Annotated in this window: 38 protein-coding genes, 12 pseudogenes and 1 other annotated feature; of the genes and pseudogenes, 20 read left to right on the forward strand and 30 right to left on the reverse strand. The window is 60.2% G+C overall.

Annotated elements, in window-relative coordinates; translation table 11 throughout:
* Positions 1-293: 293 nt before the first annotated feature.
* Positions 294-531 (forward strand): annotated as a pseudogene (locus AC0L2F_RS32190) (MFS transporter); the annotation flags it as partial.
* A gap of 4 nt (positions 532-535) precedes the next feature.
* On the opposite strand, the pseudogene AC0L2F_RS32195 reads toward AC0L2F_RS32190, so the two are convergent.
* The 9 genes and pseudogenes from AC0L2F_RS32195 to AC0L2F_RS32235 form a co-directional block, all read right to left on the reverse strand.
* Positions 536-802: pseudogene (locus AC0L2F_RS32195) on the reverse strand (type 2 isopentenyl-diphosphate Delta-isomerase); the annotation flags it as partial.
* Positions 789-1,691, reverse strand: a complete 903-nt coding sequence (locus AC0L2F_RS32200) for a terpene synthase family protein (protein ID WP_473251144.1) — start codon at positions 1,689-1,691, stop codon at positions 789-791. The pseudogene AC0L2F_RS32195 and the gene AC0L2F_RS32200, both read right to left, overlap by 14 nt.
* On the reverse strand, positions 1,688-3,238 hold the full coding sequence (locus AC0L2F_RS32205; protein ID WP_473251145.1) for a hypothetical protein: 1,551 nt from the start codon (positions 3,236-3,238) through the stop codon (positions 1,688-1,690). Before AC0L2F_RS32205 ends, AC0L2F_RS32200 begins: the two co-directional genes overlap by 4 nt.
* 299 nt (positions 3,239-3,537) lie before the next feature.
* Entirely contained in the window at positions 3,538-4,536 is a 999-nt protein-coding gene (locus tag AC0L2F_RS32210; RefSeq protein ID WP_473251165.1) for a polyprenyl synthetase family protein, read from the reverse strand.
* Positions 4,537-4,635: 99 nt separating this feature from the next.
* Entirely contained in the window at positions 4,636-5,979 is a 1,344-nt protein-coding gene (locus AC0L2F_RS32215) for a cytochrome P450 (RefSeq protein ID WP_473251146.1), read from the reverse strand.
* Positions 5,979-6,824, reverse strand: a complete 846-nt coding sequence (locus AC0L2F_RS32220; RefSeq protein WP_035995472.1) for an SDR family oxidoreductase — start codon at positions 6,822-6,824, stop codon at positions 5,979-5,981. The genes AC0L2F_RS32215 and AC0L2F_RS32220 overlap by 1 nt, the downstream gene beginning before the upstream one ends.
* Positions 6,811-7,118, reverse strand: a pseudogene (locus AC0L2F_RS32225) (ferredoxin). Before AC0L2F_RS32225 ends, AC0L2F_RS32220 begins: the two are co-directional and overlap by 14 nt.
* Before the next feature lies 1 nt (position 7,119).
* The gene (locus tag AC0L2F_RS32230) at positions 7,120-8,409 is read right to left on the reverse strand and encodes a cytochrome P450 (protein ID WP_473251147.1); all 1,290 of its coding nucleotides are present in this window, start codon (positions 8,407-8,409) and stop codon (positions 7,120-7,122) included.
* 94 nt (positions 8,410-8,503) lie between these two features.
* Positions 8,504-9,706 (reverse strand): cytochrome P450, encoded by a 1,203-nt coding sequence (locus AC0L2F_RS32235; RefSeq protein WP_473251148.1) that lies wholly within the window; start codon positions 9,704-9,706, stop codon positions 8,504-8,506.
* Positions 9,707-9,994: 288 nt separating this feature from the next.
* Here AC0L2F_RS32235 and AC0L2F_RS32240 point away from each other — a divergent pair, with 288 nt between their 5' ends.
* Positions 9,995-10,135, forward strand: coding sequence for a hypothetical protein (locus AC0L2F_RS32240; protein WP_231189001.1), 141 nt, complete (start codon positions 9,995-9,997; stop codon positions 10,133-10,135).
* Positions 10,136-10,385: 250 nt separating this feature from the next.
* Here the strand turns inward: AC0L2F_RS32240 and AC0L2F_RS32245 are convergent, their stop codons facing one another.
* Positions 10,386-11,585, reverse strand: coding sequence for a cytochrome P450 (locus AC0L2F_RS32245; protein ID WP_473251149.1), 1,200 nt, complete (start codon positions 11,583-11,585; stop codon positions 10,386-10,388).
* A gap of 147 nt (positions 11,586-11,732) precedes the next feature.
* Between AC0L2F_RS32245 and AC0L2F_RS32250 the strand changes: the two genes are divergently transcribed.
* Positions 11,733-12,461: a TetR/AcrR family transcriptional regulator gene (locus AC0L2F_RS32250; protein WP_007600176.1), complete on the forward strand. Its 729-nt coding sequence runs from the start codon at positions 11,733-11,735 to the stop codon at positions 12,459-12,461.
* Between the two features lie 810 nt (positions 12,462-13,271).
* Here AC0L2F_RS32250 and AC0L2F_RS32255 read toward each other — a convergent pair.
* Positions 13,272-13,574: an aminotransferase class I/II-fold pyridoxal phosphate-dependent enzyme gene (locus AC0L2F_RS32255; protein WP_473251150.1), complete on the reverse strand. Its 303-nt coding sequence runs from the start codon at positions 13,572-13,574 to the stop codon at positions 13,272-13,274.
* Between the two features lie 56 nt (positions 13,575-13,630).
* Entirely contained in the window at positions 13,631-13,873 is a 243-nt protein-coding gene (locus AC0L2F_RS32260) for a GntR family transcriptional regulator (RefSeq protein WP_473251166.1), read from the reverse strand.
* Between the two features lie 482 nt (positions 13,874-14,355).
* On the opposite strand from AC0L2F_RS32260, the gene AC0L2F_RS32265 reads away from it, so the two are divergent.
* The 3 genes from AC0L2F_RS32265 (at position 14,356) to AC0L2F_RS32275 (ending at position 15,320) form a co-directional block, all read left to right on the forward strand.
* Complete coding sequence (locus AC0L2F_RS32265) at positions 14,356-14,535, forward strand: hypothetical protein (RefSeq protein WP_438744287.1); 180 nt, start codon at positions 14,356-14,358, stop codon at positions 14,533-14,535.
* A gap of 139 nt (positions 14,536-14,674) precedes the next feature.
* Entirely contained in the window at positions 14,675-14,875 is a 201-nt protein-coding gene (locus AC0L2F_RS32270; protein ID WP_317245100.1) for a hypothetical protein, read from the forward strand.
* Positions 14,876-14,891: 16 nt separating this feature from the next.
* Positions 14,892-15,320, forward strand: coding sequence for a hypothetical protein (locus AC0L2F_RS32275; RefSeq protein ID WP_007600175.1), 429 nt, complete (start codon positions 14,892-14,894; stop codon positions 15,318-15,320).
* Positions 15,321-15,546: 226 nt separating this feature from the next.
* Here AC0L2F_RS32275 and AC0L2F_RS32280 read toward each other — a convergent pair.
* The 4 genes and pseudogenes from AC0L2F_RS32280 to AC0L2F_RS32295 form a co-directional block, all read right to left on the reverse strand.
* Positions 15,547-15,939, reverse strand: a pseudogene (locus AC0L2F_RS32280) (TRAP transporter substrate-binding protein); the annotation flags it as partial.
* Between the two features lie 151 nt (positions 15,940-16,090).
* Positions 16,091-17,136 (reverse strand): annotated as a pseudogene (locus AC0L2F_RS32285) (transketolase family protein).
* A pseudogene (locus AC0L2F_RS32290) lies at positions 17,133-17,970 on the reverse strand (transketolase). The pseudogenes AC0L2F_RS32285 and AC0L2F_RS32290 overlap by 4 nt, the downstream one beginning before the upstream one ends.
* A 24-nt stretch (positions 17,971-17,994) precedes the next feature.
* Positions 17,995-18,744 carry an SDR family NAD(P)-dependent oxidoreductase gene (locus AC0L2F_RS32295; RefSeq protein ID WP_473251151.1) on the reverse strand — a complete coding sequence of 250 codons (750 nt, stop codon included), beginning with the start codon at positions 18,742-18,744 and terminating at the stop codon, positions 17,995-17,997.
* Positions 18,745-18,854: 110 nt separating this feature from the next.
* Here AC0L2F_RS32295 and AC0L2F_RS32300 point away from each other — a divergent pair.
* Both AC0L2F_RS32300 and pdxR read left to right on the forward strand, forming a co-directional pair.
* Positions 18,855-19,745, forward strand: a pseudogene (locus AC0L2F_RS32300) (LysR substrate-binding domain-containing protein).
* An 809-nt stretch (positions 19,746-20,554) separates the two neighbouring features.
* Entirely contained in the window at positions 20,555-22,087 is a 1,533-nt protein-coding gene (pdxR, locus tag AC0L2F_RS32305) for a MocR-like pyridoxine biosynthesis transcription factor PdxR (protein ID WP_473251152.1), read from the forward strand.
* Positions 22,088-22,368: 281 nt separating this feature from the next.
* Here pdxR and AC0L2F_RS32310 read toward each other — a convergent pair whose 3' ends face one another.
* Both AC0L2F_RS32310 and AC0L2F_RS32315 read right to left on the reverse strand, forming a co-directional pair.
* On the reverse strand, positions 22,369-23,013 hold the full coding sequence (locus tag AC0L2F_RS32310) for an FMN-binding negative transcriptional regulator (RefSeq protein ID WP_473251153.1): 645 nt from the start codon (positions 23,011-23,013) through the stop codon (positions 22,369-22,371).
* 62 nt (positions 23,014-23,075) lie between these two features.
* Positions 23,076-23,294, reverse strand: a complete 219-nt coding sequence (locus tag AC0L2F_RS32315) for a rubredoxin (RefSeq protein ID WP_007600162.1) — start codon at positions 23,292-23,294, stop codon at positions 23,076-23,078.
* 493 nt (positions 23,295-23,787) lie between these two features.
* Between AC0L2F_RS32315 and AC0L2F_RS32320 the strand changes: the two genes are divergently transcribed.
* The 3 genes and pseudogenes from AC0L2F_RS32320 to AC0L2F_RS32330 all read left to right on the forward strand — a co-directional run bounded on the left by AC0L2F_RS32320 (position 23,788) and on the right by AC0L2F_RS32330 (position 26,387).
* Positions 23,788-24,675, forward strand: coding sequence for a LysE family translocator (locus AC0L2F_RS32320; RefSeq protein ID WP_473251154.1), 888 nt, complete (start codon positions 23,788-23,790; stop codon positions 24,673-24,675).
* A gap of 280 nt (positions 24,676-24,955) precedes the next feature.
* A pseudogene (locus AC0L2F_RS32325) lies at positions 24,956-26,147 on the forward strand (diaminopropionate ammonia-lyase).
* Between the two features lie 6 nt (positions 26,148-26,153).
* On the forward strand, positions 26,154-26,387 hold the full coding sequence (locus AC0L2F_RS32330) for a hypothetical protein (protein WP_473251155.1): 234 nt from the start codon (positions 26,154-26,156) through the stop codon (positions 26,385-26,387).
* 282 nt (positions 26,388-26,669) lie between these two features.
* On the opposite strand, the gene AC0L2F_RS32335 is transcribed toward AC0L2F_RS32330, so the two are convergent.
* From AC0L2F_RS32335 to AC0L2F_RS32350, 4 genes and pseudogenes are all read right to left on the reverse strand, one after another.
* Positions 26,670-26,885, reverse strand: a complete 216-nt coding sequence (locus tag AC0L2F_RS32335) for a hypothetical protein (RefSeq protein WP_085348737.1) — start codon at positions 26,883-26,885, stop codon at positions 26,670-26,672.
* A gap of 318 nt (positions 26,886-27,203) precedes the next feature.
* Positions 27,204-27,416: pseudogene (locus AC0L2F_RS32340) on the reverse strand (helix-turn-helix domain-containing protein); the annotation flags it as partial.
* Positions 27,417-27,419: 3 nt separating this feature from the next.
* Positions 27,420-27,838, reverse strand: a pseudogene (locus AC0L2F_RS32345) (IS3 family transposase); the annotation flags it as partial.
* Positions 27,429-27,541: a sequence feature (AL1L pseudoknot), on the reverse strand. It overlaps the preceding pseudogene by 113 nt.
* A gap of 725 nt (positions 27,839-28,563) precedes the next feature.
* Positions 28,564-29,802, reverse strand: a complete 1,239-nt coding sequence (locus AC0L2F_RS32350; protein WP_231189035.1) for a cytochrome P450 — start codon at positions 29,800-29,802, stop codon at positions 28,564-28,566.
* Positions 29,803-30,210: 408 nt separating this feature from the next.
* Between AC0L2F_RS32350 and AC0L2F_RS32355 the strand changes: the two genes are divergently transcribed.
* The 4 genes from AC0L2F_RS32355 (at position 30,211) to AC0L2F_RS32370 (ending at position 36,300) form a co-directional block, all read left to right on the forward strand.
* Positions 30,211-30,387, forward strand: a complete 177-nt coding sequence (locus AC0L2F_RS32355; RefSeq protein ID WP_473251167.1) for a GcrA family cell cycle regulator — start codon at positions 30,211-30,213, stop codon at positions 30,385-30,387.
* A 1,583-nt stretch (positions 30,388-31,970) separates the two neighbouring features.
* Positions 31,971-33,335, forward strand: coding sequence for an oxygen-independent coproporphyrinogen III oxidase (gene hemN / locus AC0L2F_RS32360; protein ID WP_473251156.1), 1,365 nt, complete (start codon positions 31,971-31,973; stop codon positions 33,333-33,335).
* A gap of 91 nt (positions 33,336-33,426) precedes the next feature.
* Entirely contained in the window at positions 33,427-33,657 is a 231-nt protein-coding gene (locus AC0L2F_RS32365; protein ID WP_473251157.1) for a hypothetical protein, read from the forward strand.
* Between the two features lie 1,383 nt (positions 33,658-35,040).
* Positions 35,041-36,300 (forward strand): carbohydrate porin, encoded by a 1,260-nt coding sequence (locus AC0L2F_RS32370; RefSeq protein ID WP_473251158.1) that lies wholly within the window; start codon positions 35,041-35,043, stop codon positions 36,298-36,300.
* Between the two features lie 732 nt (positions 36,301-37,032).
* On the opposite strand, the gene AC0L2F_RS32375 is transcribed toward AC0L2F_RS32370, so the two are convergent.
* The 3 genes and pseudogenes from AC0L2F_RS32375 to AC0L2F_RS32385 all read right to left on the reverse strand — a co-directional run bounded on the left by AC0L2F_RS32375 (position 37,033) and on the right by AC0L2F_RS32385 (position 39,645).
* Complete coding sequence (locus tag AC0L2F_RS32375) at positions 37,033-37,962, reverse strand: TauD/TfdA dioxygenase family protein (protein WP_007605838.1); 930 nt, start codon at positions 37,960-37,962, stop codon at positions 37,033-37,035.
* Between the two features lie 1,059 nt (positions 37,963-39,021).
* Positions 39,022-39,381 (reverse strand): annotated as a pseudogene (locus tag AC0L2F_RS32380) (pectate lyase family protein); the annotation flags it as partial.
* A gap of 3 nt (positions 39,382-39,384) precedes the next feature.
* Complete coding sequence (locus AC0L2F_RS32385) at positions 39,385-39,645, reverse strand: hypothetical protein (RefSeq protein ID WP_473251159.1); 261 nt, start codon at positions 39,643-39,645, stop codon at positions 39,385-39,387.
* Between the two features lie 491 nt (positions 39,646-40,136).
* On the opposite strand from AC0L2F_RS32385, the pseudogene AC0L2F_RS32390 reads away from it, so the two are divergent.
* A pseudogene (locus AC0L2F_RS32390) lies at positions 40,137-40,737 on the forward strand (FMN-binding negative transcriptional regulator).
* A 412-nt stretch (positions 40,738-41,149) separates the two neighbouring features.
* On the opposite strand, the gene AC0L2F_RS32395 reads toward AC0L2F_RS32390, so the two are convergent.
* From AC0L2F_RS32395 to AC0L2F_RS32410, 4 genes are all read right to left on the reverse strand, one after another.
* Positions 41,150-46,705, reverse strand: coding sequence for a trifunctional serine/threonine-protein kinase/ATP-binding protein/sensor histidine kinase (locus tag AC0L2F_RS32395; RefSeq protein WP_473251160.1), 5,556 nt, complete (start codon positions 46,703-46,705; stop codon positions 41,150-41,152).
* A gap of 150 nt (positions 46,706-46,855) precedes the next feature.
* Positions 46,856-47,179, reverse strand: coding sequence for a hypothetical protein (locus tag AC0L2F_RS32400; RefSeq protein WP_007600143.1), 324 nt, complete (start codon positions 47,177-47,179; stop codon positions 46,856-46,858).
* A complete protein-coding gene (locus tag AC0L2F_RS32405) occupies positions 47,176-47,475 on the reverse strand; it encodes a HipA domain-containing protein (RefSeq protein WP_377789684.1) in 300 nt (99 codons plus the stop codon). The genes AC0L2F_RS32400 and AC0L2F_RS32405 overlap by 4 nt, the downstream gene beginning before the upstream one ends.
* 126 nt (positions 47,476-47,601) lie before the next feature.
* Entirely contained in the window at positions 47,602-47,919 is a 318-nt protein-coding gene (locus AC0L2F_RS32410) for a HipA N-terminal domain-containing protein (protein WP_473251161.1), read from the reverse strand.
* A 1,682-nt stretch (positions 47,920-49,601) separates the two neighbouring features.
* Here AC0L2F_RS32410 and AC0L2F_RS32415 point away from each other — a divergent pair.
* The 4 genes from AC0L2F_RS32415 to AC0L2F_RS32430 all read left to right on the forward strand — a co-directional run bounded on the left by AC0L2F_RS32415 (position 49,602) and on the right by AC0L2F_RS32430 (position 52,164).
* Positions 49,602-50,231, forward strand: coding sequence for a response regulator transcription factor (locus tag AC0L2F_RS32415; protein WP_088941395.1), 630 nt, complete (start codon positions 49,602-49,604; stop codon positions 50,229-50,231).
* A gap of 84 nt (positions 50,232-50,315) precedes the next feature.
* The gene (locus AC0L2F_RS32420; RefSeq protein WP_473251162.1) at positions 50,316-50,705 is read left to right on the forward strand and encodes a response regulator transcription factor; all 390 of its coding nucleotides are present in this window, start codon (positions 50,316-50,318) and stop codon (positions 50,703-50,705) included.
* A 258-nt stretch (positions 50,706-50,963) separates the two neighbouring features.
* Entirely contained in the window at positions 50,964-51,167 is a 204-nt protein-coding gene (locus AC0L2F_RS32425) for a hypothetical protein (protein WP_035973637.1), read from the forward strand.
* A gap of 664 nt (positions 51,168-51,831) precedes the next feature.
* On the forward strand, positions 51,832-52,164 hold the full coding sequence (locus AC0L2F_RS32430) for a hypothetical protein (protein WP_473251163.1): 333 nt from the start codon (positions 51,832-51,834) through the stop codon (positions 52,162-52,164).
* Here AC0L2F_RS32430 and AC0L2F_RS32435 read toward each other — a convergent pair.
* On the reverse strand, positions 52,110-52,373 hold a 264-nt coding region (locus AC0L2F_RS32435; RefSeq protein WP_473251164.1), incomplete at its 5' end, for an integrase core domain-containing protein. The two genes, AC0L2F_RS32430 and AC0L2F_RS32435, sit on opposite strands and share 55 nt — an antisense overlap.

The raw sequence follows: 52,373 nt of genomic DNA on the forward strand, positions 1-52,373 counted from the left end.
CCCGAGCCTACCGGCTCAAGGTGGGCAACGCCGACCTCTTCAGAAATTCAACAGAACCCGGGACATCCCCTCGCGCGCCGGCGCGGTCTGGTTCATTGGCAGCTGCGGTCTATCTGAGCCCACTGCTTGTCGTTGAGCCAGAACAGTCCTTTGCGCATCGAAGCCCCCATGCCGAATCAACTTGGCAAGAGCGAATCAGAAGCAGTTAATTAGGTACAGACCCTAACAGAAGACAAGCGGCAGACGTTCGAAGAAGGCGGTCCGCATCAAGGGAGAGCGTCAAACTCGAATCCGTGAACGCAGGCACTCGTCTTGATCGACTGCTGGTCGGGCCATTCCATGGCCGCCTCATGCTGCTGATCGGCATCGGAATGTTTTTCATCTACATTGCCGGTACCGTGCTGAGCGTGATGCCGAAGACCAGGTTTGGACCCTCGCCCAGAATGCGGTGTTCATCTCCGCGACCTTCGTAGGCATGATCTGGGATCGTTGCGTACCGGGTTTCTCGGTGATCGCTATGGACGCCGCTTCGCGCCATGATCTTGCCCACCAGCCAGGCGCAGCGCTCGATCTGCGTCAGGTCCAAGTCGCATGCGCAGTGTTCGAAACCTATATACTTCCAGCCGTCGGCGATCGGGGCCGGTGCCGTTCGCCGATCCAGCACGACGTCCAGATAGTCGTCCTTGCACGGGCTCATGGCGGTGTCGCTCATGCTCGCTCCATCGGGCGACGGCGTTGCGTCCGATCTGACCGAGGGGAGCGGGCGCTCGCCTCCGCCTCCCGCGCGTTCAGCCCGGCGCACGCTGGCCTGCCCCCGCGGCGTCGCTGCGATAGCGGCTGGTCGAGGTCTGATAGTACTGCGCGCAGATGTCGGCCATGGCCTCGATCAACGCTCCCCACGGCGCGGGAAAGCATTCTTCCGCCATCAGGCGGTGCAGCATGCGCGTATGGCCGGCCAGCTCGTCCTTGAGGAACTCCATCACAGGCATAGCCGGATAGCGCTGCAGCAGCAGGATCGCCGCGTTGTCGGCCTCGCCCGCCGTCCTGTCCTTGTCGCGTCCATGCAGATCGTTCTGCAGACGCCCTATCGCGGAGATGAGCCGCAGGACCTGGCGAAATGCCGGACGCTCGCGCAAGGTCGCCATGTCCAACCCCCACAGCAATGACAGGCAACAGAACACATTCGCGTAGGCGATCGAATCGACGCCATTGTGCAGGTACTCGGCGTAGGACCAGCGTTCCGCCCCTGCCGCCTGCGCGGGTCCGTCGCGCAGCGCTGCGCAGTAGCGCCGGGTATCGTCGAGAAGCTGAGCATAGTCGCGATGATCGTAGGCGAGTGCGGCCAGAGAGGTGCGCAGCACAGCGCAGCCCTCGAATCCGGGGAGCGCGCACGGCACGCCCTGCCCCAGCGCCTGCTCCACAGCGGCGAGCTGCTCCGGCGCGATCAGGCCAACGTCGTTGCAATCGTCGAGCCAGAACAGCAGCGCCAGTTCGCGATAGAACGCCACGATCAGCGTTTCGTCGTGCGGATCGCGGCCGGTGCGGGCGCTGGCGTCGCGCAGGCTCGGATGGATGCGCTGCAGGATGTACTGGCCGCCCCTGACTGCTTCCACGGCATGCTCATCGGCGAACCCGGTCAGGGAATGCCCCCACTCCAGCACCTGCTGCAGCGCGCGTTGGGTCTGGATCATGGCGCCGCTCCTGCTCCCTTGGCCAGGGCGCGCCGCCCCCAATGAAGTGCCAGCCACAACCCGGCGAGTTCAGCCACGCGCACGACCCGCGTGGGGCAATATAGTTCTTTGCCGATCCACAGCGGCGTCTGCGGCAATGGATGCGCCGCATGGCGGGCGAGCATCCACTCCAGCGCACGCGCCACCGCCTGCGCGATGCGCCGGCGCCCTGTCGGCTCTTCGTTCCCGTCCATCACGTGCAACGCGAACAGCGCATAGGCGGTTTCCTCGAATGTGGACGCGCGACCGGCGCCCCAGCCGCCGTCGTCGCGCTGCGCCTGCAGTAGCCCCGCCAGCGCGCGCTCGTCGCGCCACTGGGAGTTGCCTTGCGCCAGCGCAGCGATGGCATGCGCGGTGGGATACAGCCATGAAACGTGCCATTTTTCGTTGTCCCATACACCGTCCGGGTTGCGATTGGCTTCGACATAGGCGCTGGCGGCGGCGGTAGGCTTTCCAAACAGTCGCAACGCATGCAGGGCATGGACGTTGGTCGACATCGAGGCATTGCGCTCGCCGGGGAAGGTGACAAACAGCTCGCCGCTTTCGAATTGGCGCAACGCATCGACCGCCGGGTCGCGGCCTGCAAGGCGCAGGACACACAACGCAATGGCGGTGTCATCCGCATCGGCCGCGAAGTGCAAGGCCGGGCCGAGACCGCGCACGCTAAGGCGGGCATCGAGCTGCGCGACGATCACGCGCATCACCTCAGTGAGCGCGGGATGCGCGAACAACCCGGCCAGATGCAGGGTGTACAGCGACCAGCATGGTTCGAACACGTTGATCGGCCAGACGTTGGGAACGACACCTTCGATGCCGCTGCGCGTCGCCTTCGATGCCGCCTTCAGATACGCGTCCGCGCGCCCGACCTGCGGCGTGCTCCCCTGTGTCAGGACGTGCGCACGCCACGCGGCGGTGGCCGCCGGACTGATGCCGATGCTGCCGTCATCGTCCGGGCATGCGGTGGTCGGCGAGGTCCCCCAGGCTTCCCAGGAGTGCAGCAACGGATGGCCGCTCGGCAACGTCGCCACCGCCGCCAGCTTGACCAGGCACGCTTGCCGCAACGGCAACAGCGCCGGGTGGCGCGGAAACGCCACGCCGCCCAGCAAGGATGCGGCCTCGCCGCAAAATTGCGGCAAGATCAGCTCCGCGCCGATCGGCGCGTCTTCCGGCACCGCATGCGCGTAGGGATCGGGCTGGCGTTCGAGGAACCGGGTTGCAGCCTGGACCGCGTCGGCAGCGCCGGGAAGAGGATCGGCACGTTGCAATGCCAGCAACGCCGCCCACGTGGGCGCATGACGGAACAGCGGGAAGTCCGCGCTTCCCCATCCGCCATCGGCCTGTTGCTGCGAGATGAGCCACGCGTAGGCGTCCTGCCGACCGGTGACGTTGCCGTGGAATTGCAGAGCTCGCGCCGTGTCGTAGACGGACGGACCGACGCTGCCGCCGTCGCTCATCTCGCTCAGCAGGTGGCGCAATTCGGAAAGGATCTGTTCGGACTGCGCGTTCACGCGGGATGTTCCTTCTGCAGACGGTTGACCAGAACCAGGATCGGGCAGACGCCGCACACGTCGCCGCAGGCCCGTCGCGGCCCGGCCGATGGGCAGCGCCGGACGGCCGCACTGCTCTGGCGGGGCGACGCGCCACCGACGCTGGCGCCGGTCCGCCGCATAGGCTTGGCCGCAGCGCGCCGCGGCCGTGCAGGGCAACCGCTGCGATCGGCGCCGCGGACTCGGACACGGTGCAGCATGCACCGCTACCGCCGGCCGATCGCAGCGGCACAGGGGCGACTTCATGCGCACGGGCGCGCTCATGCGCATGGCGCGTGCTTGAACAGGTGCGCGTTGGCCCGCTGCAGCATCTGCCCCAACCGTTCCGCACGCGGCCCCAGCGGGACGATGGCCTCTCCGGCGTCGCGTAGTAGATCGAGCGCGAACTGGCGCGCAGCCTGCAACCCCATGATCGACGCGCAGGTCGGCTTCTGCGCCGCCGCGTCCTTGCCGGCGGTCTTGCCGAGCGTCGCGGTATCCGCTGTCGCATCGAGAATGTCATCGACCACCTGCAACGCCAGGCCGAAACAGGCGCTGTAGCGATCGAGCGCACAGTACAGCGCAGCGTGCGCGGCATCCTCCGCGATGGCGCATAGCGCGCCCATGCGAACGGACGCGCGCACTAGCGCTCCGCTCTTCATCCGGTGCATCGCGACGATCCTGTCCAGCTCGACGTGCTTTCCGACCAGCGACAGATCGATGGCCTGCCCGCCTGCGGCACCCTCGGCGGACACCGCCCGCGCCAGTTCGCGCACGAGCGCGATAGGATTGTCGCCCGGCGCATCCAGGCTCGCCAGGGTCAGGAAGGCGTGCGCCTGCAGCGCGTCGCCGACCAGGATCGCGGTGGCTTCGCCGAACTTGACATGCACGGTCGGAAGGCCGCGGCGAAGCACGTCGTTGTCCATCGCGGGCAGGTCGTCGTGGACCAGGGTACAGGCGTGCATCATCTCGATCGCGGCGCCGACGTCGTCGAGCATGTGCGCCGGCGTGTCGGCCAGTGTGCCGGCAGCCAGACAGAGCAAGGCGCGGGTGCGCTTCCCGCCATGCAAGGTGGCGTAGCGCATTGCCGCGATCAGCTCGGTCTCACCCTTGTCTTCGACGCAGAGACGACGCGCGAGCGCTTGTTCGACCCCTTTTGCGCCATCCTGCATCCAGATCTCAGGCATCAGCCTGCCGGAAGCGCCGCGCGCCTGCGCGCCCAATCCGCCGAGCGCGGAAACGCCAGTTCGGTCGTCGTGTAGCGTGGAACCGGTCTGCATGCTGTTCATGTCCTTGTACCTGACAGGAGACGGCCAGAGCGGGCCGCCGCGGTGTTGCCGGCGTCGCTGCCTCGCCACACAGGCGCAAGCGATGCCAGCTCATGAGAATCCGATGCGGATTTTCATGGACGGATGCGCGGTCGGGTAATAACGCCGGCCTTTTTCGGCGCTGCTCAACAACCGCGGCCGCACCCCGGCCTTGTGCATGGTCAGCGCCAAAGCGATGCAGAACTGCACCAGTTCGAGCCACACCAAGTGGTAGCCGATGCAGACGTGTGGGCCGGTACCGAACTGCAGCATGTCCACCGGCCGGATCGGCTCCGTGCGTTGCAGCCACCGCGCCAGGCGGAACTGATCAGGCGCCTCGTGCAGCAGCGCCGAGGTCGAGAAATGCAGCAGCGGTATGCACAGATGGGTGCCCGCGGGAATGCGCCGTTGGCCGAGTTGCAATTCCTGCAGCGCCCGCCGCGGCAGGAGCGTGGTCGTCGGATGCACGCGCAGCGTCTCGCGGAACAGGGCCTCGGCGACCGGACACTGCGCCAGGTCCGCGTGCCGGGTCGGCACCGCGCCCACGCGTTGCGCCTCCTCGACCAGGACGTCCCACAGCACAGGCTGCCGCGCCAGCTCGATCACCATCCAGGCCATCGTCGAGGCGGTGGTGTCGTGACCGGCAAGCAGCAGCAAGCGGATATTGGCGACCAGGACGTCATCGGAGAGCGCCTCGTCGCTGCGATCGAAGGCGCTCACCATGTCGTTGATCAACCCGGTGCGCGCGGCATGTGCGCGCGCGTCGCGGACGAACTGGCGCAACTGCGCGTCGATCCAGTCGCGGGCGGCGCGGCCGCGCCGCAAGGGCAGCCCGGGCAGGTCGACCGGGGGCGCGACGATCAACTGCAACAGTTGCCGGTACTTGCGATGCCATCCTGGCAAGTCCTGCGCGGGGATACCCATGAGGCTGAAGATGAGCTTGAGCATCAGGTCGCCGGTTTCGCGCAGGATGGTTACGTCGCCGCGGTCACGCCACGCCTGCACCCGCGCCCAGATGACGGGCGCGAACAGGTTGCCGATGCCGGCCTGAGTCAGCCCTTTGGGCAGGAACGCCGCCTTGATCGCATCGCGCGCCTGCCGGTGCGCGCCGCCGTCCTGGGCGACCAACGTTCCGCCAAGTAATTCGGGCGCGATCTCTTCGATCAGCACCGAGGACACGTCCTTGTGCCGGAGCAGCGCGAACGCGTCCGGATCCACGCAGGTCATCAGGTGTCCGGCAGGGCCGAAATCCAGCCAGAAGTGGCTGCCCAGCATCCGTTCCGCGCGCCGCAGCAGGCGCGGCAGGTCGCAGACGATGGCGGGAAGATGCCCGACCAGGGGGAAAGCGCCGGGCACGATCGGGATGTCGTACCGCAGCCGGTGCCGACGCGCCAGCGGGTTGAGCAGCATGTCCATCAGCAGCGCGGCGCCGCAGCCGCTTCGGCGGTGTTGCCGGCAGGCCGCGCGGCGCGGCTGTTGCCACCGTCGGCGTACGTCGGCACATGCGCCAGCATGCCGCCGTCAATGCACACGACCTGGCCGGTGATGAACGCAGCATCCTCGGAAAGCAGGAACGCCACCAGCGCGGCCACGTCCTCGGGACGGCCGACGCGCGGCAGGAGCTGGTGCCGGCGCAGATGCCGTTGCATGCCCTCGTCCAGCTTGGCGAGGAGACGCTCGGTCATGATGAGACCCGGCGCAACCGCGTTGCAGCGGATCTGCGCATGACCGTACTGGGTGGCGAGCGAGGCCGACAGCATGTTCATCGCCGCCTTCGACGCGGCGTAGGACGTCTGCGCGGTGTCACCGCTGAGCCCCTGGCATGACGACATGTTGACAATGGCGCCGCCGCCGCGGGCGATCATCCGTGGGATGGCCTGCCGGCAGCAGAGCAGGCTACCGCGCAGATTGGTCGCCATGGTCTGATCCCAGACCGCCAGGTCCAGGTCGAGGATCGCTCGGTCGCGCGGGGTCAGATGCATGGCGCTCGCGTTGTTCACCAGCAGGTCGACCCCACCGAAGTGCCGCTCCGCCGTCTCGAACAGCGCTGCCACCGCCCGCGCATCGGCGATGTCCATCGCCAGCGCCAGCGCGTGGCCCGCTTCGGCCGCGATCTGCGCGGTGCAGGCGATGGCCGCCGAGCCATCAATGTCGGCCACCACCACTCTGCCGCCCTCGCGCGCGATGGCTAGGGCGCATGCCTTGCCGATGCCGGCGCCGGCGCCGGTCACCACGGCCACCTTGCCTTCAAACCGTCCGATCGTGTCCTCGTGGATTGCGTTGGTCTTTCGCGGCCTGCCGCTCGGCCTCGCCGGAGAAGGCGCGGGGTCGGCGCTGGCGCGCTCGTCATCGCCAGCGTCGCTTTCGATGACCCGAATGGCGGCGACCGGGCACTGGCTGGCCGCGAGCCGCACGGCGGCGTGCAGCACCTGCGGGACCGTCGCCACGCACACTTCGGCCACGCCGTCCGGTTCGCGCTGGCGAAAGGTGCCCGGCAGCGTCAGCACGCACTGCCCGGTGGTTCCGCACAGATCCTGGTCGACCACGACGCGCATCTCAGCCACCGTGCTCATGCAGCCGCACCGGCAGCGCGCGGAATGTCCTAAGGAACGCGGAGGGCTCCCGGGTGGGCTGCTCGGCCAATGCCAGCGTGGGGAAGCGCGCCTGGATCCGCGGCAGGCTCTCGGCCAACTGCACCCGGGCCAGTTGCGCACCGAGGCAGAAGTGGATGCCGTGGCCGAAGCTCAGCATGATCTTCCCGTCGGTCGACATGCCAGGACTGGTGCCGTAGAACCGCGCGGGATCGAAGCGGTCGGGGTCGGCGAAGGCGTCCGGGTCGCGATTGCCGGCCGCGATCAGCACCCGCACGTCCGCGTTCTTCGGGATCACCACGCCGCCTAGTTCGATGTCGCGCTGGGCGATACGCGGAATGGAGCTGAACATGGCGGGCGCGTCGCAGCGCAGGACTTCTTCGACGAATGCCTTCACCCCCGCGGCGTCTCCCTGCAGCCAGTGCCGCTGTTCGGGATACGCCAGCATCGCCAGGACCGCATGGTCGATGGTCGCGGCAGTGGTGGCGAAGCCGCCCAGCAGCATGCCCCACAGCATGCTGATCAACTCCGCATCCGACAGCGTGTCGGCATCGTGCTCGTGTGCGCCGACCAGCATCGACACGATGTCGTGGCGGGGATCGGTGCGCTTGCGCTCTATAAGGTCGCCGAAGTAGGTCTGCACGCTGGCGCTGGCCGCGTCCGCCGTGGCGACCTGGGGATCGCTGGCGTGCGGGCTTAGGCCTTCCAGAATGGCGCCGATGCCGGCGGCGAGCCCGAACATGTCGTGTTGGGGCATGCCGAACAGTTCGGCGAAGATTAGCATGGGCAAGGCCAGCGCGAATTCCCGATGCAGGTCCACCGCCTCCCCGCGCTCCAGCGCGGGCGCCATGCCGTCCAGGCGCGCTGCGACGATGCGCGCGATGCTCGGCCGCAGGTCGTCGATCTGGCGCATGGTGAAATCGCGCGAGATCAGCCGGCGCAGACGCGTATGCGTCGGTGGGTCCTTCATCGCCAGCGTGGACGCCAGCAGATTGAGCGACAGGCTGGTCGCCGCGCGCGGGGAATAGCGCGCCAGTTCGCCGGGCGCCGGTCCCCGAAACGCATCCCCCGTGGCCTTGAGCGCCCAGTAGATGTCGGCGTGGCGGCTCAACAGAAAGAGGCCCGACGCCGCGCGATGCACCGGATCGTGCTCGCGCAACCATCGCAGGAACGGATACGGGTCATCGATGCACGCTGGCGAAGCCAGTTGGGCGAAGGCATCCCGGCATGCTGCTGTGGTTTCTTGCACGTCCATCTTGCTTAACTGTTGGCTGGCTGATCTGAACGGCGCGCGCCAGGCGCGCCGGCAAATTGCGGAGAAGATCGCGATTCCCGGGGGCGTCCGCGCATCACCAGAGCACCGGCAACTCTTCGAACCCGCCAGTGATGATCTCCTTGCGCAACTTCAGTTCTTCGGGCGCCACGGCCAGGCGCAGCGCGGGAAAGCGCTGGAAGATCGAACCGAACACCACTTTGAGTTCCAGCCTGGCCAGCGCCATGCCGAGGCAGTAGTGCGGACCGTAGGAGAACGCTAGGTGCGGATTTTCGTCGCGCCCGATATCGAAGATTTCCGGATCGTCGAAATGGCGCGGATCGAACGAGGTCGCCGGCAGTCCGACCAGCACCTTGCTCTCCGCGGGAATATGCACGCCCGCGATGGTCACGTCGGTCCTCGGATAGCGCATGATGCCGTCCCAGCCCACGCCCACCGGGTACATGCGCAGGATTTCCTCCACCGCCGTGTCCACCAGGGATGGATCGCCGACCAGGCGTTCGCGCTGTTGCGGATGGCGGAACATGGCCAGCAGGCCGAATTCGATCTGCGCGACGGTGCTCTCGTGCCCCGCCACCAGCATGCCCGCGGCCAGGCCGATCGCCTCTGCCTCGGTCGCCTTGCCCTGGTCGACCGCCGCGAGCAAATCCGTCAGCAGGTTGTCGCCCGGATCCTGGCGCTTGTCCCGCATCTTTCCGCGAATGTAGGCGCGCAGTTCTTCCCAGGCCAGGCGCGACGCGCTGCGCGGGCCGCTTTCATGCTGGTGCGTCATTACCTCGTCGGAGAGCCCGGCGAAAAACGCGTGATCCTCGTAGAGCACGCCCATCAGCGCGCTGATGACCATGGCCGGAAGCGGAAAGGAGAGGTGGCGCCGCAGGTCGGCGGGCCGGGGCTGGGCCGCCAGCGTCTCGAACAACTGCGCGGCGATCGCCTCGACCTGCTGCGCGAGCAGCTTCACCCTGCGGTCGTTGAAGGCTGGCGCCACGATCGTGCGCAACCGGGCATGCTCGCCCCCCTCGTGCGAGACCAGCCACCCCGGCGAACCGAGAATTACCGAATCCGGGGTGAATGCCGCCGGCGGCATTCCCGCGGGCCGGAACGCCGCGTCGGACAGCACCGCCTTGGCCTCGTCGTAGCCTGTCACCCACCAGCCTTCGTGCCCGGACGGGAAGCGCACGCGGTGGATCGGACCGTTGGCGCGTAGCGCCAACATCTTGGGCGAAGGCTCGATGTGATCGACGCGCCACATCGGCAGCGTCGGCAAGGGTTGTTCGGACATGGTGACACTTCAGTCTCTACGCGATGGAAGGGCGGAAGGTGACCGGCAGACGGTGCGGGCTTCACGTGCGCTTGCGTTCGCTTCTGTTCGTCGATGATGATGATCGGCGGGGACGGCGGCCGGAACCTAGGGCCTCAAAGTGGCTTTAGCCAACTACCGAATCTTGTAGTAGCGTCCTAAACTAAACGCTTGGTGGCGCAAAAAATATGCGGAAAACTCTGCCGCCACGCGCTGCAATACGGAAACCTATTTCCGATGCGTATCCGCCTATGTTGGTTGGCTACATGCGTGTCGTCGGACTCCGACGGCGAGAGCACGGACTTGCAGCGCGATGCGCTGCTCGCCGCCGGCATTGATCTGGTGACCTGCCTGGGGTTCGCCACGATGACGATGGCGTATTTCGCAAGGCTGATAGAGGGCCCGCGTTGATTCTCGATGCAAACGTTATCAAGGCGATCGTTGATTCCTTCGGGCCCTTGGGAGCTCCTTTTCAAGAACAAGATCCCTTCTCGGCTCAACGAACTTCCATGCGAAAGGCGTGCTGAACTATAGCAACTACGTCGAAGAAGCAGCGGCGCTTGCACGACAACACCTTTCGGGCAATAAGCTCGCAAAGGAAGCAGGTCCGCCAGCCGTCCTGGCGGGCAATGACAGCCGCCGCAAAGAGCCCGGGCTGGCGCTATTTCGTCGTAACGCGTACCGGCAGTGAGCTGAGGGCCCGCAATCCACTGCTGTCGCGGTATACCGGCTCGCCCGTTATCTCGATTGATGCGACGCTCGCCGCCAAGGCGGCCAGAACGGCTTCGCCTTCGAGCCGCGCGACCATTTGCCCCACGCAGCCATGGATCCCGGTGCCGAAGCCGATATGGCCCGAGACGCGCCGGGTGATGTCGAACTGGTCGGGCTGCTCCCACCGCGTTTCGTCGCGATTTGCAGAACCAATCAGCAGCAATACTTTCTCGTGCTTACCGATCGGCACCCCTGCGATCTCGGTTTCATGCGGTGTGGTCCGAAAGACGTAAGGTGCGGCGGAATCATAGCGCAGGCTCTCATCGAACGCGCCGCGCGCCAGCGAAGGATTGGCGGCCAGAATGGCCCACTGCTCCGGATGACGGACTAAACTAAAGAGGGCCATGCCTGTTGCACTGATAGTCGTATCCAGTCCCGCCGAAAGAAAGGACCGGACGAGCAGAGGCGCTTCGTCATGGGTAATTTCGCCGCTATCGGCCGCCTCGTAGACCTGCGCGCCAAAACTGCCGGGAGCCAAGGCGTCCCGTTGGCATTTCGCGGCAACCCAAGGCAAAACCTCAGGTGCCTTGGCCATCAGAGTTCGAAAATAATCGTTCTCCGGCCCCATGCCGGCAAACACCATTGCGCCGTAGGTCAGGAAATTTTCGCGGCCCTCATTGTCGATGCCCAGGGCTTCCGGGAACACGGTCACCGGAAATATTTCGGCAAGATCGCGGACTGCGTCGAACGATCGCTTTTCGATCAGTTCATCGATCAGCGCGGCGGCCTTGGCCTTGAAGCTGTTCTCAAGGCCCCGCATCGCACCCGGCGACATGATCCGCGCCAGCACCTTTCGGGTGCGTGTATGTAGCGGTGGGTCAGCTTCGAGGACGATGCTCGGCGGCCGCCACGGCTTCTCCTTGAAATAATTGATGATGCCAGCACCACCGGCATTGCTGAAGTTCACATGGTCAGCAAAGACCGCCTTGATCTCGGCAAAGCGCGGCACGGCGAAGACGCCGTATTTCTCGAGCCGGACGACGGGTGCCTTCGCACGAAGCTCGGAATAGGCCGGATAGGGGTCGATGCGAGTGTCCCAGTCGAACGGATCGAAATCGCTGCAGGCATACTCGCGTGCCGAAGTTGCCACTGTTTGCCTCCGTTTGGTCGCTTCTACTTAATTGACTATAGTCATTTATTGCAGAAGATGGCAAGCTAGGAATGGAGTGGCGTTTTTTGCTCGTGATAACAGCCATGTAGCTGCGGGACAGACCAGGACAGACCGGGCGGAGATTGGATGTCGGCCGAGAGATCAGGAAACTCCAAGGGGATGCGACGCTTTCAGAAGCGCGCACGCCAAGAAGCTGACAAGCGCGCGTTGCAGGCTCGAATCCTGGAAACAGCGCGAAAGGAGTTCGCGAGCGGCACACTCGAAACCGTTTCGATCCAGAAGATCGCCGATGCGCTCGGTTACTCGAAGGGTACGGTTCTCAAATACTTTCCGACCAAGATCCTGCTGCTGCTGGCAGTGAAGGAGAGGAATCTCGAGGAAATGGCGGATCGGCTCGACCAAGTCCGCGCGCTTCATTCCAGCGGTGAGGTCCGGCTGCGGCGTGTCATGGAGGCCTATATCGAGTATTGGGTGAACAACCCCGATCATTTTCGATCGCTCTATTCGATGGCCGGCACAGTCGAGGACAGGCGTTTTCCCGACGGGGTTTATTTCGGTGAAACTGAGATCGCACGAAAGGGCTACGGGCTATTTGTGACCTCGATGGCGGAGTATCTTTCCGAATTAGGGGTGGAGGCGACGCCAAGGCTGACGGAGCGCCTCGCGACCGCCCTGCTATCGGCGGCGCATGGGGTGATCTCGCTGCCACTGGGAACACCAACGATGAAATGGCCGGATACTCGTGGCAACGGACGATTGGTCCTCGACAGTCTCATCGACGCTTGGTCGGCGAAGATTAAAGCCGCTCGGCAGACCGAGACCTGGCCGAGAATTTCCATCGGTGATCTTCTTTAGTTCGGCAGCACCGGCTTGATGGCAGCCGATCTATCGTCGCAGCCAAGAAAAGGGGCTGTCGTGCGAAGGGATTCGCCACGCGTACCGAAACGAAGACGGACACCTACGCGTGAGAAGCGACGTTTACTGGCCGGCGAGCCATAATGTCCCGAAGTATCTGAAATATATCGGACAGTTCTTTAGGATCGCTGGGGGCGCCAAAACAGATGCGAATGGCGCCAGGATCCCCCTTTCCCACCGCTGAGGCGATGCGGGGGGACAAGTATGCCTCGTCCTGGCGCAGCGGCCCGTAAACCGATCTGCGGACCACTCTTGCGGCAACTGCAACTATCCGTAGAAGGCTGAGAACTGAAGTTTGCGGCATTGGGAAAAGTCTAGGAGCACCCCGTAACGTTCGTGCGCCTGACGCCGCCGCTCACGCAGAAGTTCTTCCAGCTTTCCGCTCTCAATCAACCGCACCACAGTCTCGCCTAACACCTGAGCAGCAAACCAGGCACAGGCGTGCAGGAGGAGCTGAGTTTGAGCGATGTAGGCCGGCGGGACTGTCACTGTCCCGAGCCTGAAGGCTGGCGCAAGGTATTTGGAGTAGGACGTGATTTAGAAGGAGAGGGCCGGCACCAATGAGGCGATCGGCACAGGACGCTCGGGGAAGAAAAAGCGGTAAACGTCATCCTCTATGATGGCGAGATCGAGCTCCTCGGCGAATTCACCGATGCGCCCCCGCGGTCAAGACTCAGCGTGCGAGCCGTGGGGCTCTGCAACGTCGGCAGGCAATAGAGCACTCGCGCTCGGGACGCCCGGCAGGCTTTTTCAGCGCCTCAGGGTCGATTCGGTCCTCATCCATGTCCACGGGCACCAAATTAAGGTGGCTGGCGCGGCGATGGCTTTGAAGCAGGGATAAGTGAAAGCACCCACCAAGACACTGTCGCCGGGTTTTGCCACGAAGCGCAGGGCGACATCGATCGCGTGCTGGGCGTCGTTGCACAGAATCAGCTGTGCCGGCGCGACCGTAAAGGCGTTGTCAGAGAGCGAGGCTGCGATGATTTCACGTTCCTGGGAAAGGCCAGCGTGAGGATGGTAGCCCAACAACAGTGCAAGATCAGGTTCGCGCACCACCTCGCCAAACAACGCGGACAGGACCTGCGTTTCGCTTCCGTGGCCGGGCACGCTCAGCGATAAATTGACCGGTTCATGTCATGCCGTGGCCACCTCGGCCTGCGCGGCGAATGACGCCGGACGAAGGTGCCCTGCCCGACATGTCCGCTGATACCGCGTTGTTCGGCCTTCTGATAGGCTTTGCTGACGGTGCCGACGGACAGGCCGAGCTCTCGTGCCAGTTCAAGGTGCGGCGGAAGGCAGTCGCCATCGGACAGCCGACCGTCAGCGATGTCCCGCTCCAGAGCACTGACCAGGGCGAGCTAGCGCGCCCCCTCGGACGCGAGTTTCCGCGGCCGGCGCGTATCTGCAGAAAGCCTGGCGCGGCAAACGGCCAGTACGTCATCACGCCGGAGATGAGCCCCGGCTTCGTGGAGGCACTCCCTGTCAGCAAATCCCACGGCATCGGTCCGGCGACTTGCGCCAAGATGAATGCTATCGGGCGGTACACTGCCTCGACCTCCGCAATCAGTCGCTCGACTCTGCAAGCCAATTTCGGCAAGGCCGGCGCGTAATACTACCGGATATCGAGGGGCATCGATCACCGCGAGGTCCGCGCGAACCGGATCCGGAAGTCGGTTGGTGCGGAGAATACGTCCTCAACCGATCTTTAGCGCTTTCGACGCAATGGCCACCGAGTTGGGCCCGCTGATCGAGAAGGTCTGGCGGCACTGGGAGGACAAGGACCGCGCGGGCCCGGAAAGTCACGCTGAAGGCTCAAGTCAACGATTTTGGCATCATCACGCGCAGCAGGTCCATGCCGATCGCGAAGTCGAACCACAGCGAGCTCGAACACTTCTCGATCGCGCTGCTTCAAAACGAGATGCCTGCTCCAAAGCCGGTTCGGCTTCTCGGAGTATCGTTGTCCTCGCCCCACGGTGAGGGGCAGGTGAGCCGCAACTCGGCCTGGCCGATTTGAGAGGCGCAGTTTCGAGCAGGATTTCAGGAGGGGCGCAGGCGCAGGTCGTGTGCAGTGCGGCAGAGTTCATTAGTTCACATTCGTGAATCCCAAAATGGAAAGACTTGCGGTAGGATCGGGCTTTCCAAGGGGCGCACCCATGTTTGAACAAGCTACAACCGCTCTATTGCGAGCGGTACTTGACGAGGTCTGCGAAAAGCTAGCCCGCGACGAGACGGGCGCTCGCACCCATGTGGCCTGCAAGATCCTCGAAACCGCAAAGACCGGCGAAACGACACCGGACGAGCTGCGGCAGATTGGCCGGAAAGCCCTGACACAAGCGCCGAGGATGTGGCGTTGATCAGGCGAGGTGCGCAGTGAATTTCCAGGTCACGGTCTTGAAGATCCTGGTGAGTTATCCGGATGGATTCGCCGTGATGGCGGACCTCAAGCGCGACATGGCCATCCTGGCGACCAGCGGCCCGGAATGGGCCGAGCGCACCAAGCGGATGGCAACGCGCGTACCCGAGCTCGACATTTTTTCGGACGGCCTCGTCGAGCGTCAAAACGGCGGCTGGAGGATTACTGTGAAGGGACGAGCCGTGCTCGAATCCATGGAGGCGCGCCGGACCGAACACGAGCCGGTCGAGAAGGTGCCAGTCGAAACGGCCGGGCCACCAGTGCCATCCTTGCCGCTGCCGGCAGAGCGAGCGAAGCGCCGACGCGAACGGCGCCAGCGTCGCCGCGAAGCCCGCGAACGCATGCATCTTAAGTGGGCAGGGCGCGGCGGCAGCCCAACTCATTGACCAAAAAGTAGATAGCTCCTGTCGATGCCGCGCCGACCCCGCGTCTCATGGGTCCAGCCGACAGCTCGGCGATAGCTGCCGATCGCCGCGGTCCGCTTGAGTGTCTTGACGACGACGGGCTGGTTCTCATCCGCGAAAGGGGAGACCCAAAGCGCATCCTCGGGACAATAAAGCTCGCAAAGGGAAGCATGTCGTCGTGACGGGCAATGACCGGAATTCCTTAGGTGCCGAGTTTGCCGTCCATCGCCTTCCACACGCTGTCGTAATCGGCGAATGCGAAGACGGTGCATGCCCGCGCTCGGCACCAGGGTGGCAAGGATCGAGGACGGTTGGTTGAAGAACTCACGCCGCTGCGTACCTGGTCAGGAGTTCGGTGTCGGAGCCGAGCTGATTGGCCGGAAACAGCCTGATCGCCAGCCCGCGCTCGTCGCTTCGCGGATCGGTCGATCGCCTCTTGGGCCCGGATATTCACGGGGTGGGTCGGATCCTGCCCGGTCGCAAACTTGTAAACGAACTCGGCTGCGGAAGCCGGACGAGTAAGAATCCCGCAGAGAGGTACGGCCGTGGCTGCCATCAATAGCGTACGGCGGCTCATCCTTCCGGGCTTCGAGACAATCATGTTTCCTCCTGATCCTGCATTGACGTTGGTGCCGACAGCATCAGCCTGCGCTGGCGTGCAGCTTTCGCGTCTCTTGGTTCCCCGCTCTCGACCGCCGGCATGTAGGCAAGAGTCATCGCTCGCCGCCGCAACATGCGACGGGTGTAGCTCCTCACAAGGACTTGGCTGGATTGGCGCTTAGCGCCGGTGCAAGCCACTGCTTGATCTGCCTTGCGACCTCTGCGGTAGAAATCCCGTAGCGGTCGTGCAGTGTCGGAAGTGCGCCAGCGTCAAGAAATTCGTCCGGCAATGCGATCTGGCGGAAACGCGGATGAACGCCTGAACGCATTAGAACCGCGGCAATTGCCTCGCCAAGGCCGCCAATCGACGTGTGGTTCTCGGCAACGACGACAAGACGGCCCGATTTGCCGGCTTCACGCAAGATCGTCTCAGTGTCGAGCGGCTTGATGGTTGGAACATGCAGCACCGCAGTGTCGATGCTGTCGCCCTTCAAGGTTTGCGCCGCCTCGAGCGCACGCATGGTCATGATGCCGGATGAGATGACCAGGGCGTCCTTCCCGTCACGAATCAGCTTGGCCCTGCCGAGCTCGAATTTGTAATCATATTCGTCCAGCACGAGCGGCACCTGGCCGCGCAGCAGGCGGGGTAGACAGGCCCATGATGGGCCGCGATGGCGGGCACCAGCTGCTCGATTTCGTGAGCATCGCAGGGATCGATGACCGTCATATTCGGCATCGCGCGAAACAGGGCGACATCTTCTGCGGCCTGATGGCTCGGGCCATAGCCCGAGGTCAGCCCCGGCAGCGCGCAGACGATCTTCACGTTGCGGTCTTCCTCCGCGATCGTCTGGTGTATGAAGTCGTAAGCCCGTCGCGATGCGAACACGGCGTAAGTGGTCGCGAACGGCATGAAGCCTTCGGCGGCAAGGCCCGACGCAGCGCCGAACAGAAGCTGCTCGGCCATGCCCATCTGATAATAACGGTCCGGAAATTCCTTCGCGAAGATGTGCAGATCGGTGTATTTGCCCAGATCGGCCGTCATGCCGACAACCTCAGGGCGGCTGCGGGCGAGCTCGACGAGCGCATGTCCAAAGGGCGCCGGTTTCGTCTTCTGTCTTTCAGAAGCGATCGATGCGATCATGGCGGAGGTGGTCAGGCGCGGCTTGCGCGGCTGCGGTGCTGATCTGATGGTCCTCATGCCTGCCTCCCAGCTTCCAGCGCGGCAAGCGCGAGCTGCCATTCGTGCTGCTCGACGCGGATGAAATGATTCTTCTCGCGCTGCTCCAGGAAAGGTCAGAGTGTCGGCGACGATCATCCTCGGCTTGGGCTCGGGATGGGACTTGGCGGCGTCGAACGCGGTAAGTACGGCATCGAGATCGTTGCCGTCGATCCGCTGCACGAACCAGCCGAAGGCCTGAAGCTTGTCGACCAGCGGCTCGAAGGCCATAACCTGCGTGGAAGGACCATCCGCCTGCTGATTGTTGACGTCGACGATGCCGATCAGATTGTCGAGCTTGTAGTGGCCTGCCGACTGGATCGCTTCCCAGACGGAGCCTTCGTCGAGTTCGCCATCGGAAAACAACGTGTATACCTGTGCCTCGGATCTCTTGCGCTTGAGTCCTAGGCTCATGCCGACGGCAATGCTCAGCCCAAGTCCGAGCGATCCGCCCGACATTTCCATTCCGGGCGTGTAGGAGGCCATGCCCGACATCGGCAGGCGGCTCTCGTCGCTGCCATAGGTTTCGAGTTCTTCCTCCGGGACAATTCCCGCCTCGATCAAAGCTGCGTAGAGTGCGATGGCATAATGTCCGTTGGAGAGCAGAAAGCGGTCCCGGCCCTCCCATGACGGGTCTTCAGGCCGGTAACGCATGGCGTGGAAATAGGCCACGGCGAGAACATCGGAGATGTCGAGCGCCTGCGCGATATAACCCTGCCCCTGGACTTCGCCCATGCGCAGCGCATTGCGGCGGATGTTGTAGGCGCGGTCCGCTAGCTTGGGCGCGTTGATAAGCGCATTGGTGGGCGTTTCCATCGATCTGGACCTTATCTCGCTGGCTCAGTGGATAAGCATGCCGCCGTTGACGTCGATCACGGCACCCGTGACGTAGGCAGATAGGTCCGAGGCCAGGAAGGTGTAGATACCGGCGACATCTTCTGCCGTGCCGAGGCGATTGAGCGGAATGCCTTCCAGAATTTTCGCTCTCATTTCATCATTCAGCTTGCCTGCCGTAATATCCGTGCCGATCAGGCCGGGCGTAACGCAGTTGACGCGAATCCCGTCAGGGCCGAACTCCCGCGCCATCGCCTTGGCGAGGCCAAGGACCCCTGCTTTCGCAGCCGAGTAGTGTGGCCCGCCAAAAATTCCACCACCGCGCTGGGCCGAGACGGACGACATGCACGCGATCGACCCGGACTTCCGTGCGCGCATATGCGGGATCACCGCCTGGGACAGAAACAGGATACCCTTCAGATTGACGTCCTGAATTCGATCCCAATCGGCCGGCGAAATGTCCAGGAACTTGACGGGCTGGGTGATCCCGGCATTGTTGATCAGGATATCGATGCCTGCGAAGGTTTCGATCACACGGGTGACTGCCTGTTCGCAGAGCGATTTGTCGGCGACGTTGCACGCCAGTCCAATGTGGGACTTTCCAAGCGATGCCGCAGCTTCCGCCGCGGCGCCCGCGTCGATATCCAGAATGGCCACCCGAGCGCCCTCGGCGGCGAACCGCCGGGCGGTTGCGAGCCCGATGCCCCGCGGCGAGGCCGCGCCCGAAATGATTGCCGTCTTACCGCTGAGCAGCATCAATTCCTCCCGCAAATTGTTCTTCCTTGCTGGATTTAGGAATGACCTGCGGAGGCCGGCCCTACAAACGCGCAGTTGTCACGGATCGATGAATCTGGTTCACTTATCGAATGCTCTCGAAGATCCCGATATCCTCAATTCGTGCCTTTGAAGCCGCAGCCCGGACCGGATCGTTTCGCGATGCGGCGAATGAGCTTCACCTGACGCCGAGCGCCGTCAGTCACGCGATTCGCAAGCTGGAGGCCACGCACCGTTCTGTTCGAGCGCAGCGCGCGATCTGTGCGGCTCACGCCAGCCGGCGAAAATCTGATGCGTCACACCGGGGCGGCGTTCGATCAGCTCCGCCGCGGGCTTGAAGAAGTCGCCGCCCGCGGCCCACAACTGGTGCGGGTCCATTCCGCCCCAAGTTTTGCTGCGCAATGGCTGGCGCCACGGCTTGCGCAGTTTCTCGCTGCTTACCCGAAGCTCGAGGTTCGACTGGCCGCAAGCACGGATTATGCGCGCTTCAGCAACGATGATTTCGATATCGACATCGTCTACGGTCCGCCGCGCGCGGAAGGCGTCGAGATTGTTCCACTACCAGAGGAGACGGTCACGCCGCTCTGCTCTCCCTCGCTCGCAAAATCGATAAGGAAGGCCGCTGATCTCCTCGATCAGACGCTCATCCGCTCAGACGTGAAGCAGGTGCAGTGGCATCAATGGTTCGCTGCCAACGGATTGGAAGCCCCGCGCTCCACGGCATGAGGTTCGATCGGAGCTTTCTTGCAATTGCGACCGCTGCGGAGGGATTGGGAGTGGCGTTGGAATCAACCCTCCTGGCCCAGCTTGAACTGGCCAATGGGCGATTGGTTGCCCCATTGGCGGGACGTGCGACCGATATCAGTTACGTCGGTCACGGTCTCATCTATCCGCGCGCCAGCCGACAAAGATCGGCCGTACGAGCGTTTGCAGACTGGCTGCTGGCTCAGCTCGACGGTGAAGACGCCCGCTCCTCGGAATGAACTGCAGGTCTGGCTGGAGCTTGGTTCAGGGCAAACCTCTGCTTGGCGCCGAACAGCAACCCTCGCCGCGGGGGCGTCCGCGCCTGCGGAGAACCTCAGATCATGCATTCTTCATTGGTCTGGTAGGGAGCTATCGCTGATGCTCGCCGATCCATCTGTACAAGGCGATCATCGATGTAGCGCCTGAGCGCCGCAGCCGCCTTCAACATATAGACACGCATTGAGATCACTTCCCGCACGTCACGGCTCGCGCGCGCCCGCAAACCCTTGCAAGAGGCGCTCGCCGCCAGCAGGCGCGAGGCCGATCGAAAGCCAGCGGATTCTGATCGCAGGAGGCGACGGCGAGCGCATCTTCTCCGCAAGCGATGCAACAGTGAAGCTCACTTTGCAGCTCGCGCGCCTCATCGAGCGGTCGGGACCCCGGAGGCCCTGGCAGAGCTGAGGGCCAGCAGGGTGCTTGGACCTCGATCCGGGACATGCGCTCGCCGAATTGATGCAGGCTTTCCTTCCGGACGTCCGCTGCTACGCGGCCGATGGATTTCACACTCTCGACGGGCTTCGAAACTGGATAGCCTCTCAGCAACGAAGATGCTCAGCCCGTCGATTCAACGAGGCGATCTTCCACGGCCTCGGGCCGAGCTACCTACGTCGTGGGGAAATGGTCGTTGACCCGCAAGGCCATCGCTGCTCGGCGGGTTGGATGTCGAAACCGAGCGGTAGAGCGGTATGTGACGATTTCTTTCAATGACTCACAGAGTTGGTCTATTCTGGACTTCAAAGTACGAGCGGACAGGTAGACCAGAACGGCAATGGCAAGGCTCCGAAACATCATCGCAATTCCCTCGCTGGGCTCTCTCGACAAGGCCGCAGGCCGGGTCGGACAACAACTTACACAGGCACTTCGCGAGGCGATATCAAACGGGATGTTGAAGCCGGGCGAACGGCTGCCGTCCACCCGCGCCCTCGCGGCATCGCTCCAACTCGCGAGGGGTACGGTCATCGAGGCGTTCGGTCAGCTACATGCGGAAGGCTACCTCGAGGCGCGCGCCAGAGGCGGCACGATCGTCGCCAACGTCAACGGCGGTCGCGAACTCGTCAGCCCACCGCAGGCATTCATTGCGCCGCCGCGGATCGGCCCTGTGTTGCGGGAGAACGTCGCCCGTCTTGCGGAGGTCGCGCAAGCTCTTCGGCCGCAAGGGACGGCGCCATTTGCAATCGCTCATCCGGCAGGCGCGGTCGCCCCGGATGACAAGTGGCGCCGTCTCGGTAATCGCGTCCGAGCGCTGCGCGTGGCTGCCCCGTCGGGATACATCGACCCGAAAGGATTGCCTGATTTGCGGCTCGCGATTACTGACTACGTTCGTAAAGCCCGTGGAGTGAAATGCGAGGCCGGCCAGGTCGTGATCACGGCGGGTACGCAGCAGGGTCTTTTTCTGGCTGCAACCGTTCTTCTTGCGGACGGAGACGCAGTATGGGCGGAAGACCCCGCCTATCCCGGTATTGTCGCGGTTCTCGGAAACTTCAACGTCCAGACCTCTCGCATTCCCGTCGACGCGCAGGGCATCGACGTCCACGAAGGTCTCGTCCGATGCCCGAAGGCTCGGGTCGCGTTCGTTACGCCATCGCATCAATATCCGCTCGGCATGCCGATGAGCATGGGGAGACGCACGGCTCTGCTGTCCTGGGCCCGTCAAAACAATGCCTGGATTGTCGAGGACGATTACGACAGCGAACTTCGCTACGCGGGACATCCATTTCCGTCCCTGCAGGGACTCAATCCTACACGTGTCGTCTATCTCGGGACGATGAGCAAAGTGCTGTTTTCATCCATGCGGATCGGATACGCCATCGTTCCCCTTCCGCTGGTGGATGCGTTCGCGGGCGCCCGTGCTCTTATTGACCGCCATTCTCCGACAGCCGATCAATATGTGCTCGCGCAATATATGCGCGAGGGCTATTTCGAAGCTCACATACGGCGCATCCGGGGCGCTTACGCAGAACGGCGCGTGGCCCTGATCTCCGCCATTGAGACGGAGCTGCCGTCCTGGACAGCGCTCCAACCCAGCGACCAAGGTATGCACCTGGTGCTTTGGCTTCCTGCCGGCCTCGACGACGTCAAGCTTGCCGAGCAAGCACACAAGGCCGGGCTGGTTGTGCGACCGATCTCGCCCATGTACCAAAATGCGCCTGCTCGGTTCGGTCTAATGCTCGGCTTCGGCGGCTTTTCCGTCGCGGAATTGCAGGCGGCCGCAGTCCGCCTGAAAGGTGTCCTTGAGGCATCGGTCCGCGCGAACAGAAAGGCCAAACTGTCCAAGCGCCCACGGATGGAAACTGCCAGATAATATCTGGATGGCCGCGCTCAAGTCTCTTTCGCGGCAATCGGCGCTCGCCGCGAACTTGAACATTGGGTTAGGTGCTCCGCAGCGCGCCGGGAAGAACGCGCACTGATCTCCAGTTTTTGAGTCCAACTACAGCTTTCGCCAGCGGCAGACGATCGTAGGGCGAATGAGATTATCCATGCTTGCGCAGGGCCGCCGATGGGTTTGGCCCTGTCATACCCGAGGATCACAAGTAGGTCGTTGCGCCACGATTTCTCCGAGCATGTCGCTCCGTCGGATATGAGTCAGGCCTGCTCCGCTTTGGCCACAGCGGCGGCCAGCATTGCATCGCCGATCACATCCTTGCCCTGGGCCTTGAGCGCGTTCCCTGCACCGAGAATGTCCCGGACCTCTTTATTCTGACTAAGCTTCGACTTGCCAACGAGTCGTGTGATCTCGATCTCGATTCCGACGATCATCTTGAGCATCATATCGATGTAGTCCTTGGGGCTGTCAGTCATCTTCCAAGGATCGGCCTGCTTCGCCTCATGGATGCGCGTCAGCCGCGCGACCATGCCACGAACGTAACGCTCATCGTCGCGGATTGTCACGCGTCCGTACACATGAGCCACCATATAGTTCCAGGACGGGACCTGCTTCTTGAACTCGACCTTGCTCGGATACCAGTTCGGCGCGATGTAGGCATCCCCGGCGCGGAATACGATCAGCACCTCGTTTCCCGTCGCGATATCCTGCCAAATGGGATTTGCGCGAGCCACATGTGAATGAAGCACGCCCTGCTGCCCTTCCTTCGCGTGCAACTCGAAAGGCAGGTGATTTGCGTAGAGCCCGCTCTTCCCGTTAGTAAAGAGGATGCCGAGAGGATTTTTGTTGATGAGATCGTGAAGCGCCTCAGGGCGCGACTCGGCGAAATGTGGGGGGACGTACATGCTAGCTCCCTGGCAATTGATGAATGCCGCGCACGCTGCTCGCAGCATCAACGGGATTTCGTTCAGACCTCAGTCATCTGGAATTCACTCTTGTCTGCGCCGCAATCGGGGCAGATCCACTCGTCGGGGACGTCTTCCCAGCGAGTGCCCGGCGGAATGCCCTCGTCCGGCCATCCCTCCCGCTCGCTGTAAACAACCCCGCAGAGCGCGCACATCCAGGTCTTGTAAACCGGTGCGCCGATCGCTGTGTCAGAGTGCAGGTGAGCGCTTTCATTGCTCATCTCGGTCGCCTATGCTGTGGAGCATTCATGACACCGATGTAGGCTAGAACTGGTTCCTTCCATAGAGCCAGTCTGCGGCATTCTTGCTGTACCAGATTGACGTCCTCTGGTTCTGGTCAAGGCCGTCAACCCGGCAGTAGGAATATCTCTCAGAGAAGACGTGCATTCCTTCTTCGAGCAGCCGAAACTGGTCATCCGACTGTTGGACAACCATGACCGCGAAGCCTTGGGTCGCTCAGTCACGCGCCGCCGCTTTCGTCGGCGCAAAGGCCTGCGAGGCGTCGGCTGTGCATTCCGTCTTCCGACAAGAGCGCAAATGAGCCAGAACCGTCCAGCGGCCGGCCGGCGGCGTTACAAATGGCTTTGTAGCGAGCCAAACGGCCGCTGCAGTCCTGAGCTTTCTGCAATTGCACTCGGGCGTGAAACGGGTCTAGCCATCATGCAAGAAGATTGGCGCCGCTAACGCCAGTTGAAACGATAATCGGGTTAAGCGATGTTCAACTCGCATACGTTCTTTTTGTTCCTGGTGGTGGCATTGTTTGTGGTGGTCACGCCCGGCCAGGGTCTCTTCTATATTGTGGCCCGCACGCTTGCTGGCGGCAGAAGTGAAGGGCTCGCATCGAGCGTTGGCCTGGGTACCGGAGGGCTTGTCCACGTTTTCGGCGGCACCGTCGGTCTGTCTGCCCGTGTTGTCGCAAGCGCAGAAGCGTTCACCTTCCTAAAGATCGCCAGAGGCCTATATCTCATCTGGCTCGGGATTAAGGCGTGGCGCGAGACAAGCGTCGATCCGATAGAATTGCAGACGACAGATGCGCATTCTGCTTTTCGCCAGGGCATCGTCATAGAGGCGCTCAACCCAAGACAGCCGCATGCTTTCTCGTGTTCATCCCGCAACTCGTCGACCCATCTGGGAGTGTCAGCATGCAGTTCATCGTCCTGGGCTCATTTCGCTCGCACTCAACACGAGCGTAGACCTGATTGTGACCTATTGGGGACAGAAGACGAGGGATGGCTTTGCAAAAAAGGCCCTCATTCTTCGTTCAGGCGCGACAGGCATCAGGCGCCATCATCTGCGGGCTGGGGCCAACGCTACTCTTCGCACGGCGCACGAGTTCACGCTGCCGAATTTCCGCGCTCGAATAGCGCGCAGAGTCTCCATTCGGCTACGAAGGACGCCTTGCCATCGGAGGTCCTTGCTTCACCGTGCAACGGGATCACGACCAGCGTCGATGCTGGTTCGACTTCGGCCGCGCTTTGGCCGTCCGGGCCGGCAGAACATGAAGGCACGCATCAACCGGCTGGGAGCAAGGCCCGCCACTGCAATCCAACGCGCTTGCCTCTGCTGCCTTTTGCTCTCGTGCTGCTGGATCTGGGTACGTGATGAGGACCGAGTTCGTGTCCACGGCCTAGAAATCGTCATCCTTCCTCGTGCTCAAAACGAGGAGTGCAGCCGGGAACGGGTGAGCGATGGCCGCAACGCCCTCCTGCCGGATCTTCAAACATCAGCATCACCCGCCCGAGCCTGAGCACCGTCGGGGTCGTCATCGAGAGCGGCCTCCCATTTCTTGCGGATTAGCGAGAAGGCGTGACATCGCTGGGATTGCCGCTAGTGTTTCGGCAAGCGCATCGCCGCGATGCTTAGATCGGCGCCAACTCGAACCATGTTGCTTCCTAACCATCGCACTGACCACCGGGCGCCTTTGGATAGTGCGGATGCCAACATGCTGAGTCGCGAAGCTGCGTGCGAGGTGGAACGGTTTCTTGATATCGCAATGGCCACAAGGAAACAGCGCTGATTTCCTTGCCGGGCCTCGCCCACGAGATTGGCGTGGGCTCGGTCCAAGTCAACGACGAGGGTCACCGGCTCGGGCCTGGCAGTTTCAAGGCTTTGGGCGGCTCCTATGCCGTCATCCGGCTCGTCTTGGAAGCAGCAACTCCGCGCCTCGGCAGGGCTGTTGACATCTCGGAGCTTCACGCACCTGAGGTGAAGGCCGTAGCACGGGGGATGACGGTATCCTGCGCCAACGGACGGCGATCATGGCAGGTCCGTAGCGCACGGCGCTCAGCTCGTGGGGGCGAACTGCGCTATATTCATTCACTCGGGCGTCAGCGATCAGCGTAGCGCAGCAATCGTCCCACATGGCGCGCAGATGATCCGCGTCAGCGGCAACTACGATGACTCCGTTGCCGAAGCATCCCGAGTTGCCGCAGAGAACGGCTGAATCACGGTGTCTGACAGGTCCTGGCCGGGCTATCCCTGGTCTGGTAATGCAGGGATCTCCGCGCTCCTGACTGAAGCACTACGACAGTTGCCCGAACCTCCGACCCACGTCCTCGTCCAGTCAGGAGTCGGTGGACTTGCCGCAGCGGTCTTGGACATTTTTCGGTGTCGTTAGGTGATAGTCGCCCGTCCTTCACGGTTGTCGATCCATCGCGCGCAGCGTGCCTGTTTGAAAGCGCTCGAACCGGGCATTGCGTCAAGGTAGCTCATGGGCAGCCGACAGTGATGGCGATGCTAGAGTGCTACGAACCTTCGCTCGTCGCTTGGCGCATCCTTTCGCGCGCAGCCGACGCTTTTATGATTGTCGATGACGAGGAGGCCGTCGGGATTATGAACCGTTTGGCCAATCCCCGGGACGGTGATCCGGCTATCGTTGCAGGCGAAAGTGGCGGGGTTGGTCTGGCAGGGTTGCTGAAAGTTGCGGCCGATTCGACCTCGCGCGCTTGACTGGTCTTGAACCTGACGCACGGGTCTTCCTCATCAATACCGAGGGCGCGACGGATCCTGGCGCTTACGAACAGCTCGTGGGTCAGTCTCTGTCGCAAGTGGTCAGGAGAAGCTTGGAGGCCTAGACGCTCATGATCCGCGGCCCGTTCGGTGAACTCGTGACGGGGACGAAAGCCCAAGAGAAGGCCAAGAACGAAGGCATCCAGCGATTGATCCTACGATTGAAATCCGCCGCAGATTTCTGCTTCAACGAGGCCCGTACGCACGTTTTCGGCACAAAAGGCATGACTTTGCCGTCTTGCCGCAAGACCAAGCGTTATGACTTTGGCGCTTTGCAGTCCAACCGCGTTCGCCTCATCGAATGATACAACAGCTTCGTTTTCTTGTTGATTCGGCACACCGGCTATGAGCCGTTTCATAATTGCGATACAGCTCTCCGAGTAATCTGTCGATATGCGTGGACTCCTGATCGTTCTCACGGCTTTCGCGATCATATTGGCGGCACGCGGCCACCACCAAAGCGCGTTCATGCCGCGCCCGACGGCGCCCATGCCACCCGTCAATGTGCCCTAACACCACGAGGTCTGTCGGGTACGCGGTTGCCTGCGAGCGAACGCAGGGCAGATCGGGCCGGCAACAAGGGACTGCTAGGCTGATTTCGGCGCATTCTTCAGATAGACGACAGCGCGACGTCCCGCAGAGGTCAGCTCCCCCAGAGTCGTTTTTCCCGCCCGTACCGCTTGGATCAGTTGCTCAGCGACATACCGGCGGCTCTCGTGGTCACCGCCATTCGGCAGCCCCGCACAGACCTGATCCAACACCAGGCCCATGTTCGCTTGAACCTCTCCCGTAAATTCGCTCACGCTCCATCTCTCCTTTCGAGGGATAATGCGATAAGGCTAGTGCCCTCTTTGCACTCGGTATAGCGCACATTTGCCGAGCGGTTAAAAGCCTCTCGCGTGCAGAAGTGAATTCATGGTTTGACGCGGCTTGGTATCCTCGCAATTCGCGCGGCGCTTGCGTTTGAAACGATCGCGCCGCGTTCGAAACGTCTCGTTGCGAGGAGGACGGAATCGTCCCGTGCGGCTCGGATTTCCGGGCTCTCGCATTTCCCTGAGCGCCGGGCCGGCCTCATGCGGGCGCTATGGTCCTCACATGGGCGGCCATGGCCCTCTGGTTCGGCGCGGGCGGCCGTTGCGCCGCAGTTCACGCGAGACTGTCGAATCAGCCCGCCCCAGGCGACGTCCAATCTGTTGGATCGATTGGCCCTGCACCTTGAGAGGCGCGATCTCTTCGTGCTCTACCAATGAGAGCTATTGCCCCGAGATCGCGTTTGCCGAAGATCTGAACATCGCTGGTGGCATGTCGCCCGCCTTTGGGAATAATCTGCTTCCGCGGTAGGTCGAGGGGGCGATCGGCAACATCTTGCAGATCGGCTCAACCCCACGCGCCGCACGATCATCGTCGATGCGATCATGGCTTGGACCGGCGGTCGAGCTCCGCCGTCGCAAAATAAGCGCTTGCCTTGCGCAGGATCTCGTTGGCTGGCGAAGCTCGCGGTTCTTCCGTTCCAGAGCCTTGGGCTTCTCGGGCAGCTCGGTCGGAACGCCGGCCCGCTGCCCACTGTCGATCTCGACCTACTTGACTCAGTCATGCAAGGTCTGCGCGTGCAGCCAATCTTGGCCGCAATGGAAGTCACCGTCGTCCAGCGCGACCTGTGCTCGTTGGCCTGATACAGAGCTATACGACCCCGTCGGGCTCGGGCCTCGGGTGAACATTTCTCGTCGTCTTGCTTGTCATGGCTCCACCTTCTCAAGACTTGGAGCCTCCGCCAAATCCGCGGCGGCGGTTCAGATGGGCGCTCAATCCTGCAAGCGCTCAAACGCGGACGGCACGATTGAGTGAGTTTTGCTGTCAAGATGCTCTGGTCTACTCAGCTTCTGGCGGAGCGATCCGTTTGCAACCACGAGAGCACTAACGAGGATGCCCGCCGGAACGCGGCGAACTGTCGCTCGATCTTGCTGGAAAAGTGCGCTCTGCCACGAGACCGGCAGGAATTATGCGGCTCATTTGAATAACAATGCCGAGATTGGCCAGAAAGGGAAGCGGAGCGGCGATTGCCGATCTCTATTCCTCGCCGCAGAGGTCGTTCATGGGCAGTCATGATCTTGTCTCCAGCAGTTTCCTCGGGCTGACCGCAGCCGGATTTGCGCTACTCTGCTCGAGCCTGCTTGTCCTCGTCTTCACATGAAGTAAGCCCCCTCGTATGGCCAGTCTCTGGTCATTCAGTTCATCGACTGGACGGACTGCTTCCCTAGACTTTGAACGCTGGCACGGCTCCAGCAGGCCATGATGAGTATCGTAGCCGCCCGGCCAAAATCCTCGACGCGATAGCGGCCCCTGCCCGCAACCTTCGAAACAACCGTAAGCCCGTCACGCAACGCCGGTGAACTTACCCAGAAAACTGGTCTCCAGAAAGTCATTGTCCTAACCGCCGGCTCTGAACGGCATGACAGTGTTGAAGGTCGGCCGCAGCCGAGACTAACCTGGGATCTGCACCGGCAGTGCGGAATAACCGTGCACAAAATTCGATTGAACTCGCTCCGGTTCGCCGACCACATTTACCTCCAAACATCGATTCAGCATCTCCTCCCACAGGATTTTCAGCTGCAGCTCGGCAAGGCGCCTACCCACGCAGCGATGAATCCCAAATCCGAAAGAGAGATGTTGCCGTACATTTTCCCGATCGATGATGAAGCTGTTGGCTCTCGCAATGACCTCGTCATCTCGGTTGCCAGAGATGTACCACATCACAACTTTGTCGCCTCGCCTGATTCGCTTGTGGCCTATCATGAAATCGTCCACAGCGGTCCGGCGCATGTGTGCAATGGGGGTTTGGTATCGTATAATCTCGGATACCGCGCCGGACACCAGCGAAGCATCATCCCGGAGTTTTCGCATTTCGGATGGATTTTGACTCATGAACAAGACGCCCCCGGTAATTGAGTTGCGCGTAGTATCGTTACCTCCAACAATCAGCAGAATGAGGTTGCCCAGGAACTCGCGGGGCTCCATGTTTCGGGTCGCCGGTGAATGCGCCATCATCGAGATCAGGTCACCGCGCGGCTCACAATCGACCCGTTCGCTCCAAAGCCGCGTAAAATAGTCCAGGCACTCCGACAGCACCACCTTTCGCTTTTCCCAGCTGTCGATCTGGTCGCCCATTTGTGGAGTCAAGGCAGCTACGTCCGACCAGTAGGTCAGCAACCACCGATCCTGAAATGGAAAATCGAACAGCGTGGCCAGCATTTGGGTCGTCAACTCGATCGAGACCCTGTCGACCCAGTTGAAGGTATCGTTGCGCGGCAAACCGTCCAAAATCTTCTGAACCCGCGAGCGGATCAAGCCTTCAAGATTTGCCAAGTTCTCCGATGCCGCTATCGGACTGATAGTCTTACGTTGCTGAGCATGGAGAGGAGGATTCATTTTGATAAAACTGGGGGTCCAATACTCCTCCGGCGGGTCGACTATTGTGACGCTTCGCTCTGATGAGAATGTTGTGTGATTTGAGTCCACGGCTATGATGTCGCGGTATTTTGTTATCGACCAATATGGTCCGTATGGGCTGTTTTCGCAATAATGAACGGGATCTTCCCTTCGCAGCCGCTCGAAATAAGGCCAAACGGTATCATCCTCGAAGCGCTTGGGTTCGCTTACATCAAGGCGGCTCAGCGGGATATCAGTGCTCTCGCAGGCGCTTTCTGTCGATAACGCTGTCATGATTGTCTCGCTGACATTGGCTTGCACTTTTGCTGGATCAGCTGAGTGCGCTGTCTAGAGTTCGGGGGAAGCGCGCTCGAAACACGACGAGCTTGGGCGGTGCACTAACGATGTGTCACGCATGATCATCGCTGGACTTCGCGCGAGGTCCGAAATCTGAAATCATGTTACGGACTTTGGTTTGGTCCCCGTCAACGAAGAATAATGGAAAGGCGAGCGAAGCTCCCCTATCAGGATTGGGAGGCGCGCGAACGCGCCCTTCGTGGTACTCAACATCAAGCCGCAAGCACTCGCAGCTGTGGCACCCAGCCGGTTATCGTCATTTTCTCGGGCAGGCAGCCCCTTTGCCACTCGACCACTTACATTGCCGAGGCGACGGACGTCCGAACTGGCAACAAAGTATCTTCCATGCGCTGGAATAGAAGAGAATTGGCACAGCTGAAACAGCTCTGGTCCGAGGGACAGAGTGCCGCGCAGATCGCGGGTCATCTCGAGTGCAGTCGCAACGCCGTTTGCGGCAGGCCGACTCGGTTGGTCGTCTCACTCGAGGTCACAAGCCACCAACAGCACAAAACCCAAGATTAGATCGGTGCCCAAGCGGAGGGCCGACGTTGATGGCTGCCCGCCGCGATCGCCTCCGAAAGAAGCTGCTGCAATAGGCGCTAAAAACGCGGCCTCAGGAAATGAGCAAGCGGCAGCTTTACGCAATCCTAGCTGAGGCGGTCAGGAATACCGTCTAGAGCTATCGGCGCCGCGATCTCCCGGGTCTAGGCCGCCGTAGTCGGTTCATTCGGGCTATTTGGTTTCGCGATTTGTGCCTATCCGACGAACAGTGGCGTCCAGTAGAACGTTCGCGGCAGGAGGGCTCGATCGTACATCAAGTGATCCAATCTCAAGAGGCCGGATGCGCTGAATTGGAGAGAAGAGAGCGTTCTGCTTATTGAGTTTTCCGGGTATGCGTTTTGGGGAAGCGCCCGCCGTCCTAGTTTGCGCGGGTGTTCGGAACTTTCGGCACACCGCGCCCAACGAACTACACGAGACCGGGTGAAGCCGCTTGATCCTCAACCACTTTCGATATCTGCGACAGGCGTGTGGAGAGCTGGACTGGGACTGAACACTCGGCAAATCATCGAGGTACGACGTTTCCGGGGGTGAGCCCGGTGGCCCTCCGACTGTGATCGGACCTTCTGGGTTTAGACGAAGGCGCGAGTTTCCTCGCCGGCTTCGATAGGTTTGAGCTGACGGCGGAGATGAAACGGAGGAAGGTGAAGCGGTGAGTACCAGATAGCTCCACTATTCGATCTTCGCCTGTTCTCCCGAAAGAACCTCCGATAGAATCGCCTGTCGTCGGGCGGCGCTATGCTTAGCGTTGGAGCGGCTTGACGAGCTGCCCTCGCGGGATATTGCCTGACGTCGTTTAAAAGGTCGGCTCCTGCGGTGCGCAGACACACGAAAACGGCTACCACCAACGTAGGTGCCTTGACGTCTGCGCAAAACCGGCGGCGCCTCTGAGGCGGCCGGCTGTTCAATTGCACCCATCCGTTCTCGCTCACCTACCCGGCTCATTTCGTCACGCCAGCTGCGCGAGAGCCGCCGATAGGAGAGTTTCGCTCGTAGCGATATTGCCGCCGAGTAACGGACGCATGAAAGGACTTCTTCTGCGAGGGATCCATGAAGACGCCCACCGACAATCCCTTCATTGGCGAATTTCACTACATACCGGGACGGAGCCAAGCGGACCCATTATTCCTGGACCGATGGGGAATACGCCACGCAGAATCAACTACCAACCTTGTCAGTTGACGGAGAATACGGGACCGTATCAATGTTGGTCATTGAACCTCGCACGAGTCAAATCGTGGAGCAGTTCGAGGCCTAGCAGCTTAAATGGCCCTGGTGGGTGTCTCGTTGCCGAAGATCAAAGATTATCAAGGCGGACGAATTGGGGACCCCGCCGTGGCTGTGTTGATTCGAGTATCTCGCTTGCAGAACTTGTTCTCTGTGTCCGAGGGGAGCGGATCGTCATCCGACAGCGCGTTTCTTCCGCAGATCGGCCGTCACGCAAGCTCCCAATTGCCTAGCGACAGTCCCGATCGCCCTTGGCAAGCAAAGGGATGCAGGACAATTCGCTTGCGACGTAAAACTTCGTAAACATGGGATAACAATCCTTGCAGACCTCGATCTTAAGCACGTATTACGATGCTCGCCTTCCTTGGTACACCATCTATCCAACTGTAGCCCAGTTCTCCAAAGCAGTCGGCGGCGACGCCTGTGAGAGATGGCTGCAGCAGCTGCCGCTTGACCAATCGGTGTCGCTCTATTTCCACATTCCGTTCTGTCGATCGATTTGCTGGTATTGTGGCTTCGCTCGAAGCATCACTCGCCGGCATTCTCCTATCCTCGACTTTTTGGGGGTTCTTCGTAAGGAGATCGATTTGGTCGCGGCGCAGGTTGCGCAACCGCTGCCTGTGAGCGACGTCCACTTCGGCGGTGGAACGCCGACCCTCATCGAGCCAACGGAATTCCGCCGGTTGATGGGGCTTCTGCGCCGACGCTTTGCGATTTCGAACACGGCCGCCATTGCTGTTGAGATCGACCCGCGCACGTTCACGCTCGCCACATGCGAAGGATTGGCGGCTGCCGGCGTGAACCGCGCGAGCCTCGGCGTGCAGAGCTTCGATCCAATTGTCCAAAAAGCCATCAACCGGGTCCAGAGTGAGGCACAAACAGAGCGCGTTGTCCAGGCGCTGCGGCAGCATGGAATCATGCGCGTCAACTTCGACCTCATCTACGGGCTGCCAAATCAGACGGTGCAGTCCTGCGTTCAGACCGCGACAACGGCGCTGGCAATGCGACCAGACCGGCTTGCGGTGTTCGGCTACGCGCACGTTCCTTCCTTCAAGAAGAATCAGCGCCTGATCGACGAGGCAGCGCTGCCAGACAGCCATGCCCGTGCAGAACAAGCAGCCGCGATGGCCAATTCACTGACTGCAGCGGGCTACCGCCAGATCGGACTCGACCATTTCGCCTTGCCGCACGATGAGCTCGCGCTGGCGCAGAAAGCCGGTCGCCTGCGGCGGAATTCACTCGGTTACTCCGCCGACACCTGCAATAAAGTGATCGGCTTCGGACCGTCGGCGATCGGCCGGCTTGGCGAGGGTTACGTCCAGAACGAAGTTACAGCGGGTTCCTACAGCGGCCAAATCAACGCCGGCCGTCTGGCGACGTCAAAGGGCTACTGTCTCAGCCTTGAAGACCGCGTCCGGGCCGCGATCATTGAGCGGCTAATGTGCGATTTCGAGGTGGACGTGCCGGCAATTTGCGCTGCTCATGGATTTGACCCGATCGGCTTGCTCGGTTCAGGCGAACGCTTGGCAATGCTCGCTGAGGATGGGATCGTCGAAATGGAAAAGGGATTCCTCCGCGTGAGGCCGGAGCATCGTTTTCTCACCCGGGCTGTGGCAGCCGCATTCGATTGTTACTTTCGCGCCCCCTCTGTTCAGACCAGCCAACGCAATGATTGGATGAAATGAATCACGTTTTGCTGCACGCGCCAGGAAGCCTGAGGAATGCGTTCGCCCATCTGGCACACTCACAACCAGCTCCAAATCGATCAACGACGCCGTGCGAAGCTGTGCGGCGGAGGGTCGCCCTGACCCGCGCCGCGAAGACAAGCTGGACGCACTGCTGCCGGGAATTGGACGCCCCGACAACAACGCTCCTCGCTCAAGCAGCGTGACCCTACATCTCGACAAGTTTCATCCCATCACCGCCATTAGCCGTGTAGCCAAGGATCTCGATGGGGACGACGACTGGTTGCGCGACGCCGCCAACCAACTGGAGATCGAGAACTGATCATCTTATGTCGTCGAGATGATGACATCTCGACGTTTAGGGACTTCCGGATCGAAAACCCTGATCGAGCTCGTCCGGATGGACAAGGACATCTGACCCTTGGCTCCGGCGGTGGCAGCCGAAATCATGCGTGATACGGCGCAAAGGATATTCGAGCGCCACAACTACAACCAGATCCGGCGGGATCACGGTCTTCGAAACGATCGTTCCCTGTAAGAGCTTCGCGCGACGTGGATCGAAGCAAACGCCTAGAATTCACCCGCCGACGCTGCGATACCGATCGGCCGGGAACGCCGGGGCTGTGGAGTCGAGCGACACATTAGCTACGATTCACGCAGCGACAGCCGACCTCCCGCTCAGTCAACTACCAAACCTAGCAATTGATGGAGACGACGGACACATGCCAGTCAGTGGCGGTGAAATTCGCTCGGGCCACATAAGAAGTCGCCGCGCGATTTCATCGATCAATGGAGCTGATGAATGTCTTGCCTCGTCGTCCCCCGGTATCAAACTGTCTCCAATCGTGCCCTCCATCTTCCTCTAAGAGCCACTCGAGGGTTTGTGGCGGCGAGCTTACGGGGCGCCAAGGATGTTAGCCCCTTCTGCCTGCCCGTGCTTCATCCCATCGACCGAGCAGCGAGCGGCGTTTCTTGGATCGGGCGTGTTGTTCTGCGAGCCCGCTATTGCCGCTGCTCTCTGTTGAAAACTATTCTCCTTCGTTTTGGCAGCGGGTTTGTCGCAAGGTTCCTGGGCTCCGTGTATCGGCCACCAATCTCTTGCTAGCGAACGCGCACACCGAGCAGCCCGTTAATGTCTCGACACCCTCCAGCAGAAGCTCGCCTTGATTAGCGATCGAGCGACTGGGTTGTTTTGCGCTGTGTACCCACACGTAGGCCAAGTGGCGCCGCTGTGGTGATAGCGCGCAAGGTGGGTCTCGCTGACATTGAGAGGCCGCCTGGTGTCAAGCGTCTCCCACCACATTGAGGGACAAGATTTGACATCCGCTCTAAGGCCGTCAGGTGGAAGTGCACTTTATTCAAATCGATGAGCGCGAAACTCACCATGCATCGTTGCGTTATAACGCCGCTATCCACGCAAGCATACCTGGCTGGCGTCGTTGCTTTCATGTCTGGACCAACTGCGAAGCCACGAGGTCGTATTGTCCTTTGTCTGATAGCTAGTCTCGCCAGCAGTTCGGCGGCGCCGAGTCGCGAGATCTCTGGCCCAAGAAGCCCCAGCCCCGATGAGCTCGATGAGGCAACAAGCAGAACAATTTCGGATCCGGCCATCACATTCCGAAGCGGGCGGCCCAAGGGAGCAGCGCGCCTTTCTAGAAGCTCCTTGCCAAAAACAGCTTCGACCACAATTAAGCGCGACGTTGCCATGGAGACGGCCAAGAGCAGAATTGAAAAGCCGATCGACCCATTCGCAAAATTCGAGAAGCTTCGCGAAAGAGGTGGCGCTTTCACTGCTCCTGGTCCTGCGGACACGATAGATCAGGATACAGCTTCTCTCAGATCCCAATTTTCGGATCTCGGGATTGGATTTGCTGGCTGGACGCTAAACACGTTTGTCAACAATGAACTCGGCAATGCCGCCAGAAGCACCATCGCCAATCAGCAATATGTCGGCCAGAATCCGACATTTAGTACGGTCAACTCTATGATCGTTACTTATGACCTCGCTCGGCTTGGAATTCCCGATGGTCAGATCGTGGTCGGAGCCGAGCATCAACACTGGACATGGCAGAGCGCTGGGCCAGATCGGCTGGGCCTCAATGCAGTTTCTTACTATCAAACGTTATTCGACAGACGGATCGAACTCAAAGTGGGCTACCTCAGGAACCAACATGAGTTTGCGGGCGCTGGAGACAAAGTGTTCGGACCCTCATCGAAAATGCTGTTCCAAGCTGGCATGAGCAACAATTGGGCGCTAACGCCGGCTCTTAATCTGAAGTACAATTTTGATGATCGCCTATATAACAAGCTCTCAATCCAGCGCTCGGTCAGTCCAGCAGGACAATATGCGCATGTAAGCGAGAATCCCACTGGCTTGAACTGGAGCACGCGCGATGCAGGCATTCTTTTGCTTGATGAGCTTTCCTACAGGAACAAGCCTACTCCGGGTGTAATGGAGACTTGGCTGCGGGCTGGCGCGGGCTTCAACAACAGCCGCTACACGGACCTGCAGCATCCGACAGAAGCGACGACCAAGGCCAACAGCGTCTACTATGTAGGTGCGGACAGGCAATTCTGGCAGTCTGCCGTCCACGGCTCGGCATCTCGCGGAGTCTATGGCGGGCTCTCTGCAATGTATGCTCCGCCTGACCTAAATAGAGCTAGTCAATACTACGAGATTCGCCTTTATGCGAAGGGCCTATTGGACAGCCGGCCCACAGATCAGATGAGTCTTGTTGTCAGCAATACCATCTGGAGCCATGTCGCGGTGGACGCTGCACTGGCAAAAGAACAGCTGGCGCACCGTGACAGTACTGCTATTTCAGGACTGTACACGGCGCATCTGGCGCCGGGGATATATACAACCGTAGGACTGACCTACATCAATCACCCGACAAGCATTACCTACACACCGCAAACCGGACACGCCCTGAATATGTTAGTATCTACGTCGGTATTCTTCTAAGGGCTCAGGACTGGGCGTGAATTCACCGGCATGTAGTCGAAATCACAATCGTTCCCTTTCAACGGCTTGGGCCGCTGATCGCGGCGTTTTGCTATCTCTGTGCTCCTGGCGCGAGGCCGGGTACCGCGTGAATTTAGGCACGCCCAAGGTAGCCTGCTGTTGGGAATGGTAGCTTGGAGCCTTTGCTGATTCGGTCTAGAGCGCTAGACCGGCGCCGTATCGCGCAAAAGTCGTATCCTCTTGCGGCAGTGACATTGCTTCCCGTTCGCTGCTCCTGCAACTTGTCAGACTCGCGTCCGAGCTCTTACTCTGCCATGACAACGCCGAAATCGTGCCCTCGGAGATTCCCGCGAAGAGACTTGGTAAGTGGAACCGCGACACAGATGCCACAATTCAGCCAGCTCCGGCAATCGCGCCCTGTCTGTCCGACGGTCGTGCCGTCGTCCGAAGGGCGATGCGCAAGGTTGGCGGAAACGCACCCCCTTCCGTGGGCAAGTCAACCGGACGCGGCCGGATGACTTGCGCCACTCGGCGCTGAATCATTTTCGGCTGGACGAGATGAGCTTGAGCATCTTACTTCAGCAAGGAGGTCGCCTCCCGGGTCTGCGCGCGCGTTAGCTCCTCCCACCCAATTGCGCGTGGCGTTCTGCTTGGTTTAACTTCTCTTCGCAAACATCTATTCGCGCGAACATGCGACAAGGCCAGTGCATTATGTGAATTTGCCGCGCCCTGCTAGGCAACTTTCGTGGACGCGTGCTTCGTCGTCTTGAGGCGCGTCACACTGCATCGACCATCGACACTGACGGGCGCGTCACCATCGAGTGTGGCACGATGAACGACGCGATGCTGGTCACCGTAATCGTTAACGGCATAATGCTGTGTTGCGCGGTTGTCCCAAATCGCGACATCGCCTTCTTTCCAGGTCCAGCGCACGGTATTTTCGGGCGCCGTGATATAGGACTGGAATAGTTGAAACAGCTTCTGGCTGTCGCGTTTTGGGATATCAATAAACCTTTGCACCAAATCGCCGAGCACCAGCGCGCGCTCGCCGGTCTCGGGATGTACACGGACCACCGGATGCTCCGTCTCAAAGATCGTTTTGGTAAAGACCTCATCAAAATGCTTCTGATCGATTTCGCGAACACGGCAGGTCCCGGCGTAGTCGAAGGCGTTGCTGTGAACGGTCCAGAGTTCGTCGGCAAGCCGTTGGAGCGGCCGCGGCAGATCCAGGTAGGCCGCCACAGCATTCGACCAAATTGTATCGCCGCCGGACGATGGGATCACAATAGCTCTCAGCACCGCAGCTTTGGGATACGCCGCTAGAAAGGTTCCATCGGTGTGCCATACATCGGCTCGGCTACCTCCACGCGCGGAATCAAGCTCGATGATCGAGGTCGTTCCATTGATCGTACCGAGTGTTGGGTGCGGCACCAGCTTTCCCAAACAAGCGGCAAAGTGCTCCTGCTCCGCGTCATCAAGATGCCCCTGATTGCGGAAGAAGATCACTTTATGTTCGAGCAGCAGGCTATTGATTGCAGCGACGGTTTGGCTCGGCAAATCACCCGAAAGTTTGATATTTCTAATTTCAACACCGATGCGCGCGGCGCGCTTGACGACGTCGGTCGCTGGAATGACACGCTCGGTCGAAGCCGTTTCTTTCATTGCAATTTTTCCAAGTTTTGCGGATTGTTCAAGCAGACGAGGGCGCATCTCACTCGCTTTCGATGACGAACCTCGCGCTGCGGGTACTCTTGAGCAAGCACCATGCCAGTCGGACACGAGCTGTGAACGTCGGGTCGATGATCCGAACAGCTTGCCAGGAGCTCGATGGCACCTCGATCCTCTTGCAATCCGAATCCGCGAATACACCAGAGGTGAAAACTCTGAGGCAAGCGCCCCGGGTCCGGGGGCGAAAGGCACGCAACACCGAGAGGAATTGTACCGCTCAGTACCCGAACAGAAACGCGCCATACGGCTTCGTGCAACTTTGAGCAGCGAGCCGTGCGTGCCGTTCTCATGCAGTATGGCACCTTCCCAACTGTTTGCAGCAATCGGCCAAATACGAGCCGCGTATGCGAACGAGCCATCACCGGCTCTAAGGTGTCCGGGACCTGCCCTGGCCGCGATCACTGCCGGAACTTCATCCGCTGGAAATGGAAGAGGAATAGATGACCTTGGAAGAGCCCCAAACGATTGAATTACGGTTTCATCCACGCGAAAGCCATTGATCCGCGGCACTGGGATCGCGATGTTCTCGATGCACCGACGTCCGAGAGCAGTGAGGCAGATGCCCGGCATTGTCCCGGTGTCTTTGCCTAAGACGGCAAAGATATGCCTACTACCGATCGTTATAGGTGTTTCAATGTTGTCGAAGTAATTACCCTCGACGAGTGCTTGCACAGACGATCCAGCATCCACTGCATGGAAAAATCCGCCGCTGTGTTGCGCATTCGTGTTGTGGAAGTAATTGTTAACGAGATGGATAATGGCCTGCGCACCGTCAATGTGCGGAGCCCGCCCCGAGATCTCATGAAAATAGTTATTTGCGATAGTGATCGTCTGCGGGACACCAAGAAACAGGAGGTTCCAATAGTGCTCCCCGTTACAATAGGAGGAATAGATATCGCTGCCATCGAAGTCGTTCCAGGATAGCCTAATATTCGTCGTGGGGCCAAAGCCGCCGGCAATCATCTGACGCCCGATATTGTGAAATCGGTTGTGATCGATCCACACCAGGTCGGCTCGTGCAATTGCAATAGCATCGCCGGCAAATATCACGCCTTCATTGATATCACTGATGGTCAGGTTGCGAATAACGACGTTGCTGACCCCATTCAGGCGCAGCCCCTTCCCTTTGATTGTAGCGGTCGAGCCAATGCCGATCACCGTTTTGTTTGAGCCAATTTCCAGCGGGCGCTTGCCGGCCCTGTCGAAGACGACCGACGTCTTCTCCTTGCCATCGCAATGCGCGTCGTTTCCATCGATAAGAAGAAGGGACTCACGCTTGTAAGGTACCGAACAGGCACGGCCGTGTTGGCATCCCTGCCCTTCGCCTCGCCCCTCCGTACCGGTAAAGTCTATGGTTCAAATTACCTGGATCTCGCGCGGAGTATGGTCATTGCACTGGCCGAAGCTGTACGACCGACATAACTCATAATTCAGAGCTTTGGTTGATCTGACCTGAACTATCTCGCCTCCCAGCCCGCCCGTCGCTGCAGAGCCAAAGCCCTTGATGGCCTCGCATCGCACATCGTTCGGTCCGAGCACGGACAAGACGCCGAGGACGGCAGCAAGTCCGCCGAGCACGCGCAACGGACGCTTGATGTGCTCCACCGTGTGTTTCATAGGCATATGCTCTCTCTTACCTCCGCAATTCCGCACGACAACTTGAATTTTCGAGCCGAAATGCTGAACTAGACGGGGCCATCCGCATGCGGCGTTAACGCCATTAGATCGTCGTCAATAAGGCAGCTGGTAACATCGGAAGCATGCTAAACAACAGTCGAGGTGTGCAGCCGCAGGCAGTGTGCCAGGTGGAATCGACCTGGGTAGCCATTGAGCGGCTCACGGCCGATGGAGCGCGGTCAGAATGAAAGCAAGATCCTATCCCACGTTTCACCGTAACGCGCACGGCTCGAAAGCAACGGCTTGACCAGCTTGCAACCGCGCTTTTTGATTTGCGCCTTCGACGCTTGATGGGCTAGCTGCCCTCAGGGACCAGCACGCCCCGGAATGCAACTACCAAACCTGGCTGTTCCTGCGATCCCGAATGAGGCGTACCGCAGTTCAAATCATGAGTCGCCCGGTTTCCGTCGGGCTGCCTGGGAGCTTTACTGATGTACACGCCGTCCTGCTTCCAACTTCTCGATATCGCCGACCTTCAACGGACAATGCGCGAGGCACGGACGGCGACACTGATCACGGCCACTCACGACGGGCTTGTTGGAGAGCGCAGGCTCGATGGGGACGATTTACGCGCACGTGGCGCGTGCTAATCCGCAGTGGAAGCTGACACCAACCGGAGAGGCCATGGCAATCTTCGCTGGGGCGGAGGCCTATATCAGCCCTTCATGGTACGTGACCAAGCACGAGGGAGGCGAGGCCGTACCAACGTGGAACTATGTCGCTGTGCATGCCTACGGACCAGTTGAGTTCTTCGAGGATTCCGATCGGGTCCGCGAGGTAGTCACGCGGCTGACCGATGTACATGAGCGCTCAAGCAAACACCCCTGGGCGATCTCGGACGCACCTGCCGATTTCATCAAGGCGGAGCTCGAGGGGATTATCGGCCTGCGATTGCAAATTACACGGCTAGATGGCACACGGAAGATGAGCCAGAACCGCAATGCCGCGGATCGCGCCGGCGTCATCGAGGGCTTGTCCAAGAGCGAACGTGAGGAAGACCGTCGTGCGGCTCACCTCATTCCGAAAGGATGACGAACCCGATCGACGTATTGTAAATGACCCGGTGTCACGTGGTTCCTCGACTGCTCTCCTTCTGCACAACCACGCACTTGCGGCGGGTTTCTGCTCCCGGCAGGTGCTTTACACAGGACAGGAACGCGCGGCGTCCGCGAGCGGCAACCGCGGACGCCCAAGCTGCTAGCCAATTCCAGCTTTTATGCCTTGCAAGTCTCAAGAGATTTGCAAGGAGCCCTCCAAGCGTCTTCTGACATTGCGGTCAGATTGCAGATTCTCTGACAGTTCACGACGGTATGCGGTCGCGCACACTCCCCAACGGGCAGCAAGAAACGCGAATGTCTCACCTTTGCAAGGTCGCGCACCTCACTTCTGTCGCGATGATCGGGGCTCCCGACCACCCTTCGACCTCGAGTTCGGCCTAAGACGTTCAAGAAACCTGTTTCCCCTGATCGACGCCCTCCGGCGCAACCGGCATGCTGAACTGAAAGACGGCCCCGTGAGGATCATTGGCGCCCGCCCACATCCGGCCCCCATGCGCCTCAATAATGGAATGGCAAATGGCCAGCCCCATGCCCATGCCTTCTGACTTGGTGGTGTAGAACGCCTCGAACATGCGGTCTGCGCTGTTTGGATCGAGTCCTGGACCTGTATCCCGAAAGCTGACCAATACATTATTCGAGCCATCTGTGCGCGTCGTTATCAGTAATTCGCGTTCGCCTTCGTTGATCTCGCTCATAGCCTCGATGGCATTCGTGATCAGATTGAGAATCACCTGCCGTACCTGAACGCGATCTGCCCGAACGAGCGGCAAAGCCTCAGGCCTTCGGGTTTGCACCCACACGTCATTTTGTGCAAGTTCCGCGCGGACTAGGGCCAACACCTCTAAGATCAATTCGTCAATTGCAAGAAGCTCGGTTTGCATGGGCGCTTTGTTCAAAAGAGCGCGGATCCGACGGATCACGTTTCCTGCGCGCATACTGTCACGAACAATCAAACCGAAGGTCTGCCGAACCTCTTCCAGATTTGGCGGTTGAGCACCGAGCCAATTTAGCCCCGCCCCCGCATTACTGCTGATCGCGGCAATCGGCTGGTTCACCTCATGCGCGATCGAGGCGGCCAGATGTCCCATTGTCGTGATCCGATTGGCATGTGCAAGGCCCATCAGGGTCTCGCGATAGCGCCGTTCGCTTTCGCGGGCCTCCGCTTCCGCTCTCTTTCGTTCTGTCAGGTCCAGGACGAAGCCAACACCTTGGTCCTCTCGCGCATCGAACACGGCGAGGCCAATGAGCACTGGCACGCGACTGCCATCCTTCCGAACATACTCTTTCTCGAACTGCTGAACAGCTCCGGTCCTTTTTGCTTCTGTGTGAGCATCCATTGTGCGCTCGTGCCATTCCGGAGGCGTCAGATCGAGACCGTTCACTCGGCCTGCGAGGAGATCTTCTTGCTCGTATCCAACCATCGTGAGGAAGGCTTGATTTGCTTCGATGATCTCGCCCCCTTCGTGAATGATAAAGATTCCGATGATGTTAGCGTCGAGCAAGCGCCGGATTTTCGCCTCCCGTTGCTGAACTTCGCTGTACAACCGGCTGTTTTCGAGCGCTGTTGCAGCTTGAGAGGCAAGCATTTTCTGCATTGATGTTCGGGCAGCCGAGAATATGCGCGGGGCGAGATTATTCTCCAGATAAAGTACGCCGATCAGCTTGCCCTGCGTGATGAGTGGCAGGCAAAGAATAGAACGCGCTTTGCGCTCGCGGATATAAGGATCTTCGGCAAATGAAGGCTGGACGACAGCGTCTTCGAGAACCACGTTTTCGCGGACACGTAGCACGAAATGCAGCACGGATTCGGGAAGAGCCATCGGAGTTACGGGCTGTTCATCCACCTTTATAACGAGCGCATCTGCTACCGTTTTGCCTTCCGCTTCGATCCGTGGCTCGTCGCCATGCAGCAGAATCAACACACCTCTTTCGGCGCCGGCCTGCTCAATGGTAGTCCGCATAAGCTTGTCAATTAGCTTCTGAAGCACAATCTCGCCGGAAATCGCCTGCGACACTTTGATCACCGTCGCCAGATCAAGTTGCTCAACCGGAGCTCCGATCGTCATGCCATTCACGGCAAGCGGGGGCTCCTGATGCATGAGATGCGGATGCAGCTCCTCGAGTTGACGCACCTTACCATCCGCTCCCCAACGAAGGTAGCCGCGCCGCGCGTCCTGCAGGTAAACCCGGGAGATCCTGGCAAAACCGCGTGCAGCATAAAAGCGCGCTGCAAGTTCACAAGCGATCCCCTCGTGGTGGGGGAAACCGTTACGTCCTGCGGTTTGGATTGAGTGTTCGTACAGTCGCATTGCGTCTGCATCCCGGCATTCTAACCTCGCAATTTCAGCGCCGACCAAGGCAGCCCGATTCTCGAAGTTGTCGGGGCAATTCGTCGCCCATGTCTGCAGTTGCCTGTAATGAGCATCAATGACATCTCGGTGTGGCTGTTGTTCGCCTTCGCCCAGCCTGTCGCAATAACACGAGTGAGACAGCGCACCATAAAAGTGAAACTCCGCGGTCAAGGGCTCTGTTGGTATGGTCCATAGTTTGGGCTCGGCCTTCGAGCGAGCCTCAACAGCCGCAGCATAATCGCCGGATAGGAAGCGCGCCTGAAGTTTGCGGATCCAGTAAACGGTTTCGCTAGGTGACTCCGGACTTCCTGCCAACGATCGTTCAACGTCTAGCTCGTCAAATTGTTGGTCGTCGAAGCAACCGAGCGAGCGCGTGAGGCCGCGCATGGTTCTGACGATTGCGAGCTGAGCGGCTACCGCCTCAGCAGCAAATTGTACCTTTCTGTTCCGGATCGTAGCAGCGCTTTTCTCTAACTCGTTCTGTACCTCTTTCAGGTGATCTCCGGCCATCATCATACTTCCGGTTAGATGGACCGAACTGTACGCCTCATAGATGACATCACCGCTACTGACCGCGGCTTCGAGGGCTCGCCGGATCAAAACTCGGCCGTCTCTAAGCGGCTTCGTCCACGGGATCACGGTGGCTCCGACGGCCAAATAGACGTGAGCCCGAAAACGAGAGAACTCGCCGCGATCAGCCAGATCGCAAGAAAGACGACCAAATTTATCGGCCGCTTGGTAGTCACCGAAGCGTCCGGCCGAGATTCGGCCTAACCATGCGTAATGGGCGCAGGAAGCATCAGTGTTGCCGTATTCGAGGCTGATGCTGACTGCTCGGCAGATCACTAAAGCGGATAAATTGGCGTCTGTGAAACCTGCAGCCGGAAGAATCCGCGTCAACACGGCGAGCGTGGCAAGCTTGGCCTGGTCTGTCATTCGAGGCAAACCAGCAAGATCCTCGATTGCGTCGGGCAGCTGTGACCACATCCGCTGATATTCGGCCAGCATTTCATGGTCCGTCGGACGCTGCGACCACTCGATCCCGACGTCGCGAAGATATTCGAGACCTATGAGCACTGCCCGGCCGTGCTGACCCAGCGTCAAGTAAATATCGACCCGCAAACATGCGACCGTTGCTCGTTGTGGCCCGTTCAAAGCTCGCTTCGACAGTGCGGACAAGAGACGCTCTGCAATCTCCAGCTGGCCTACCAAGAATTCGCATTCGGCCCGGCTGGTCTCGAGTGCGAACGCGAGCTCGCGGCGCCTTTGCCAAAAATTGGGCGCGAGCAGCGCAGCACCGACGGTGAAATATGCTAGCGCCGAGGCGTAGGCCGCCGAGGCCTTGGCACGCTGCCCTGCGATCAAGTTCAACTCGGCGAGCTGCTCTCGCTCCTGACCGGAAGCGATGAGCGCGACGCCTCGATTGAGCTGACTGACAATGTCGAAGATGGCCTCTTCGCGTTTGTGCGCAGGGATGTGTGCCGCGAGCATCCGACCGATCCGCAGATGGGAAGGAGCGCGCGAGGATTCCGGCATCAGCAAGTAGGCCGCCTCTTGAACGCGATCGTGGACAAAGCGGTAGGCTGTCCCATGCCGCACGATCAGTTCCTGCCGGATTGCCGGCCACACGGTCGCGTGCACTTGCTCCTCTGGAATTTCGAGCACAATCGCAAGCTCCGCCGTCCCGGCGATGTTGCCGAAACAGGCCAGCTGTTGCAGCGCTTCCTGCGTTTCCTTGGGCAGCCGGATGAGCTTGCCGAGCATCAGATCGACGACGTTCTCGGTGTACGCTTTTGCGTGAATTCGCTGCAGATCCCAACGCCAGCGCGCCGACACGTGATCGAACGTCAACAGCTGCTCTCCGGCTAGTTCAGACAAGAATTGAACGGCGAAGAACGGATTGCCCATCGTCTTCTGATGCACCAACTTCGCAAGCGGGGCAGCGCGTTTTGGTCCGCAGCGAAGGGTATGCGCGACCAACTGCCCGACGTCGTCTGCGCTGAGCGGCGATAGCGTGATCTCCTGTAGATTTAGGCCGGCTCTCCCGATGGACTCGAGCTTGCGTTTGAGCGGATGATCTGCATCAACTTCGTTGCTGCGGTAAGCTCCAATAAGCAGCAGGTGCAGATCCGGCTGGGTCAGCAGATCCTCGATCAGGTCGAGTGTGGCGGCGTCATACCACTGCAAATCATCGAGGAAGAGCACCAATGGATGGGTTCGCCGGGCGAACACGCCAATAAAGCGACGAAACACGAGCTGGAAACGGATTTGCGCTTGGCGGGCTGGAAGCTCAGCAACCGCGGGCTGCTCGCCGATAACAAGGCTCAAATCGGGGATCAATTCGACCATCAGCCGTCCATTCCCACCGAGCGCCTCCCGGAACGCCTGCCGCCAAGTCGCGAGTTCGCCCTCACTTTTGCTGAGAAGAGGACGCACAAGGCTCTGAAAGGTCTGCACTAGTGTCGCATATGGCACATCGCGCTTCACTTGGTCGAATTTGCCTGATGCCAAGAGCCCGCGATAGGGCACGAGTACTTTGTGTAGCTCCTGGACGAGCGAAGACTTACCGATGCCGGAATAACCGGCAACCAGCACCAACCTCGGCGCGCCGCTCTTCACTGCTCGATCGAAAGAGCCAAGCAAGGTCTCGATCTCGCGGGCTCTCCCATAGAGCTTCTCGGGGACGATCAACCGATCAGGTGTGTCGTCTGCGCCAAGTTCAAAAAGCTCGATGCGACCATGGTTGGCCCATGCTGCCAGACAGTGTTGCAGATCGTGTTCAAGGCCAGCGGCAGTCTGGTAGCGTTCCTCGGCGGTTTTCGCGAGGAGTTTCATCGCAATTTGAGAGATTGGCTCCGGGACATTTTGCGATTTCTCGAGGGGCGGTGTTGCTTTTCTTGCAATATGACAATGAATCCACTCCAACGGGTCTGAGCCCGTGAACGGCAGCGCGCCGGTCAGCATCTGGTAGAATATCACCCCAAGTGAATAGAGATCACTGCGAGAGTCGACCGAGCGATTCATTCGTCCGGTCTGCTCGGGCGCCATGTAGGGCAGCGAGCCGGCGATGAACTCGGCAGGCTCAAGCGGCACCCGCTCGCGGGAAAGCCGGGACGCCAGCCCGAATCCGGTGAGTCGCACTTGTTCGTCAGGACAATTGACCAGAATGTGACCGGGTTTCAGGTCCTTGTGGATTAAGCCGCGGCGGTGGAGCTTGCCCACGGACCTCGTGACACCAATAGCAAGGCGCAGGAAGCGCTGAGGCTCCATGCCGACTCCAACTAAGTTTAGCAGCGGCTCGCCGCATGGATCCTCCAGGACCAGCATGGTACGACCAGCTTCCCGGATGAGTTCCAGAGGCCGCACCGCCCATGCCTCATCTAGCTCCTCTCTCAGCTCATACTCGTGGGCGAGGCACTCGATCGTGGCGGGGTGTTCCCCGGTGGGCCGCACGAGAAGCACGACAGCCTTGCTGCCGTTGATTTGCCGCCACGCACGGCAGAACACACGACCTCCGTCCCTCCACAGGGGCTGGATGTCGTTGTCGAGACTTGAGCCGAACACATTTCGGCTGGGAGGGGCGCGCGGCATTTGCCTGACCAGACTAAGAAGACGCGCGCCAAATCTGACACATAAGAGGCGCCATTGTGAAGGAACTTCACAAAATTCGCTGCAGGGTCCCGATCATGGCCGCCAAAGAGAGCCCGCAGCAAGCACAATATAACGGACGCAAGCTGTATGTTAGAGCCCGATCGTGTCGATCGAGCGCAGCCCTGCGCGCAGCTCGAGCCCGGGCGGCGGCTCCGGACTACGCAGCGCGCCGGCGCGGAAGGAGTCCTTCGCGATAGAGCGACTCAAGCCGAAGGCTTCCCACGCCAAGGACAGCGGCTCGATTGACGTGTGGCCGAAAATGCCGCCACTAACAATGAAGTTGTTTGGCACGTCTACTTTGAAGAGGAACAACTCGCCCGGCTGGAGCGCCCGAAACTGCGTGGTGCCGCTGGGTTGCCACGAAAAGGTTAAAGATAGCTGGAATACCGGGCCGCCCTCTGATTCGTATTTCAAGGCGGCGGCACGGACAAAGCCTGGCAGCAATCCTCTTGAGGCAAATGTAGGGGACGGTTGTCGCCGGTCCAGCGGCGATCGAACCTCTCAACCACGAGCACACGGTTGCCTTCAAACTCCTCAATCGCGATGGCGGCGCTCGGAAGTCCGAGAGCTGCTGTCAGCTGGCAGAAGAACTCATTCTCGACGCTGTAGGAAAGATTGAGGCCGTTCGGTAGTCGGTCAATCCGCGGTTTGAGAATGTCCGTCGTGGCTGTAGTCGCCAGCGGCTTGTACCAACGCCCTTTCCAGAACAAGAGCGCGGTCTTTTCCTGGGCGCCGGCGATCGAGATCCGAAAGTCCTCGTCCTCACCAAGCTCAAGGAGAGCCGATGCAAAGGTCGCCGAGAAGCCGGGCGATTCTCGTCGTCAACGGGTCTGCCGTCAACAGCCGCGGCAGCGCCCGGGTTCGATGCCGTCCGGCAGGAATTGCAATGGGCCGACGCAGTCCCGTCCGACACCAGTGAGTAGGTCGTAAGCGTCGATGCCCTGAGCGTGGACTCGCTCCGCCATACGATGGCGGATGGGCATGCTGTCGGGCAGGAGATTGTCGGAAACGGCGACGACAGCGGCACCGATATAGCGGTCCCTCACGCAGAGCAGAAATAGCGACACGGGCAGCGCATGCTCCCAGGCAAGCCAGGACGGATCGTGCTGAAAGTCGATTGCGCCGACGAATGGTGTTCTGCAATGCGCGTTCACCGGCTTCGGATGAGGAGAGCACAAGGTTCGCTTTGTGGGCAATCTCGGATCGGCACATACTTTGATCCGTCATCTCCTCGACGAAGATGGGTGCGCTGCCTAAAACCCAGCGACGCTCCTTACAAGCTGGGTTCCAGCGAGCCCTTCTTCGATAGCCCTTTCGAACGGAGACGGCTGCGATCCTGAACGACGTGTTCCTTGCCCTGACCAAGGCCGGCCACCAGCCTTGGATTGGCGAACAACCCCGCAATGTCAGCATGACAGTGGGCCGTTAAGACGATCTCGTTCACGCTCGACCACCCGGGGCCAGGACGCAGGCCAACGGACGACTCCAAACACCGCATGAAGCTTCCGAAACCCTCCGACTGGAGATCCAAGCCACTGGAGAACAGCGGAACGCCTTCTCGTCCCAGTCGCGCTGCGACAGATCTAACTTGCCAACTACGAACTCCACCTAGTCGGCTCGAGAGATGCTAACTCGATCAATCTACAAGACATGTACAACGTGACCCTACGTACGATTCAAGCCTTTCCCGTCTGTGTGAAGTAGCAGGGAGTCACCATCTACTTTGGCTGCTAAACGAGTCTCAGTTTTGCCACGCGGGTCACATCATCTGGGACACCATCACCACGGATGTACTGGCGATGTGGGGCGAACCCGGCACACTTCTTCTCAAAGGAGTGCGCCGGGCCGCCTTAATGAGTTGCGTCGGAAGATTGATGAGCTAATGGGCGGTTGGCGGCTGCTCCAAGCGGACCGCTCGAGCCAGTTTCAGCCCTATACTGCGGCATTGAGGAGCTAAGCTTCGAATCAGCGTGCTCGATACGCACCTATGGTGCCCGCCAATCCCGCGAATGCGCCCTCTCCATTTGAATTACACACATCATCCTCGGATACGAGCAGCGAAGCAATCGGCAGGACGCACGAACGTGGGCGCCCCCGCAGCTCGAGATGATTACATTTCCTACAAAGCACGACCGAAAGGACTTGAATCGCACCATGCGTCAGGTTGTACGAAACCGATGCAAGGTGCTTTCCCAAGCTCGCTAAAGACGCAACTCACAGGCGCTCTGACGACGCAAAAAAAGAATTTATGTGCTGATGCCGCTGCTACTCGTTCTGATGTCCATTTTCTTTACTGCGGGTGCGATAGTCTACGCCTCATGCCGATCTCAACAACGCCGGCGGGATCGGCGCATGCACAGGCACATTGGCCCCAATTCGCTCAGCTCGCGCCCCCGCGTGCAGCTACCCAGGCGGCGGGCATTTTGATCCGGCCGCTTAACGAGAGTCCGCCGACGCCTCATGCGCCTGAACGGGGATGCCAAGCGGCATCCGCCGCCAGCTAGAGCGAGCGCCTCAACTTGGCTGCTGATTGATTTGATCAATGCCGCCGGGCCGTTCCAACGGGACGGCGGACAGACGGAAGCCAGTTCTCGACCACTCGGGCCCTTTTTGCTAGACTTTCGTGATAATGTCTTACGCACGCAAACGGCTGGCCGTTCGCATACCTGGAAGATCTCAGAGATTTGCACTGCGCGAAAGCTCCTGAGAAGGCCGCCACGAGCAACCTTTGGTCGTGGCTCCACGGAACTTCTATCACGATTGCAAATGTGAGGCTTTTATCGTGACCAAGCGCTCTGAACCGCGGAAGCAAGCCGCAACTGTCGAAGGGCCGGAGGTGAGACCGAGCGTGTTGGTCGTCGACGACGACCTCTCAATGCGCGAATCGCTCGTCAACCTGTTTCGTTCGATCGGTCTAGACGTTGTTGCTTTCGGATCGGCCCAGGAACTGCTCCAGAGCGAGCTTCCTGATGTTCCCAGCTGCCTTGTGCTTGATATCAGACTGCCGGGCTTGAGCGGGCTGGAGCTCCAGATTGAATTAGCCAAACTGAAGGTTCACATTCCCATTATTTTCATCACCGCTCATGGCGATATTCCAATGACCGTCAAAGCGATGAAGAATGGAGCAATCGATTTTCTCGGCAAGCCGTTTCGCGATCAGGAATTGCTCGATGGAGTGGTCGCAGCGATCGAACAGGATCGCAAGAGACGAGCTATAGACAAGGTTGTCACGAAGCTGCAGTCCTTGTTCGAGGCTCTAAGTCCACGAGAGCAGGATGTCTTGAGACTGGTCGCCACGGGCCTCTTGAACAAACAGGTAGCCGCGGAACTCGGGCTTGCCGAGATTACAGTCAAAATCTACCGGGGGCACGTGATGAAGAAGATGGGTGCTCGATCACTAGCCGATTTGATTAGAATGGCGGAGAGGCTGGGAATTGGGACCGACCGTTTCAGAGTACAAACCTAAGTATGATTTTACAATTTCTTCGTACACGCGCACCCTTCAGCTGGCCGCCGTGCTTCGGCCAGTGCCTTCGCCCAACCAGGACGGGTGGTCTTGTCTAACACTATTTCCGTTGTCGACGATGATCCTTCAATTCGTGTCGCGCTGAACAACCTCTTGAAATCACAGGGCCACATCGTTCATACGTTTGCTTCGGCTGAGGAATTCCTGGAGTCGTCTCAATTGAACGGCACGTCCTGTGTAATTGCAGACGTGCAGATGCCCACGATGAGCGGCTTTGAACTTTTAGAACAGATGCGGGCCCAAGGCCACGCTGCGCCATTCATTTTGATTACTGCCTTCGCGGATGATCGCACGCGAGCCCGCGCTTTGAGCGCCGGCGTGACCGGCTTTTTCGCTAAACCGTTTCCCGCTCGGGACTTGATGGCTTGCGTCGATGAAGTACTTCGCGAGCACCGTCCCGGAACAGACGCGTGAAAGCGGGGCAAGCAATCTGGACCAAGCCGCACCCGCGCAGCGCTCACGATGTCGATCAACGCGCGATTGCTCGTGCTTACCCCGTGCCAGTGGCGACCATCACCTTTCCATGTAGCCGCACTCCTGTCGCTGTTGTCGCACTTTCGACGTCTGGTTGAAGCACTTGCTAGTTCGGGCTCCTGACAACATGCCTCTCGTATGATCGCGTAATCCGACGAGGCCGAAGCGCTCGTCGCGTTAACCCAGGAGCGCGCGATCTTGAGTGCGACAACCATTGCTGAGTTCGGCGCGAAAGCGCCACGGGTCCGGCCGCCGAGTTGGGGGGAAAAGGAGGCGGCGATCGCGGCCAACATCACGGAGTTTGTCAAGACGTTCGCTGCGGAATTCCGAGAAGCCGCAAAGACGTATGTTGGCAGATCGAATGTTGGCGGATCGAACGTTTTGCACCGCCAGATCCGCTAAATTCGGTTCGATCCCAGCAACTCTTCGGACTGAAGCACCGGAAGCACCGGAAGCTTACGCATCTGTTGGAATGACAACACAAGTGCCGCTGGCAGATTCGATCTCAAGCCATGCCCTTGCTGCCGAACGCATCCACGCCGACGACCCCCCGCGATTGTGTCGACCAAGCGCAAGGCCAAAACCGGTCGGGCGGCGGGCGTGTCCTTCTAGTCCCTGAGACCGTGGCCTGAGCATGTCGCTTCCGGCTCGCGGTCCATGTTTGCCCGGAGGGCGTCGGATCTTTCCGAGTCAGATGAACTTTTCGGATCACATCCTCCCTCCTTTCCACGATTTATCTATATATCCTGATGCAAGGTACCGCACGCATGCGCAACGTCTTCGCGCGCGGCTAGGTAAACCTGTTCGCGAAAGGTGACTTAACACGGGGGCCGTCGCTGGATGGGGACGAAGCTACTAGAGATGGTAGCTTTGTTCCGCCTGGTTCTCAGGTAACCCGTTGGAGCTGATTTTCAGATGCGCTACGCGCAACCCAAACGATGCCCAGAGGCGAGGAACCCGCGGTCATGGCCTGCCAGTCCTGCACGATGTTGGCCCGCGTTGTTTCATCGGGCAGATTGTCCGGTCGACGCGACGACCGCATGGTTGGAGTACACAGGGGCGCCGAATGAAGACAATTGAAACGCTAGAGTCCAATGTGCGCGCGTACTCACGTTCCTTTGTCTTCAATGGGGCGCGCGGTTCAATTATGTTCACAGAGGGCGGCCGAAAGGTCATTGACTTTCTGTCTGGCGCTGGAGCGCTAAACTATGGCCACAACAATCAGCAGATCAAAGCAGCAATCAGCGACTATCTGGAGTCGGACGGGGTCGTCCACGGCTTGGACATGGCCACTCCAGCGAAAGTCGAATTCATGGAGACCTTTGGTGACCTGCCGCTGAACTTTCATCCATTGGCGATTAGAGTCTCGGCGGATGTTACGCCGTTTGGCGCGGGGTGAACAACGTGCGATCGGCGGAGCTGGTCGGGGTTGCGCAGCCGGTCGCACGTTGCGGTGAGGTTGGCGGAATAGGCCGCGGGTGTTAGATAGCCCAGCGACGAATGCGGGCGGTGGCTATTGTAGTCATCGGCCCACGCCGCAATCCTGGTTCGGGCGTGATCAAGGCCGAAGAACAGGGTTTCGTTGAGAAGCTCGTCTCGCATCCGGCC

Source organism: Bradyrhizobium sp. Ken64 (assembly GCF_055807555.1).

Coding starts and splice junctions, on each gene's coding strand:
- AC0L2F_RS32200 (WP_473251144.1), bottom strand. CDS start 1,691: ATGATCCAGACCCAACGCGCGCTGCAGCAGGTGCTGGAGTGGGGGCAT.
- AC0L2F_RS32210 (WP_473251165.1), bottom strand. CDS start 4,536: ATGCAGACCGGTTCCACGCTACACGACGACCGAACTGGCGTTTCCGCG.
- AC0L2F_RS32215 (WP_473251146.1), bottom strand. CDS start 5,979: ATGGACATGCTGCTCAACCCGCTGGCGCGTCGGCACCGGCTGCGGTAC.
- AC0L2F_RS32230 (WP_473251147.1), bottom strand. CDS start 8,409: ATGGACGTGCAAGAAACCACAGCAGCATGCCGGGATGCCTTCGCCCAA.
- AC0L2F_RS32235 (WP_473251148.1), bottom strand. CDS start 9,706: ATGTCCGAACAACCCTTGCCGACGCTGCCGATGTGGCGCGTCGATCAC.
- AC0L2F_RS32250 (WP_007600176.1), top strand. CDS start 11,733: ATGTCGGCCGAGAGATCAGGAAACTCCAAGGGGATGCGACGCTTTCAG.
- AC0L2F_RS32270 (WP_317245100.1), top strand. CDS start 14,675: ATGTTTGAACAAGCTACAACCGCTCTATTGCGAGCGGTACTTGACGAG.
- AC0L2F_RS32295 (WP_473251151.1), bottom strand. CDS start 18,744: ATGCTGCTCAGCGGTAAGACGGCAATCATTTCGGGCGCGGCCTCGCCG.
- pdxR (WP_473251152.1), top strand. CDS start 20,555: ATGGCAAGGCTCCGAAACATCATCGCAATTCCCTCGCTGGGCTCTCTC.
- AC0L2F_RS32310 (WP_473251153.1), bottom strand. CDS start 23,013: ATGTACGTCCCCCCACATTTCGCCGAGTCGCGCCCTGAGGCGCTTCAC.
- AC0L2F_RS32315 (WP_007600162.1), bottom strand. CDS start 23,294: ATGAGCAATGAAAGCGCTCACCTGCACTCTGACACAGCGATCGGCGCA.
- AC0L2F_RS32320 (WP_473251154.1), top strand. CDS start 23,788: ATGTTCAACTCGCATACGTTCTTTTTGTTCCTGGTGGTGGCATTGTTT.
- AC0L2F_RS32330 (WP_473251155.1), top strand. CDS start 26,154: ATGATCCGCGGCCCGTTCGGTGAACTCGTGACGGGGACGAAAGCCCAA.
- AC0L2F_RS32350 (WP_231189035.1), bottom strand. CDS start 29,802: ATGACAGCGTTATCGACAGAAAGCGCCTGCGAGAGCACTGATATCCCG.
- AC0L2F_RS32355 (WP_473251167.1), top strand. CDS start 30,211: ATGCGCTGGAATAGAAGAGAATTGGCACAGCTGAAACAGCTCTGGTCC.
- AC0L2F_RS32370 (WP_473251158.1), top strand. CDS start 35,041: ATGGAGACGGCCAAGAGCAGAATTGAAAAGCCGATCGACCCATTCGCA.
- AC0L2F_RS32375 (WP_007605838.1), bottom strand. CDS start 37,962: ATGAAAGAAACGGCTTCGACCGAGCGTGTCATTCCAGCGACCGACGTC.
- AC0L2F_RS32385 (WP_473251159.1), bottom strand. CDS start 39,645: ATGAAACACACGGTGGAGCACATCAAGCGTCCGTTGCGCGTGCTCGGC.
- AC0L2F_RS32395 (WP_473251160.1), bottom strand. CDS start 46,705: ATGCCGCGCGCCCCTCCCAGCCGAAATGTGTTCGGCTCAAGTCTCGAC.
- AC0L2F_RS32430 (WP_473251163.1), top strand. CDS start 51,832: ATGAAGACAATTGAAACGCTAGAGTCCAATGTGCGCGCGTACTCACGT.